The following is a 55,753-nucleotide window of genomic DNA, read 5'->3' as shown; positions in this document are numbered from 1 at the left end:
ATTGCGTCCTAATTGAGCTTGTTTTGACAATAATCAAGTTCTCTAAGTGGACTGTGGCGTCGCGTGATTGCCACACGTGTGTGACAGGCAGATGACGATCCCGGCGCGAATTTTCCCTTTTGAGACAAGGTTTTAAGCGCCGAAAGCCCGATATTTCCATATTTCGCAAATATCTGTTCCACCACGTAAATGATCCGTTTTGATGTCTGTGACACTTAAACTTCGCCGGAGATTGCGGGATGAGTCCAATACCCGGATTCATTTCATTGCGGTCTGCAAGTCAAAGCATTCAATTTAGGAAAGTCATGAAGAACACTCTGATCATCGCGGGCGTCCTGAGCGCGTTCGCAGTTTCGGCTCACGCACAAAGCAGCGTCACGCTGTACGGTTCGCTGGATGCGGGTATCGTCTACGCGAACAACGCAGGCGGCCACGCAGCCTGGAACCAGGGCAGCGGCGCCGTGTCCGACACGTACTTCGGCCTGAAGGGCAGCGAAGACCTGGGCGGCGGTCTGCATGCAATCTTCACGTTGGAAAACGGCTTCAACCTGAACAACGGCAAGCAAGCTGAAAGCAACACGATGTTCAACCGCCAGGCGTTCGTCGGTCTGCAAAGCGACCGTTTCGGCACGCTGACGCTCGGCCGCCAGTACGACTCGATGGTTGACTTCCTGTCGCCGCTGTCGGAAGCAGGCGCAGGCTACGGCAACAACCTGTCGGCTCACCCGTTTGACAACGACAACCTCGACCACTCGTTCTCGATCAAGAACTCGGTCAAGTACACGAGCGTCAACTACGCTGGCTTCAAGTTCGGCGGCCTGTACGGCTTCAGCAACGACGCTGGCCAGTTCTCGAACAACCGCGCATGGAGCGTCGGTGCTTCGTACAACAACGGCCCGTTGAACGCCGCTGCTTCGTACCTGCAGATGAACACCTCGGTTGGCCAGTCGAACGCTGCGAGCGGCGCAGTGAACGCAGGCAACAGCACCAACTTCAACCTGACGGCGCAAACGCAGCGCACCATGGGTGCAGGCGTGAACTACACGTACGGCCCGGCAACGGTCGGCTTCGTGTGGACCCACACGCAATACGAAAACCTGCTGGCTGGCTCGCAAAACGGTTCGGCGACGAACTTCACGATCCCGACCGGCACGAACCTGCATCTCGACAACTTCGAGCTGAACGGCCGCTACGCGCTGACCCCGGCCCTGAGCCTGGACGCATCGTACACGTTCACGGACGGCAAGCTGAAGAGCTCGGCTGGTTCGACGGATCCGAAGTGGCAGACGGCTTCGCTGCAAGCTGACTACTCGCTGTCGAAGCGCACCGACGTGTACGTCGAAGGCATCTACCAGCACGCATCGGGCTCGTTCGGCAATGGCCGTGCGAACGTTGCCATGATCAACACGCTGTCGCCGTCGACCTCGCAAAACCAGGTCGCTGCAACGGTTGGTCTGCGTCACCGCTTCTAATCGAAGCCTGACTGCTTCATACGCAAGCTGACAGGCGCGTGCGGCGGATCGGCCGGTTCGTCCGCGCGTCGGCAAGCAGGCGTCACAGCCGGCCCGTCGTGCGAAATGTGCCCACAAGGCATGTTTCGCCGGCGGGCCGGCTGCGTTTTGAGGCCCTGCTTGAAGGGCTTTTATGACATTGACGTTGCGAATGCCGCACGATAGCGGCGTGCCAGATCGTCTGCCGTCTGATGCAGTAATGCGGTATCCGCACGCAATGCGTTGCTGATGGCTGCCGCCAGATCCTCCACATACGCCTTCGCGGCGATCTCTGCCGGCTCCCACGTTGCCGCAAAAGCGGCCTGCTTGGGCGGCTGCAATACTTCCTCTCTGTGCGCGATGTTCACGCGTGGCCGCGCGAACGCCATCGCCACGATCCTGCCGTGCAAACTGCTGCCTGCATAGACGCGGCTCGATGCGAGCAACGCGCAGATGTCCCAGATGTTCAGCGAGCCGAATAAAATCGTATTGGCGGCCACGCGTTGCTTCAGGCGCGCGTAAATTGCGAGCTTGTCGTGCCACGGCGCGGCGCCGGCGCGAAACAGCACGATACCGATTCCATATTCCTTGCCCACGCATGCGAGTTCGCGCGCGATGATGTCGAGCGTCGCATCGTCGCCGAAGCTCGTATCGAATTGAATCGCTGCATAGCCTTGCGGGAACGCGTTCGCTATCGCCTGTAGAGGGGCTGTTGTCGCGCGAGTGCGTATAAGCGTGCCGAAGAGTTCCGCCACCATGACTGCGGGATCGGGGATCAGTTGCGCATCGATGCCATGTTCGCGCAGATGGGTTTGAGTGAGCGCGTCGCGCACGCTGACTTCGTCCGCTTGCTTGAGTTTGTCGATGACTTCGTGCTGAAAGGCCTGATCACGGCGATCGAGGCCAGCGCCGCCCATCGCGTGAAAGACCGTGCGTGGTGCGGGCATTGTCGCTTTGGCGAGCACATAGGGCGCACGCGCTGCAATGCCCAGGTGTTCTTTCGACCACGCGAGCGGATCCGCTTTCCACCCAGGTTCCTCAGCAATGAGCCTTTGCACGCGTTCCGGCGGCGCGAGCATCACAGCGGCTTCCCACGCATCGCAGGTCAGGAGTTCGCCGCCTGCGTGAATGAGATCGATGCCTGAATCGCCGGATGCGATCTGGCCGACCGGCATGATTCGATGACCGCCGAATCGGCGTAGATCGCGCGCAGCAAGCCCTGCAAACCGCACCTCGCGCGGCGCAAGCATGCGGGCGAGCACATGGGGAAACAGCAGATCGCCGAAATTGTGGCGATCGAACGCGCCGAACAGGACCACGGGTGCGGCGCGGGACATGGACTTGCCTCGAAACATGCGGGACGCCTTCAATACTACGCTTCTGATTGCACGCCGCCGCCAGCCGCCGTAATCTGATAGTCCCCAACCCAAAAGGAGCCGTTCATGCAGGCGCTACCCCTGAGATTGTCGCCCGGTGACGATCTGCGCGATGCGCTTGGCCGCCTGCTTGCGGCGGGGCCTGTGGAAGCGGCCTATGTGGTGCAGGGGATCGGCAGTCTGAGCGCGGTTGAATTGCGCTACGCGGGCGTTGATGATCCCACCTCGTTGCGCGGCGATTACGAAATTCTCACGCTGGCGGGCTCGCTCTCGTCCGATGGTGCGCATTTGCACATGAGCGTGTCCGATGCACAAGGGCGCGTGCTTGGCGGCCACGTTGCGCATGGCTGCATCGTACGCACCACCGCGGAAGTGCTGGTCATGCTGCTGCCAGGTTTTAGTTTCTCGCGCGAACACGACGCGCAAACGGGCTTTGCTGAACTCGTCGTGCGCAAAGACGCGTAAAACAAAGCGGCGATGCGCCGGTCGCCAGGACCGTTCGCACCGCCGTATTTACCGTTTATTTTTGCCTGATTTCAGGCTCGCGCCCGAATCATCAGAACTTCAGGCGCATGCCTGCCGCCACCACAGCCTGCGTGTTGCTCGACGAAGCCGCGAGGTTGTAGATCGAGGCATTGCCGAGCACGGGGATGCCGTTCGCCCCCGAGACGCGCTGATACACGCCTTCGAGGTACAGGTCGGTGCGCTTCGAGAGCGCGTAGTCAGCCTGCAGCATGAACTGGTTCCAGTGCGGCGAAGCATTGCCAGCCGCGCGGCTCAGCGAACCGTCGGTGTACGTGTACGAACCGCCCAGGCTGAATTGCGGCGTGAGCTGGTAGCGTCCGTTCAATTCGTAGTTGTTGAACGTGAGGTAGTCCGCGTCGAAGGTATTGAGCGAGCCGCCCTGGGCGATTTCCGTGGGCGCAGCGATCATCGTGCGCGTGAACACGACGCCGACCTTGGCCGCGCCAATGGTGTAGCTGCCGCCTGCGCCCAGCGTGCGCGTGCGTGCGGCGACGAACATCGGATCGTTGTCGGTGTTGGTGCCGGCGGACAGCGCGCCGCTCGTGGTCGAACCCGGTTGGTTGCCCTGGAAGTAGGCGACGGCCAGGTTGATCGGGCCGCCGTTCCACGACGCGCCGAACGTGTAGGCGCTGTTCTGGGCGAACTCGCCGCCCGCGTTGCTGAACGCGTAGGCCGCTTCGGCCTGGAAGCCCGAGTAGATCGCGCTGCGGAACTTGATCGCATTGTTCATGCGAACGTCGTTGTTCAGGTTGTCGTTGTCGAACGGGTGATCGGCGATATTGCCGCCGAAGCCCGAGCCGGTCGCCGACATCGGCGCGATCATGTCCACCAGCGCGTCGTACTGACGGCCCAGCGTGACGGTGCCGAATCGATCGCTCGACAGGCCCACCCACGCTTGCCGACCGAATATATAGCCGCCGTTCGAGCCCTTGCCGGTCACGGTCGAGAAGCCGTTTTCAAGGTCGAAGATCGCCTTCAGTCCGCCGCCGAGATCCTCGGCGCCGCGCAGTCCCCAACGGCTCGTGCTGACGTTGCCGGATTGCATGCCATAGGTGGCGCCGTGACCCGACGACGACTTCTGGTTGCTGATGTAGTCGAGCCCCGCGTCGACGGTACCGTACAGGGTCACGCTGCTTTGCGCATGCGCCATCGACGACGCAGCCAGGGTGGCGAGCGCGAGAGTATTCAACAACGCTTTTTTCATGTCGATTCCGTAGTAGAAAGATAAGTCAATCTGTGTCTGGACGAGCGTGTGGTTAGTAGTCCAATACACAAGGTTCGCAGCGATGCAGCAGGAACCTGGAATTTAAGGACATGCAATTACAGGCACATGTCGAAAACGGCCTGCTAAATGAAACCTTGTTTAAGTTTCGGACATGAAAAAATTAAGGACGCGTGATTCACGGGCTTGCGAAAGGACGGCTAAAGGCAAATTGCGCGCTGGCGGACGCAGCGCGGCGCAGGTAAAGCGTGGTATTGCAGGATTATCTGGATGGGTACTGCGCAGGCCGGGCCGGCGCCACCATTGTGGCAGCGCCGGCCCGCACCGCTAATCGACGATCTTCTTCGCCACGAACACCCCGAGCAGAAGGAAGGCAATACACAGGACGAGGAAGATAAAGAACAGGATCTTGGCGATGGCGGCGGCACCCGCGGCGACGCCGGTAAAGCCGAACAGGGCCGCGATGATGGCCACGATAGCAAAGAACAGAGCCATTTTCAGCATTTCGATTCTCTCCTCGCGTGTGAGCGGCGCAAGTGCACGCCGGGACTGGGCTGATTGAAAGCCGCAAGGAGATAGCAAGCGGTGTGCCTGAGGGCGGGCGAAAGTCGGTCTGGCTCATCGTACCGCGCGCGCCCCCCAGACTGCGGTGAAACGGCACGAACGCCAGGCTGCAATCGATGGGGGGATTCGCCGCCCCGCTCGCCGGCTGCGCCGTTCGAGGGAGGACGGGATGCTCAGAGATGGCAAACGCCATCCACGTACGCCTTGCGCCAGCGGACGATGCTCACGCGCTCGAACAGGCCAACCTGCGAGAACGGGTCCTGCGCGATAAACGCCTGGGCTTCCTCGCGTGTCTCGACATCGACGATATAGATGCCGCCGCCCAGGCTCGATCCATCGTCGTTGAGCTTGGCGCCGCAGGCAAGCAACAGCGCTTGATGCTGCGCGAGAAAATCCAGATGCACCTCGCGTTCGCGTGCGCGCACGTGAGCATGGTTGGGCTTGTCGAATGTCTCGATCAGAAATGGCATGGCTAGTGAGGCGATATCAATTCAATTTGGCGCAATCGCAGAAGGATGCTGCGCGAGCGGCGTCACGCTGATCTTCATGAACGGAAACAGCGGCAGCGCGGATAGCAACGTGTGCAGTTCATCGTTCGATTCCACGTCGAACACGCTGTAGTTCGCATACTCGCCCGCGACGCGCCACAGATGACGCCATTTTCCTTCGTGCTGGAGGCGCTGCGAAAAGGCTTTTTCCTCGGCCTTGAGTTTGTCGGCATAAGCGGCGTCGGTGCCGTGTGGAATCTGCACCTGCATGTGCACGAGATAGAGCATGATGAATCTCCGGAAATGTCGTTTCGGGAAAAAGGCGCATCAACCCCAGGCGAGAATCGCGACCGAATAAACGATCCCGATCCAGAACATCATGATGACCGTATAGCCCATGATGTCCTTGAGTTTGAGCTTGGAGAGCGCGAGCGCGGGCAAGATCCAGAACGGCTGCACCAGATCGTTCCACGCATTGCCCAGCATCACGGCCGTGGAAGTGTGGCCAACCGACGCGCCAATCGTCTTCGCCGCCTCGATCATGAACGGCCCTTGAATGACCCAGTGGCCGCCGCCTGAAGGCGCAAAGAAGTTGATGACGAACGAGCTGATCAAACCCCAGAAGGGCAGCGTGGCGGGCGTCGCGACCTTGACGAATGCCTCGGAAAGCGTATTAACCAGGCCTGACGACGCCATGATCGCCATGATGCCCGCGTAGAACGGGTATTGCAGAATGATGCCGCTGATCGTGCGAATGCCTTCGTTGAGCTTCTCAACGTAGCGGATCGGCGTGCCGAGCAGCAGGATGCCGAGGAACAGAATGAAGAAGTTGATGAGATTCAGGTCGATCGAGCCGCCCTGCACGAAATGCAGCGCAACATAAGCCATGCCGATTGCGCCGATCACATAGCTCAGTACACGGCTGTTATTCAGACGGTTGGCGAGCGTCCTGCCTTCGTCCATATCGAGTGCGGGCGCGGCCTTGGGGGCTTCTTCGAGGGCACGGTCGATTTCCTTCACGGGCTGGCCGGCCTTCGGATGCAGCCACGCATTGAGCAGCGGCAGCGTGACGATGGTGACCAGGCTCGTGATAAGCATGGTGGGCGAGAAAATCGTTTCGGATAACGGAATAATGCCCATTTGTGCTTCGAGCGGATGGCCCTTGGTCGAGATCAGCACCGGAATGCTGGCCGAGAGCCCAAGCCCATAAAGCGTAAAGCCGCTATAGGCCGACGCGATAATGAGCGGATAGTGCACGCCCTTCACACGCAGCGCCAGCTTGCGAGCGACGATGCCGCCCACCACCAGGCCGAAGCCCCAGTTCAGATAACTGCCGATGCCGCCCACCAGGGTGGCGACGATGATGGCCATGCGCGGCGAGTCGACATGCGAGACGAGGCGGTTCAGAAAGCGGTCGGTGAGCGGCGCGGTGGCCAGTACATAGCCCATCGCGAGAATCACGGCCATCTGGGTGGTGAACGCGAGCAGCGCCCAGAAGCCCTTGCCCCAACTGGTGGTGAGCGCGGTGACGGCCTGGCCTTGCACGATGACGGCAAGCGCCATCGTGAGCAGGGTGAGGCCGATCGCAAAGACGAAGGGATCGGGCAGATACCGGCGCATCAACTCGGTGAAGAAGGCAGTAACTCGCTGCATGGTTGTGTCTCTTTCAGGTATTAATAGTTCTTGGGTCTCTCTCGCGTCGCGAGCGGGGCGGGTGTGATGGGCGATTCAGTCGTCCGTATGCGTGGCGCTCTTGCGATGCCGCGCGAGTTGCATCAATTGCCGGTCGCGCCAGGACACGCGCGCGTCCCAACGCTCGAGCGGCAAGGCCGCACGGCGCGCGGCTTCCACCTGCGCGACCAGTTCGGGGGTCCAGGGATCGTGCTGGCCGCGCTCCGCGCCCATGCGTTCATACGAGGGCCCCATCTTCCGTGCATGCGAGGCGATGCCGCCGCGCGTGTTCAGATCGACGGTCTCGAACGGCCCGATCACCGACCAGCGCGGCGCAAGGCCTTCGCGCATGACGGTGTCGATATCGTCGACGGAGGCCACGCCGTCGCGCACGAGGCAATACGCTTCGCGCAGCACGGCGCCTTGCAGGCGGTTGAAAATAAAGCCCGTCACTTCCTTCTTCACGCGCACCGGCATGAGGCCCGCTTCGCCATAGAGCGCAATGGCGCGCGTGGTCGCGGCTGCGGAAGTGAAGGGCGCTGGCACGATCTCGACCACGGGCACCAGGTACGGCGGATTGCCCGGATGCGCGACGATGCAGCGCGCGTGGCCCGGCAGGCTTTGATCGACGAATTCCGACGCCGCCAGAAACGACGACGCACTGGCGAGAATCGCCTGCGGCGGCGAATATTTATCCAGTTGTGCGAAGAGTTCGCGCTTGAGTTCGACCTGTTCCGGGGCGCATTCCTGCACGAGATCGGCGTCGATCACCGCGGCTTCCAGCGTATCGACGATCTGCACGCGCGCAGCGATCTGCGCAGGGCTCTCGTCGATCAACGCGAAACGCGCGAGATCGTCCAGACGTAGTGCGATTTCGGCGGGGGCGGCCGCGCGCCGTTGCATGTCGGGATCGAAGAGACGCACGCGCCAGCCCGCCCGCGCAAACACAATCGCGAAGGCTACGCCGATGCTGCCCGCCCCAACGATGCCCGCGTGTCGCAATGCAGTGGGCGTCATCGTCATACTCCCGCCACGCCGACCGTCATGCCTCCGCACACATAAAGCACCTGGCCCGTGACGAAGCCGCTGCGCGCGTCGAGCAGATACGAGGCTGCGTGCGAGATATCGTCGGGCGTGCCCACGCGCCTGACCGGCACGGCGTCGATGATGGCCTGGGTGCGCGGCGCGCCCGGCGGGTTGGCGCGGTCGAACAGTTCGGTGCGGATCGGACCGGGGCCGATGGCGTTCGCGGTGATGCCGTGCACGCCCAGTTCCAGCGCCCAGACGCGCGTCATGCCGATCAGCGCCGCCTTGGTGGCCGAATAGGCGGTGCGCAGCTCTTTGCCCAGCGCCGCGCGCGACGACATATTGACGATGCGCCCAAAGCCCGCCGCTTTCATGCCCGGTAGCAGCGCCTGCATGCATTGCTGCGCGCAGCGCACATTGAGCGCCCACGCCAGTTCGAGCTCTTCGAGGGTTTGATGCGCGGCGTCGTTGGGCACCACGATGCCTACGTTGTTGATGAGGCGCGTGATCGGGCCGTCTGCCAGAGCGCGTTCGAGTGCGGCTGCGGTGGCCTGGGTATCGCTGAGATCGGCGAGAATGCCGTCGCCTGCGCGGTCGATGACGACCGGCTCGTAACCGTCCGCCTCGCAACGTGCCGCGCATGCCGCGCCAATGCCGGCCGCGCCGCCGGTGATCAGAACTCGTTCTTTAGCCATGTCGATGATAGAAAGGATTGCTTATCGAATTCGTGCCAGATTGATTGCTGATTCCGCCTGCAAGCGGGCGACGTTTTAAACCGTCGCGACCGGCGTGACGGGCGAGCCCATCGCACCCGGCAACCGCAGCGGCGGAGCGGTGAGCATGAAGCGCGAGCGTCCATGTTCGCGCAGCCACGCGGCCAGATCGCGCAGATACCAGAGTTCGCCCAGCGGCAGGCCCAGCTTGAACAGGCAGTGATGATGCAGCGGCATCAGCGGATGGTCGCCTGGCGTTGCCGGCGCGCGCGCGGGATAGCGCTCGACTGCATAGTTATCGGCGGCGAGCGCGGCAATGCCGGAATCGCTGATCCATTGCAGCAGCCGTTCGTCGCGGCCATCGAGCGCGCCGCAATGGCTCGCGAGCACCGCTTCGTCCGGCTGTTTATTCATCTCCAGCACCATTTCGGCGAAACCGGTGCGCAGCAGCAGCATGTCGCCGCGCTCGACTTCCACCTTGTCCGCTTCCATCACGCGCATCAGATCGTCATAACCGATCGTGCGGCATTCACGCCCGAAATGCGCGGCGAAATCGATTAGCACGCCGCGTCCTTGCATGCCCTTGACGGCGAGATTTTCGATGCCGAGCACGTCCGCATGGCTGTGCTCGCCGCCGCAGGCGTGCGGTGCAAAGCCGTTTTCCGCGCGATATTCCATCGGACCGACGATGTCGTGATTCGCGCGGTAGCCGTTGTAATAGACACTTTCGGCCACGCCGTCGCCATTGGCGTCGAATCGGGCGCCTACATGGGCGAGCGCATCCCATTGCGTCGAATATTGAAGCGAGAGCAGCACCTGGTCGTCGCTGACGATATCAGTGGCCGAAGGCTCGTTGCGCGCGAACGGGAAATTCACATAAGGCAGGCCGTCGCGAAAGGTGGGACGCAGCACGGGCGGATGGCGGCGCACGTTGAGCTTGCTCTCGCCCGGAAAGTCGAGCGGCAGGGAGAGTGTGAAACTCAATCCCGCGCGAATCTCCTGTGCGCCCTTGAGCACCTGCTCAGTGCCGATGAGGTTGGGCCGGCCCAACTGATCGTCGGGTCCGAAGTCGCCCCAGTTCGAGCCTTCCGGCCGGTTCTTCCAACGCATGCTGTCTTCCTCCACATCGCTTTGCGGCGCGTCTTTCGTGCGCGTCCCCGCCGTCTTTTTCATCGCAAACGCATCTCAAACGCGCTTCAATCGAGCCACAAGCGCGCTTCAAATCGCGAGCAGCGACGGCGGTATCTGCGCATAGACGTCGAGCAGCGCTTGCACGGCTTGCGGTTCGTTTTTCAGCAGACGCGCCTTGGGCGCGCCGATGACGAGCGCAAACGCCTCGCCATGAATCAGGAAACCGCGCGAGAGGCCGGCCACGTCTTCGACGCTCTCGCCCGTGGAGCGATGCCAGCCGTCGATCACGCCTTGCTCGATCTCCCCTTCGAACTTCGCGCGATCCAGCGTGGAGCCATCGGCCGCGAGCGGCAGCGGCTGATTGCTGTCGAGAAACTTCCGGCGTCCCTCAGATCCCAACGCGCCCAGCAACGCCTTGCCGGCCGCGCTCGCGATCGACATGAAGCCGCCCGGCTCGTCGCTGTAGCGGATCTTCTGGCGCGACTGGACTACGTCCAGATAGACCACGCGATTGCCCGCGAGCGTCGCCAGCCCGGCGGTTTCGCCGGTCGCGTCGCGCAGTGCATGCAGCAACGGCTGGAACATCAGCGTGAGCGGATCCTCGCTGCAAATGTCGCGCGCGACGTGCAGCAGACGCTGCGTGGGGTAATAGCCCGCCTTCACGCCCGGCGCGTAGAGGTAGCCCTTGGCCACCATCGTTTGCAGAAGGGCATGACAGCTCGAAAGCGGGATCTCGGTTCGACGCGCAATTTCGCTGTAGATCATCGGTTGCCGCACTTCGGCGAAGAGGTTGATCACGTCGAAGACGCGTACTGCAGTTTTCACATCCATGAGAGCATTATCGACATATCGATAACTCTCTGACAATATGCTTGCGGGTAAACACCTAACTCGCGCGCGGCGCTGTCCAGCCTGAGCGCGCCGAGGACGCGGGTTATCCCTTAATTGACGCTGTGAAACGGGCGCTCCATAGTCCGCACCTTCTGGCTGTCGTTCGATAAATGAAAGCATGTTCGATATTTGAACATTTCACACAGCTTTCATCTGATGTTGAAAGCTGTGTGTTTCTTATCGGAAAGACAGGCGGATTCCCCGTGTTTCGGATGGGAAACACGGCGGTCGAAAACAAAAATCTGGAGACTCACCTTGGCAGCTTCCTCTCTCGACACCCGGCATCGCCAGGCCCGCAAGGCCGGCATCGCCTCGTTCGTCGGCACGACGATCGAGTGGTATGACTTCTACGCCTACAGCACGGCGGCGGCACTCGTGCTCGGCAAGCTGTTCTTCCCGTCGACCAATGCGATGGTCGGCACGCTCGCGGCATTCGCGTCGTTCTGGGTGGGCTTTCTCGCGCGCCCGATCGGCGGCATCGTGTTCGGCCACCTGGGCGACAAGGTGGGCCGCAAGAAGACGCTGATCATCACGCTCATGCTGATGGGCTGCTGCACGACGGCGATGGGTTTGTTGCCCACCTACGGCCAGGTGGGCGTGCTCGCGCCCGTGCTGCTGATTCTGCTGCGTCTTTTGCAGGGGATCGCGATGGGCGGCGAGTGGGGCGGCGCGGTGGTGCTGTCATCGGAACACGCGCCCCGGGGCAAGGAAATCCTGTATTCGGCGTTCGCGCAGCAGGGCTCGCCCGCTGGCAATCTGCTGGCGACCGTGGCGTTTCTCGTGATTTCGACGCTGCCCGACCACGAGTTCATGACTTGGGGCTGGCGCGTGCCGTTCCTGATGTCGGCGTTGCTCGTGATCGTGGGGATGTTGATCCGCATGAGCGTTGACGAATCGCCGGCCATGAAGGAGCTGCAGGCGAAGAACAAGGTGGTGAAGCTGCCGATTGGCGAAGTGCTGCGCCATCACAAGGCGCTGGTGGCGATGGGCGTGGGCGCGTGTGTGATCGCGCTCTCGGCCACTTACTTCAAGACCACGTTCGCCTTGTCGTGGGCGGTAACGTCGATCGGCTTCGATCGCACGCAGTTTCTGAGCGTGATCACCTTCGCCATCGTCGTGCAGCTGATCGTGCAGCCGTTTGGCGCGGTGCTGGCCACGAAGCTCGATCTGCGCAAGGCCATCATTTTCATGCTGGTTCCCGAGATCGTCGCGCTGCCGATCATGTTCTCGCTCATCGCCACGGGCTCGACGAAGCTCGCGATGTTCGGCATGGCGCTGGCGTCGATTCCGCATTCGCTCTACTACGCAGCGATGGCGGGGATGCTGGCGAAGGCGTTTCCGGCGCAGGTGCGTTACACGGGCATTTCGCTCGCGTATCAGATCTGCGGGATGGTGTTTGCGGGCACGACGCCGATTCTCGGGCAGTTCCTGTTAAGCGCGACGGGCAGCATCGTTTCGGTGGTGGCGCTGGGCATTGTGCACGTGCTGATCACGCTGGTGTGCGCGCTAATGCTGGTGTCGCGCATGCAGGGCGAGGCGGTGACGAGCGAGCAGCGTGCGGTGGCGGCGCGGGTTTGAGGCGGTCGCCAATTTCCGTAGCGGCCGCGCAGCTGGATCATGCGAGCGGCCGCTGCGGGATACGGCAGATGCAAGATTTCAGGCGCGTTTGCGGATCGTCTTCGGGATAGTCAGATGCAATCCGAGCGCGCGCACGACCTTCATGATGGTCGCGAATTCGGCGTTGCCGCTTTCGGACAGCGCACGGTAAAGGGCTTCGCGCTTCACGCCCGAGTCGCGCGCCAGCGCCGTCATGCCGCGCGCCTTGGCGACATTGCCGAGCGCGGCCTGAATCAGGCGCGGGTCGCCTTCCTCGAACGCGGCGGCCACGTGATGGCGGATGGTCTTTTCGTCCTTGAGATAGTCCGCGCCATCGAATTCTTTCAGTTCGCTCAGTTTCATTTCAATCCTTGAGTTCGGGCGCGCAGGCATAAAACCGCTTAAAACAGGCGCTGAAATCTACGACGCGCGTTAGCGCCGCGCGGCTTCCGCTTCCGGATACAACTCGCGCAGCGCCTGGCCGAACACGCTATCCACTTCGCGCAGCACGCCCGCGCGCGTGAACAGGGCGATGGGCGGCAGGGTCCAGTCGAAGGTGTACGGCACGATCGCCACGCCCGCGATATGCACGAGTTCTTCGGCGATATCGGCGGGCACGATGGAGACGGCGTTCTCGTTCGCCGCGATCATCTCGCCAATCAGCCGCGAGGTGTAGCTCTCCATGATCGGCACCGGCGGCGCCACGCCCGCATGCAGGAAGAGATCGGCAATCTGCTCGCGGATCGGCGTATTGGGCGCGCCCAGAATCCAGTCGAGTTCCGCGAGCTTCTGCCAGTTCGCCTTGCTGCGTCCGAGTCGCGCGGCCAGACGGCGGCTGGCGATGAGCCGTGGCGTCTGCTGATACAGCACTTCGAAGCGCAATTGCGTGACGTCCACCGTGGCCGAAGCGCGCCCGATCACAAGATCGAGCGTGTGGTCGCGCAGTTGCGGCAGCAGTGCGTCGCTGGTGCCTTCGTGGATCGTCATGGTGACGCGCTGCGGCAGACGCGATTGCGCCAGGCGGATCGCCGCAGCCAGCGTGCGCCCCGAGATGAACGGGATCACACCCACGTGCAGGCGCGTCGCGTGTCCCGCCACCACGGCTTCGATATCGCGCGCGAGGTGGTCGAGGTCGTGCAACATGGCCTGGGCGCGCGTGAGCACCACATTGCCCAGTGGCGTAGGCGTCATGCCGCGCGGCGAGCGCTCGAACAGCGGCGCGCCGAACATGCTCTCCATTTCGGCGAGCGCGTTGGTGACGGCGGGCTGGCTGGTGGCCATGTGTTCCGCCACGCGCGTGAGAGAGCCGTGCTGGCGGATCTGCAGCAGCAGCACCAGATGACGCATTTTGAGGCGCGAATTGAGGCGCCGGGTGACTTCTTCGATACTAAACGACACGATCCGCTTATCCGGGAGACCCGCCGGGCGAGGCCAGGCGGGCTGGGGACGCCCGCGCCGCCCGCCGGGGCGGGATTGGGGGAGGCATCATGAAAAAATAATGGCCCCATACTAAATCAAAATGGGCAGCTTATGACGGCTCTCTAGAATCGCCTCATTCGAACATGACCGCCGCGCCGCCCAGGCGCGGGGCCCATCATCAGAGTGAGCACATGAACCAGACCGAACGCCAGGCCGCCCTCGAATATCACGAATTTCCCACCCCGGGCAAGATCTCGGTGACGGCCAGCAAGCCGCTCGTCACCCAGCGCGACCTCGCGCTCGCCTACACGCCTGGCGTGGCGGTGGCCTGCGAAGAGATCGTCACCGATCCGCAGAACTCGTTCCGCTACACCGCGCGCGGCAATCTGGTGGGCGTGATCACGAACGGTACGGCCGTGCTCGGTCTGGGCAATATCGGCGCGCTGGCTTCGAAGCCGGTGATGGAAGGCAAGGCGGTGCTGTTCAAGAAGTTCGCCGGCATCGACGTGTTCGACATCGAAATCACGGAAAGCGATCCCGACAAGCTCGTCGACATCATCGCCAGCCTCGAAGCCACCTTCGGCGGCATCAATCTGGAAGACATCAAGGCGCCGGACTGCTTCACGGTCGAGCGCAAGCTGCGCGAGCGCATGAAAATTCCGGTCTTCCACGACGATCAGCACGGCACGGCGATTACCGTTTCTGCGGCCTTCCTCAACGGTCTGAAGGTTGTCGGCAAGGACATCACCGAGGTCAAGGTCGTGACCTCGGGCGCGGGCGCGGCGGCGCTGGCCTGTCTGGATCTGATGGTCGATCTGGGCCTGCCGCTCAAGAACATCTGGGTCACGGACCTTGACGGCGTGGTCTATCAAGGCCGCAAGACGCTGATGGACCCGGACAAGGAGCGCTTCGCGCAGGATACGTCGGCGCGCTCGCTCTCCGAAGTGATCGAAGGCGCGGACGTGTTCCTCGGACTGTCGGCCGGCGGCGTGCTCAAAGCCGAAATGGTCAAGAAGATGGCCGACAAGCCGCTGATTCTGGCGCTCGCCAACCCGACGCCGGAAATCTTCCCCGAAGTCGCGCTCGAAGCGCGTCCGGACGCGGTGCTGGCCACGGGCCGTTCGGACTTCCCGAACCAGGTCAACAACGTCCTGTGTTTCCCGTACATTTTCCGCGGCGCACTCGATGTGGGCGCAACCACCATCACGCGTCGCATGGAAATTGCAGCGGTGCACGCGATTGCCGGTCTCGCCGAAGAAGAACTCAATGATTCGGTCGCCGCTGCTTATGGCGCGTACGACCTGCGCTTCGGCCCGAAGTATCTGATTCCGAAGCCGTTCGATTCGCGCCTGATCGTGCGTATCGCCCCGGCGGTGGCCAAGGCCGCGATGGAAGACGGCGTGGCGACGCGGCCGATCGACGACTTCGCCGCCTACACGAACGAACTGCAACAGTTCGTGTACCACTCGGGCGCGTTCATGAAGCCGATTTTCGCGGCCGCCCGCCAGTTCGTGCGCGATGGCGCGAAGTCGCGCATCGTGTTCGCGGAAGGCGAGGAAGAGCGCGTGCTGCGCGCGGTGCAGGTGATCGTCGACGAAAAGCTGGCGCGTCCGATCCTGATCGGCCGTCCGGAAGTGCTGCTCGCCCGTATCGAGAAGTTCGGCCTGCGTCTGAAGCTGGGCGAGGACGTGGAAGTCACCAACCCTGAGTACGACGAACGATTCCATCAATACTGGACCACGTACTGGGAACTGCGTTGCCGCGACGGCATTTCGAAGGAAATGGCGCGTGTGGAAATGCGCCGCCGTCTCACGCTGATTGGCGCGATGATGGTGCGTCTGGGCGACGCCGACGGCATGGTGTGCGGCACGGTGGGCGCGTACCACGACCACCTGCGTTTCGTCGACGAAGCGATCGGCATGCAGCGCAACGCCAAGACCTACGCGGCGATGAACATCCTGCTGCTGGACAAGCGCACGGTGGCGATCGTCGATACCCACATCAACGACAACCCGAACGCCGAGCAGATCGCCGAATTCACGCTGGCTGCTGCGCGCCAGATGGAATGGCTCAATCTGCAGCCGAAGGTGGCGCTGCTGTCGCGCTCGAACTTCGGATCGGGCAGCTCGGCTTCGGGCACGAAGATGCGCGAAGTGCTCAAGCTGGTCAACGAGCAGGCGCCGGATCTGGAAATCGACGGCGAAATGCACGGCGACTGCGCGCTCGACGAAGCGCTGCGCCAGCGCGTCCTGCCGCATTCGCGTCTGCAAGGCTCGGCCAACCTGCTGGTTTGCCCGAACGTGGACTCGGGCAACATCGCCTATAACCTGCTCAAGACGGGCGCGGGCAGCAATGTGGCGGTGGGTCCGTTCCTGCTGGGCGTGAATGCGCCGGTGAACATCCTCACGTCGAGCTCGACGGTGCGACGCATCATCAATATGGCTGCGCTGACGGTGCTGCAGGCCAATCGCGACTAAGCGCGACCTGGCGCAACCACGCGCGACGAAGTTTCTCCGGATAAACCCGGAGTAGAAAGGCGGCGACCCGAAAGGGCGCCGCCTTTTTTGCGTGCGCGAATAGTCGTGCCGCATCGCGATCCGCTTTTGTTATCGCCCCATGCCGCAATCGGATTGTCCGGCTATCGCGGCCTCCTTATATTGGTGACCAATGCTCAAGTCCAATATCAGGAGACACCGCATGAAGCTGGTTCGCTGGGGCAATAAGGGGAGTGAAAAGCCGGGTGTGGTCGATCGCGAAGGCCGTGTGCGCGATCTGTCGGGCGTGCTGCCCGATGTGGCTGGCGAGGCTTTGGGCGCTGCGTCGCTCGACCGTCTCGGCGCAATCGATCTGGCGCAACTGCCGCTCGCGCCCGCCGACGCGCGGCTTGGCCCCTGTGTTGGCCAAGTGGGCAAGATCGTCTGCGTAGGCCTCAACTACTCGGACCACGCCGCCGAATCCAATATGCCGGTGCCCGCCGAACCTGTGCTGTTCTTCAAGGCCACCAGTTCCCTCAGCGGGCCTCATGACGATGTCGTGATTCCGCCCGGCGCGCAGAAGGTCGACTGGGAAGTGGAACTGGGCGTGGTGATCGGCAAGGAAGCGCGTTATGTCTCGCGCGAGCGCGCGCTCGATCATGTGGCCGGTTATTGCATCGTCAACGATGTTTCGGAGCGCGCCTGGCAGATCGAGCGCGGCGGCCAGTGGGACAAAGGCAAGAGCGCCGATACCTTCGCGCCGCTCGGGCCATGGCTGGTCACGCGCGACGAGATCGCCGATCCGCAGGCGCTGGACATGTGGCTCGAAGTCGACGGCAAGCGCTATCAGCAGGGCAATACGCGCACGATGATTTTCGATGTGGCCACGGTCGTCTCCTACATCAGCCATTTCATGAGCCTGCAACCGGGCGATGTTATCTCGACGGGCACGCCGCCTGGCGTCGGCATGGGGCAAAAGCCGCAACCGGTGTATCTGCGTGCGGGGCAGACCATGCGGCTGGGGGTTGCAGGACTGGGCGAACAACAGCAGCGCGCCGTCGCTTCGACGGTCGATACGACGCATGCGTGAGGAGACGGCGACATGAACCAGCTTGATCTCAAGAATCGGGTGATGGTGGTGACGGGCGGCGCGCGCGGCCTGGGTTATGCAATCGCGCAGCGCGCGCTGCGCTCGGGCGCGGCGGTGGCCTTGTGGGACATCGACGCCGAACGGCTCGAACGCTCGCGCGCCGAACTGTCCGAACTTGGCAGCGTCTCGGCCGTGCAGGTCGAGCTGACTGACGAAGCTTCGGTGGAAGCTGCGGCACAACACACGGTGGACACGCACGGCGCGATTCACGCGCTGGTGAATAGCGCGGGTATCACGGGCGGCAACGGTCTCACATGGGAATTGCCGGTGGAGATCTGGCGTCGCGTGATCGAAGTGAATCTGATCGGCAGCTATCTGACCTGCCGGGCCGTGGTGCCGCGCATGATCGAGCAGGGCTATGGGCGCATCGTCAATATCGCGTCGGTGGCGGGCAAGGAAGGCAATCCCAATGCTTCGCACTACAGCGCATCGAAGGCGGGCTTGATCGGGCTGACGAAGTCGCTCGGCAAGGAACTGGCCACGAAGAACGTGCTCGTTAATGCGGTCACGCCAGCCGCCGCCAAAACCGAGATCTTCGATTCGATGTCGCAGCAGCATATCGATTACATGCTTTCGAAGATTCCGATGAACCGCTTCCTGATGCCGGACGAAGCGGCGGCGATGATCACCTGGCTCTGTTCGGAAGATTGCTCGTTCAGCACGGGCGCGGTGTTCGATCTTTCTGGCGGCCGCGCGACCTACTGATGCGCGGATAAATAAACGAGCGGCCGGCACGCCGACCGCTCTGCAAAGGGATCGACAGGAGACATCGATGCCGGACGAAGCGTCATCATCGTATGGGTCACAACCGCAGGGCTTGCAGCGCGCGGGCAGTCGCCCCGCTGCGTTCGAGCAGCCTGCCAGCGGCGCACGTTGAATGCGCATTGCACGCCTTACCTCATACATCGACCGGACGTCGGGCACCCTCACTCTCAGGAGCTAGCATTCATGGCCATGCCTACTATCAAACACGTACGCGCTTTCACGGTGCGCGGAGGCGGCGCGGACTATCACGATCAGGCCGACGGGCATTGGATCGACGATCATATTTCCACGCCGATGGCGCGCTATCCCGAGTATCGCCAGAGCCGCCGCTCGTTCGGCATCGACGTGCTGGGCACGCTGGTGGTCGAGGTGGAAGCGAGTGACGGCACCGTGGGCTTCGCGGTCACCACGGGCGGCGAGATCGGTGCGTTTATCGTCGAAAAGCATCTCGCGCGCTTCCTTGAAGGCCAGCGCGTGACCGATCTGGAAAAGATCTGGGATCAGATGTACTACTCGACGCTTTACTACGGCCGCAAAGGCGTGGTGCTCAATACGATTTCGGGCGTCGATCTCGCCCTTTGGGATCTGTTGGGCAAGCTGCGCGAAGAACCGGTTTATCAACTGCTGGGCGGCCCGGTGCGCGAAGAACTGGTGTTTTACGCCACCGGCGCGCGGCCCGATCTGGCGAAAGAGATGGGGTTTATCGGCGGGAAACTGCCCTTGCTGCACGGTCCTGCCGAAGGTGAGGAGGGCCTCAGAAAGAATATCGAAAAGCTCGCCACGATGCGCGAGCGCGTGGGCGACGACTTCTGGCTGATGTACGACTGCTGGATGAGCCTGGACGTGCGTTACGCCACGCGTCTGGCCGAAGCCGCCAACGAATACGGCCTCAAATGGATCGAGGAGTGCCTGCCGCCCGACGATTACTGGGGCTACGCCGAACTGCGTCGCAACGTGCCGCGCGGCATGATGGTCTCGACCGGCGAACACGAAGCCACGCGCTGGGGGTTTCGCATGCTGCTGGAAATGGGTTGCTGCGATCTGATCCAGCCCGATGTGAACTGGTGCGGCGGCATGACCGAACTCATCAAGATTTCGGCGCTCGCGGATGCGCACAACACGCTGGTCGTGCCGCATGGCTCATCCGTGTACAGCTATCACTTTGTGGTGACGCGCCACAACTCGCCGTTCGCCGAATTTCTCATGATGGCGCCCAAGGCCGATGAAGTTGTGCCGATGTTCACGCCCTTGCTGCTGGACGAACCGGTGCCCGTGAAAGGCCGCATGAAAGTGCCGGACACGCCGGGCTTTGGCGTGCGCCTGAATCCGGACTGCAAGCTTGCGCGTCCCTACCAACACTAAGCAACATTCAGCAGGAGAACGCATCGTGCTGCTCAAGGACAAGGTGGTGATCGTCACTGGAGGGTCGCGCGGCATCGGGCGCGCCATTGCGATTGCGAGCGCGCGCGAAGGCGCGGATGTCGCGATCAACTACTGGGGCGATAACGACGCCTCGTATGGCCGTCGCCCGGCTATTGGCGAAGTGCTCGACGAGATCGAGCGGCTCGGGCGTCGCGCGATCGCGGTGGAAGGCAATGTGGCCGCGCCGCAAACCGGTGTCGATCTGGTGCGCCAGACCGTCGAGCACTTCGGGCGCGTCGACGTGCTGGCGAGCAACGCGGGCATCTGTCCGTTCCATTCGTTCCTGGACATGCCGCCGGCCGTGCTCGAACGCACCATCGGCGTGAATCTGAACGGCGCGTTTTACGTTACCCAGGCCGTCGCGCGGCAGATGAAAGAGCAGGGCACGGGCGGCGCGATTGTTGCCACCAGTTCGATCAGCGCGCTCGTCGGCGGCGGCATGCAGACGCACTACACGCCCACCAAGGCGGGCGTGCATTCGCTGATGCAGTCATGCGCGATTGCGCTCGGGCCTTACGGCATTCGCTGCAATTCGGTGATGCCGGGCACCATCGCCACCGACCTGAACGCCGAAGATCTCGCCGACGAAGAAAAGCGCGCGTACTTCGAAAAGCGCATTCCGCTGGGACGTCTGGGCGTGCCCGAAGACGTGGCGCAATGCGTGGTGTTTCTTGCCTCGGATCGCGCGCGTTATGTGACGGGCGCGGCGCTGCTGGTGGACGGCGGCCTGTTCGTCAACCTGCAGTGAATCGATCAGGACTCAGGAATGAGTGGCCACGCGCATGTCGCGAACGACTTCGTCGGGCTTGAAGGGCTGCGAAAAGCGGCGCAACAGGCCGACGAAATGCTCGGCGGGTTCCGCGAGCGTTTCGCCCTTGCGCGTGAGCACCCCGAAGCCCGGCAGGCTCTTGCCGATTTCGAGCGGCAGCACGTTGAGCAGCTTGCCGCGCACATGATCGCGCACCACCGATTCGGGCAGCATCGCCACGGCGTCGAAGCTTTCAAGCAGTTGCAGCGTGGCGAAGATAGAAGCCGATTCCGTGAGGTTCATCGGCGTGGCAAGACCCGCGCGCGCGAGTTCGCCTTCGAAGAGTTCGCGCGCGGGACTGGTGATGGGCTGCGCGACCCACGGCCAGTCCATCAGTTCGGCGAGCGTGACGTGTTCGCGGCGGGCCAGCGGATGACGCGCGCGCACCACCAGCACCAGCGTTTCGCGCGCCAGTGGTTCGAAGCTGAAATCGTTGTGTTGCAGCGGCGTGGTGAGACGCCCGAGTGCGAGATCGACGTCGCGTCGATGCAGCAGTTGCACGACCTGATCGCTGGTTTCGCCAAGGATGCGCACATGCAACAGCGGCCGTTCGGTCTTGAGCGTGGCGACGGCCTGCGCGAGCAGGTCGGGCGCGGCGCCCATGATCGCGCCCACAGTGAGCTGGCCGTGGCCGCCACGGCGTTTCACGTCGAGATCGTCGGCGAAACGCGTGAGGTCGGACAGCGCGCGGCGCGCGTAGGCCAGCGTGACGACGCCCAGCGCCGTGGGCTGCATGCCGCGCGCGTTGCGCTCGAACAGACGAAAGCCAAAGGCTTCTTCGATGTCGCTGAGCATGCGGCTGGCGCTGGGCTGCGCGACGTTGATGGCATCGGCGGCCTGATGGACGTTGCGGGCGTCGTCGAGCGCGACGAGCAGGGCGAGGTGCTTGAACTTGAGACGATTGACGAGCGAAACGACGGCGGTCTGATGGTTCATGAGTCCTGCGATCCGGTTTGTGTATCGCCCGATCCCAACTACGGATTGGTTGGCTATCGATGCCGGAATTATAGTCGTTCGAATCGCTGCAAAACCATGTGAAGACACGCGTGGAGCTTAGGGCAAACGCTTATAAAAACGCCCCCGCTTCTGCGTCAGAAAAACGCAGCAACCAGGCTGGACGGAGACACGATCATGGAAACAGTTGCGTTTCGCATGCAGCTCGATCCCGGCAAACGGGACGAATACGAGCGGCGTCACCGTGAAATATGGCCCGAACTGGCCAGCGCGCTGCGCGACGCGGGCGTCGTTGATTACTGGATCTTCCTCGACGAAAGCACGCATGCGCTCTTTGCGGTGCTCAAGCGGCGCGACACTCACACCATGGACCGCCTGCCTGAAACCGCGATCATGCGCAAATGGTGGGACTACATGGCCGACATCATGGCGACCGGCGAGGGCAATGTGCCGGTGACGCAGCCGCTGGTGCAGGTGTTCCATCTTCCCTGATCTGTCCTGATCCGCTACGAGGAGCACGCCATGCAGGTGGTTGATCCGCACGTTCACTTCTGGGATCTCGACACGCATCACTATCCCTGGCTCGCGAACCCGAGAACGTCGTTCGTGGGCGATGCACGCGATCTCAAGCATAACTATCTACCCGACGATCTGCTGCGCGAAGCGGCTGATATCGAAGTGCTCAAGGTTGTACACGTGGAAGCGAATCACGATCCGGCCGACCCGGTGGAAGAGACGCGCTGGCTCGAATCGATTGCCGATGCAGGCAAGGGATTGCCCAATGCGATCGTTGCCGCCACCGATTTAAGCGCACCCAATGCGCCGGAGGTGCTTGCCGCGCACGCAGCGTTTGGGCGCACGCGCGGCATCCGCCAGATTCTCAACGTGCATGCGAAGCCGCTTTACGACTACGTGGGCCGCCACTATATGCGCGAGCCGGCGTGGCGCAAGCACTTCACGTTGCTCGAACAGCATGGCCTGTCCTTCGATCTGCAGCTTTATCCGGCGCAGATGGAAGAAGCCGCCGCGCTGGCGCGCACCCATCCCGGCGTGCCGCTCGTCGTCAATCATGCGGGGATGTTCGTGGACCGCAACGGCGTGCCGGGCTGGCGCGCGTGGCGTGACGGTCTGCGCGTGCTTGCCGCGTGTCCGAACGTGTCGGTGAAGATCAGCGGTCTCGCGATGTTCGATCACGAATGGACCGTGGAAAGTCTGCGTCCCTACGTGCTCGAAACCATCGACGCCTTTGGCGCGTCGCGCGCGATGTTCGCATCGAATTTTCCCGTGGACCGCCAGTTCGGCTCCTACGCCGATTTGTGGCATGCGTATGCGTCAATCGTAAGCGACGCCAGCGAAAGCGAGCGCACTGCGCTCTTTCGCGGCAACGCCGAACGTATTTACCGTATCTAGCGATCCCGCGTCTGCGAGTCGCTTGCGGGCGCAACGAATCAGGAGACATGCGTGGAAGCGAAACCGTTGCAACCCCCGGCCGGGACCGTGCCGCGCCTCGAACTGAGACGCGCCAGCAAGTCGTTCGGGCGCGTGCGCGCGCTGGTGGACGGGTCGCTCGTGCTCAGGCCCGGCGAAGTGCATGCGCTGCTGGGCGAAAACGGCGCGGGCAAATCGACGCTCGTGAAGATCCTCGCGGGCGTGCATCGTCCCGACGGCGGCGAGTTGTTGATCGACGGCAAGGAAAAACAGTTCGCCACGCCCGCGCAGGCGCGCGATGCGGGCATCGCCGTGATCTATCAGGAGCCCACGCTGTTCTTCGATCTTTCGATCGCCGAGAACATCTTCATGGGCCGTCAACCGCTCGACAGAATGGGCCGTATCGATTACGACGCGATGCATCGCGACGTGGCGGCGCTGCTTGCCTCGCTGGGCGTCGATCTTCGCGCGCAGCGTCTGGTGCGCGGCCTGTCGATTGCCGATCAGCAGGTGATCGAAATTGCCAAGGCGCTGTCGCTCAACGCCAACGTACTCGTCATGGACGAGCCCACCGCGGCGCTTTCGCTGCCCGAAGTCGAGCGGCTCTTCGCGATTGCGCGCAAGCTGCGCGATCGCGGCGTGGCGATCCTCTTCATCACGCACCGGCTCGAAGAAGTGTTCGCGCTCACGCAGCACGTGACCATCATGCGCGACGGTGCGAAGGTGTTCGACGCGCCCACGGCTACGCTCACGACGCAGGACATTGTCGCGCGCATGGTGGGACGCGACCTCGCCACCTTCTATCCGAAAGCCGATGTGACACCCGGCGAGGTGATGTTGCGCGTGCGCGGCCTCACGCGGCGCGGCGTGTTCAAGGACATCGCCTTCGACGTGCGCGCGGGCGAGATCGTCGCGCTCGCGGGTCTGGTGGGCGCGGGCCGCAGCGAAGTGGCGCGCGCGATCTTCGGCATCGATCAGTGCGACGCGGGCCAGGTGCAGGTGGCGGGCAAGGCGCTCGCGATGGGCCGCCCCGCGCGTGCCGTGAAAGCCGGGCTGGCGCTCGTGCCCGAGGATCGTCGGCAACAGGGGCTCGCGCTCGAACTGAGCATCGCGCGCAATGCGTCGCTCACGGTGCTGGGCCGACTCGTGCGTTTCGGCATGATTTCAGCGGCCAGCGAGGTGCGGCTTGCCGGGCAGTGGGGCACGCGGCTGCGTCTGAAAGCGGGCGATCTGAACGCGGCGGTAGGCACGCTTTCGGGCGGCAACCAGCAGAAGGTGGTGCTGGGCAAGTGGCTGGCGACGGGGCCGAAGGTGCTCATCATCGACGAACCCACGCGCGGTATCGACGTGGGCGCGAAAGCGGAGGTTTACGGCGCGCTCGCCGAACTCGTGAGCGAGGGCATGGCCGTGCTGATGATTTCGAGCGAGCTGCCCGAGGTGCTGGGCATGGCCGACCGCGTGCTGGTGATGCACGAAGGCCGCATCACCGCCGATATCGCGCGCGCCGACGCCGACGAGGAACGGATCATGAGCGCCGCGCTCGGTCAGGCCAACATTCATCTGGGGCATGCAGCATGATGGGTCAATCCACTTCACCTCATTCGCTGCACGGCGGCGAGCCGCGCGCGCCAAGTCGCGGGGCGGCATTTGCGCAGACGCTGGCAAAGAGCCGCGAAACCACACTATTTGTGGTGCTGCTGCTGATCATCGGCGGTACGGCGCTGGCAAAGCCGCAATTTCTCAATCTGCAGAATCTGCGCGACGTGCTGCTCAATGTGTCGATCGTGAGTCTGCTCACGGCGGGCATGACGATCGTGATCCTGATGCGTCATATCGATCTGTCGATTGGCTCGACCGTGGGGATCAGCGCGTATGCTGTCGGCAGTCTGTATGTGGCGTTTCCGCATATGCCGGTGGTCGTGGCGCTGATTGCCGGCCTCGCGATCGGCATGGTGGCGGGATCGATCAACGCGCTGCTGGTGGCGGTGGGGCGCGTGCCGTCTCTGGTTGCCACGCTCTCGACACTCTATATATTTCGTGGTGCAGATTATGCGTGGGTGCATGGCGGGCAGATCAACGCCACGAGTTTGCCCGATGCGTTTTCGGGTCTCGCGACCGGCGCGCTGCTGGGCGTGCCCGTGCTTGCACTGATCGCCATCGTGCTGCTCGCCGCGCTCTCCGTCTACCTCAAGCAGTTCAGACCTGGCCGCGAGTACTACGCAATCGGCTCGAACCCGGAAGCCGCGCGGCTGGCCGGTATCAACGTCGAGCGCCGCGTGGCAGTGGGTTTCGTCATCAGCGGCGCGATTGCGGGCCTTGCGGGCGCCTTGTGGCTCGCGCGCTTCGGCACCGTCGATGCAAGCACCGCCAAGGGTATCGAGCTTCAGGTGGTGGCGGCCGCCGTGGTGGGCAGCGTGGCTATCACGGGCGGCGTGGGCACGATACTCGGCGCGACGCTGGGCGCGCTGGTGCTTGGCGTCATCAGCATCGCGCTGGTGGTGCTGCACGTGTCACCGTTCTGGGAGCAGGCCATTCAAGGCGCGCTGATCGTCGCGGCCATTACCGCCGACACGCTGCTGGCCCGCTCCGTCGCCAAACGCATGATGAGGAAACGCGATCATGGCTAAACCCGATTCCGCTTTGCTGACACGACGCGCCGGTTTGCCGCTTGGGTGGGAGTCGCTGCTGGCGGTGATACTCGTACTCTCGCTGGTGGTGGGGCGCGTGCTGTCCGACGTCTTTCTCACGGGCGCGAACCTGAGCAACATCCTTGCCGATCTCACCGAAGTCGCGCTGATGGCCTTGCCGATGACGCTTATCATCGTCGCCGCCGAGATCGATCTATCCGTCGCTTCCGTGCTGGGCGCATCGAGCGCGCTGCTGGGCGTGCTCTGGCACATGGGCGTGCCGATGCCGCTGGCGATGGTGCTGGTGGTGATCGCAGGCGGTCTCGCGGGGCTCTTCAACGGCCTCGTGATCGTCAAGCTCAATCTGCCGTCGCTGGCCGTCACCATTGGCACGCTTGCGCTATTTCGCGGCGTCGCTTATGTGCTGCTGGGCGACCAGGCCATCGCCGATTTTCCGCCGGCTTACACGCTGTTCGGCATGAGCAATCTGGGTAGCACCTTTATTCCGCTGCCGTTTCTGATCGTGGCCGCATGCGCCGTGGTTTTTACGCTGCTTTTGCAGGCCACGGCGTTTGGCCGCAGCCTCTATGCGATCGGCGCGAACAGCACGGCGGCGTCGTTCTCGGGCATCGATGTCGCGCGCGTCAAGCTGCGTTTGTTCGTGCTCTCGGGCGTGATGAGCGCGCTCGCCGGCATCGTTTATACGCTGCGCTTCACCAGCGCACGTGGCGATAACGGCGAGGGCTTCGAGCTATCGGTGATCGCGGCGGTGCTGTTTGGCGGCGTGAGCATTTTCGGCGGACGTGGCTCGATGTATGGCGTGCTGCTCTCGTTGCTGATCGTGGGCGTGCTCAAGAATGCGCTCACGCTCGCGGACGTGTCGAGCGAAACGCTCACCATCGTCACGGGCGCGTTGCTGCTCGCTTCGGTTCTGATCCCCAATCTCGCGGCGCGCTGGCGCATGCTGCGCGACCGGCGTGCGCTGGCGCGCGCGGCGGGCTGAAGCGTAGGCGTACAAGAAAACGCTGTAAAACAAGCAGTAAAAATGGCAGTAAGCCGTTAATCTGCCCGGCGCACACGCCGGGCCCTCATCGAGGAGACACGTTCATGATGAAGCCAGTCCGTCACGCCTGCACGGCGCTGCTATGCGCCATGCTGCTGGGCGCGGGCCTGTCCGCGCACGCCGCCGGCATCAAGGAGGGCCTGAAAATCGCCTTCGTACCGAAGCAGATCAACAACCCCTACGAAGTGATCGCCGATAACGGCGGCATGGACGCCATCAAGGAATTCAAGGGCGACGGCAAGGTGGTCGGGCCGTCGGACGCCGGTGCGTCTTCGCAGGTCTCGTACATCAACACGCTCACCACGCAGCGCCAGGACGCCATCGTGATCGCGGCCAACGACGCGAATGCGCTCGTGCCGTATCTGAAGCGCGCGATGGCGCAGGGCATCAAGGTCGTCACCTTCGACTCGGACACGGCGCCGGAAGGCCGCCAGATCTTCGTGAATCAGGCCAACGCCGAAAGCATCGGCCGCGGCCAGATTCAACTGGTGGCGAAGCTGATGAATAACGAAGGTGAGTTCGCGATTCTTTCGGCCACGCCCAACGCGACCAATCAGAACACCTGGATCAAGTGGATGCAGGAGGAACTGAAGAAGCCCGAGTATTCGAAGATGAAGCTCGTGAAGATCGCCTATGGCAATGACGACGACCAGAAGTCCTTCGTCGAAACGCAAGGTCTGTTGCAGGCGTATCCGAACCTGAAAGCCATCGTTGCGCCGACATCGGTGGGCATCGCGGCGGCCGCGCGCTATATCTCGTCGTCGTCGAGCAAGGGCAAGGTGGCGGTCACCGGACTCGGCACGCCGAACCAGATGCGCGCCTTCGTGAAGAACGGCACGGTCAAGGCGTTCCAGTTATGGGATCCGGGTGCATTGGGCTATCTGGCCGCCTACGCAGCCGCGAATCTTGCTTCGGGCACCATCAGCGGCAAGGAAGGCGATACCTTTGACGCCGGCAAGCTCGGCAAACGCACCGTCGGCAAGAGCGGCGAAGTCATTCTTGGACCGCCCACCACCTTCGACGCGTCGAATATCGACAACTTCAACTTCTAGTCCGTTTGAAGCAGGACGAAAACGTTTTCATTCGGTATGCAGAATAAAAGGCCCGGTGGATCCGGGCCTTTTTCATTGCGCGCTCCAGCACGCTAACTTACACAATCTTTCATCTGCTTATTCGTTCGCTATTTCGTCTGATTAAATCGGTTTCTTCAAGAGTCATTTCTTGCCCTTCAGTTTCACGCGCATATGCCGATAGCATGGCGGGGTAGTGGCCTCAAGAGGGCTGCCGAATCGCTTCAGATCGCTCCCGCCGCCGTATTACCGCGCTTTTTCCGCGTATAACCCCAACGCTTCAAGCGCCGCCGTAGCGCAAGCCAACCGCAAGGAAATCACGATGAAGTTGACCATGAAGATTCCGCTCGCCTTCGCGGCGGCGCTCCTGTTGATGTTCGCAGGCGCGTTCTACGGAATCTATTCGCTGAACCAGTCGCTGAACGTCTATGGCACGACGGTTCAGAACAGCGTGGCCAACGAGCGCGCGGTGATGGCGACCTTGCTCGCCTTCAAGGTCCAGGTGCAGGAGTGGAAGGACACGCTGCTGCGCGGCAAGGACCCGGCCATGCTCGACAAGCACTGGGCCGCATTCGAGACGCGCGAGCGCGAAGTGGACACGCTCGCCCAGCAACTCAAATCGAGCCTGCCCGAAGGCGAAAGCCGCGATCTGATCGATCGCTTCGCCAGCGCGCACGCGACGATGGGCCAGGGTTATCGCACCGGTCTCGCGGCCTTCAAGGCGGCGGGCTTCGATCCGTCGGCGGGCGATCATGCGGTGGCGGGCATCGACCGCGCACCGGCGGCCTTGCTCGACGAAGCAGCGCACAAGATTGCCGCGCAAAGCGCCGAAGCGTCGGCCGAAGCCGCCGGGCAGGCGCATCGCGCGACGCTGCTGAGCGCCCTGTTGATGGTGGCTGCGCTGGCCGTCTCCATGACGGGAGCGTGGGTGTTCAGCCGCACCGTGACGAAGCCGCTGGCGCGCGCGCTCGAATGCACGCGGGCGGTGGCGCAGGGCGATCTTGCTTTCGAGGTGCGTGCGCAAGACGGCGCACGCGACGAAACGGCGATGCTGCTGGACGCGCTCAAAAGCATGCAGTCGAGTCTTTCGGGCGTCGTGAGCCAGGTGCGCAGTCATGCGCAGGCCGTGGCATCGGCGAGCGACGAAATCGCGGCGGGCAATCTTGGCTTGTCGGCGCGCACGGAAGATCAGGCGGCTTCGCTCGAAGAAACCGCGGCCAGCATGGAAGAACTCACCGCCACGGTGCGCCAGAACGCGCAGAACGCCAAACAGGCCGCGCAACTGGCCGGCGACGCGGCGGGCACGGCCGCGCGCGGCAAGGACCTGATGATCGAAGTCGTCGAAACGATGCGCGGGATTGCGTCCAGCTCGGGCGAGATCGTCGACATCATCGCCGTGATCGACAGCATCGCGTTCCAGACCAACATTCTTGCGCTGAACGCGGCGGTCGAGGCGGCGCGCGCGGGCGAAGAGGGACGCGGCTTCGCCGTGGTGGCCTCGGAAGTGCGCACGCTCGCGCAGCGCAGCGGGGCGGCGGCGAAGGAAATCAAGGCGCTGATCGAAGCGTCGGCGCAGCGCATCGATGCGGGCTCGGCGCTCGTCAACGATGCGGGCAATGTGATCGGCGAGATGGTGGACGCGGTGCAGCGCGTGACCGTGATCGTCGATGAAATCTCCACCGCGTCGCAGGAACAGAGCACCGGCATCGAGCAGGTGAACGTGGCTGTGACGCAGATGGACGAGGTCACGCAGCATAATGCGGCGCTCGTCGAAGAAGCGTCGGCAGCGGCGCACGCGCTTGCGGAACAGGCCGCCGAACTGCGCGAAGCCGTGGGGGTGTTCAGGCTCGCCTGACGTTCACGCAGCTTTGGAAAAGCAAAACGGCACGGTATGAACCGTGCCGTTTTGCTTTGCGGATCGCTTAAGTGGACTTTACGTGGACTTTAAAGCGCAGCCTTTAAAGTCGGTTTAAAGCTGCTGCCGCTCAATCCCAGTGATGGCGCTTGCCGTGGTGATGTTTGCCGCGATAGCCGCGCGAATAGTCGTCGGCGTAGGAGTTCGAGCGCGAGATGTTGCCGCCGAGCGCCGAACCCGCGCCGCCGCCCAGTGCCGCGCCAACCAGACCGCCGGTGCGGCCGCCCATCGCGTTGCCTGCCGCGGCGCCCGCGCCGCCGCCCAGCGCCCCGCCGACGATTGCGCCCGTGCGCTCGCGGCGGTTCGACGTGACCGCGCCGCCTGCGCCGCCGCCCACCGCACCCCCGATCACCGCACCCGTGCTGCCGCCGACCGCGCCGCCCAGCGCTGCGCCAGCGACGCCGCCGAGCGCGCCGCCCAGCGCATTGTTCATGTCGCCGGCCATGGCAGGCAACGAAACCGCTGCGGCCAGCGCCGCAATCGCAACCATCGGGATGAATTTCTTCGACATGGAGGAGCCCATACATTTTTTAAGATGGAGCGGAGTATAGCGGGCAATCTGAAAGCCCTCTGTAACACCGGCAGAGGCCGGGGGTAAGAGGTGTAACAAAATGATCCCAAACGTTCCGATTTGGGAGAGAGCGCGTTGCGGGGAGTGAGAAAGTCTTGCCGATTTAGCCGGCTGAGCCGCTTGGCTGGCCTTTAACGGTTCCTGAACGCTTCATGATCCCCCATTTCCTACACCTTCCAGGAAAATTCCCACGTGTGCTAACCTGTATATATATACAGTACTCGGCGAGCCGAATGAACCGCAAAGCAGGACGCAATCATGGGACGGAATCATCGTCATTTCCCGCCGCTCACTGCGGCGGAGCTAGCCGATATCTACGACCGGCACCCATTGCCCGTCGTTTTACGGCTGCTTTGGGAGATTCACCGGCTGCGTTCCACCGTCCGGCGGGCGAACCAGATTCGCCTGATGATCGGCACCCGGGTGGGATCGGCCAATACGCCGGCGGGCATCTGGGAGCGGTTCGAGCAGGATCTGGACGCCGAGCCCTGTCTGACCGATCCGCTGACGCCGCGCCAGAAGGGGCTGCTGCACGAGGGCGAGCCGGAAGGGCGATTGCGGCGGCGCAGACGTAATGGAGACTAATCAGTCGGGAAAAGAAGCGGAGACCACCAGGTAGTCTGAAGGCAAATGTGAAGGAAGCCGTAGGGTTCGTAGAAATTTGGCTGTAAGTGCCCCTTGTTAGAGTCATTGCAGGCGTCGTGCCTTCCGTGGCAGTTAAAACAAGAGCGATCAACTCATGCTGACAGCCCGCGCGTTCCGGCCCTTCAAACTACTTGTGTTGTTCCTGACGCCGCTTTTCGCGCTGCTCCTTGCCGCGCCCGCTGGAGCTTTCCAGACGCGTATCGTCTCGATTCCGAGTGAGGCCATGCATCGCGCCTTCGATGCAACCGTCGTGTTGCCGGACGATTACGCGCGCAGCAGCAGCGCGGCGCGCTTTCCGGTCATTTATGTGCTGCACGGTTCGGGCGGCAATTACGCCGACTGGACTTCGAATACGCAGATCGGCAAGCTGGCGGACCGCTATCACGTCATGCTCGTGATGCCCGACGGCGGCCACGAGAGCTGGTATATCGACAGTCCCTTCGACACCGCGAGCCGCTACGAGACCTATGTGGGTACGGAAGTCGTCTCGTACATCGACGCGCATTTCCGCACGCTCGCCACGCGCCAGACGCGCGCGATTACGGGTTTGAGCATGGGCGGCTTCGGCGCGCTGCGTATCGCGCTCGATCATCCCGAGGCTTTTGGCGCCGCGGGCAGCATCAGCGGCGCGGTCGATCCGCGTAATTGCGAGGACGAACCCGGCATCGACCGCATCTTCGGCAATCCCGCACGTCATGCCGATTTCTGGACGCGCAACGCCATCGTCGAAGGCGCGGACAGTTTCGAGCGCGCGCGTATCGCGCTGACGATCGATTGCGGAGTGAACGATTCATTCGTGCAGTCCAACCGCACCTTGCACGAAAAGCTCATTGCGCTAGGCGTGCCGCACGATTATGCGGAGCGGCCCGGCGGCCATACGTGGTCGTACTGGTCGAACGCTATCCGCTATCAGGTGCTGTTTTTTGCTACCTCGTTCCAGCGCAATGGCTGGCATCCTACGCATCAGGCCTGACGCGCTCTTGCGCGGTGACGATTCGCATGACTGATTAATATCGCTGGTTTCCGATTGTCCTGATTGCTGTTCCCAGGCCCGCGCAATGCGGGCCGTATTTCTTCTTCGCTCCCTTCTCCTTACTGCTGCGCACTGCCCCTGTGGCACGTCGATTGCGCTTTCAATAGCGTTCGCGCGGCGTGCCATGAGGCGCTGCCGCACGTCGACAAACGGATCGTTTTCAAGGAGCGCAATCATGAATCCGACGATGAAAGCAGTGACGTTCACTCTCGCAATGGCGCTGTCCGGCGCGGCGTTCGCGGCGGGTGGTTCCGCCGGCAGCGGCGGCAGCATGGGCGGCAGCAACGGCGTAGGCGCGGGCGGTGGCAACACGCAAGGCGCGGCCGGCGTGGCGCCGGACAGCAATCGCAACAGCAAGAACATGAACGGCGACGGCACCAGCGGCTATGGCTCGCCGGGCACGACCGGCATGGGCGGCGGCCAGGGTGCGGGAACGGGTGCCACGCCCGCTCGCGCACCGTCAACGATGCCGGGTTCGCAGCAGTCGTCGCCTGATTCAAGCCAGTAAGCCATCGCGGCAGAGCGCGGGCATCGCACTTGCTCACCGAGTTAAGCAGGTAGTCAGGCAAGTTTGACGAAGCTTCAAGAGGCGCTGGCGGCTGCATAGTCGCCGCGCGTTTGCAAATGTCGTGGTCAGGTGGCCATGACCAGGGATGCCGATATGAATATCCACTACAGCAACGATGCGCCGCGTTTCGACGGCGCGAATCTGCAGTTGCACTTCGTCGCCGAGGTGGATGGCGAGGCGCTCGATTGCGCCATTACGGCGGAGGCGCTGGAAGATCACTTTGGCGCGCAGTCGGCTCTCGAAGGGCCGTTGCGCGAAGCGTTCGCGCGCGGCCAGTCGCGCATTCATGCAGTCTGCACGCGCGCCATCGAGCAGGGCGGCGGCGCGGTGGTGCTGCACAGCGGCCGTTTCCGCGCGCCGAATGTGCCCGATGTGCCCGATCTACCTGACGCGCTGCATTGAGCATCGAGGAGATCACATCATGTCTCTGATCGTAGCGAGCCGTTTCACGATGTTCAACGACGCCGAAGCGGCGATGGACAAGTTACATAACAACGGATTCGTCGATGAGGACGTGTCGCTGTTCTACGTCAATCCGGGTGGCCAGCATGCGGGTGGCCAGCATGCTCGCTTCCCGGTCGGCGGCGACCGCTTCACCGATCCGCAATCGCGTTGGGCTTCGCTTGGCGCAGGAGCGGGAGCGGCGGCGGGCGCGCTGGTTGGCGTGATCGTCGCCATCGTGCTTTCGCTCCTCTTTTTACGTTCGCTGCTCGTGCTGGCGGTCGCCGCCGGCGTGGGCGCCTACGTGGGCACGCTTGCGGGCGCGCTGTGGCAGACGCGCGGCGGCGGTCGCGGGCGTCGTCCCGATATCGGCCATGACCCCGGCGGCACGCCTGCCGCGCGCGAATCGGGGGTGCTGGTGGCCGTGCACGTCAGTCCCGGGACGCAGCAGCAGGCCGCACAGGTGCTGGGCGCGGCGGGCGGTCAGCAGATCGAACGTGCCAACGGGCGCTGGCAGCACGGTCACTGGTCCGATTTCGACCCGACTCATACCGTCGAGCCGCTGCAACGTTGAATAATTTTCTACTGAGCTGTGTTGTTTTTAACTGCCGCGTGCGTGCGCGCGGCGCCCAACTTTAACCCGGACTGAACCGGAGACTGGAGGACGTCATGCTTCAATACGCAGTCATTTTCTTCATCATCGCAATCATCGCCGCCGTATTCGGTTTCGGCGGCATCGCGGCGGGTGCGGCATCGATTGCCAAGATCCTGTTCTTCATTTTCCTCGTGGTGTTTCTCGTCACTTTGCTGCTGGGCGTCGTGCGGCGAGGCTAACGCGCTAGAATCGCGTAACCAGTCTCACGATAAAAAAAGCGGCCCGCGCTGCGATGCGCGGGCCGTTTTTTCGATCCATCCTGTTAAGGACGCCGTAGCGTATTCAGGCGATCGTATCCACCACGCCGCCGTCCACACGCAGCGCCGCGCCCGTCGTCGCCGAAGCCTCCTTCGAACAGGTGTACACCACCATGTTTGCAACTTCCTCCACACTCGCCGCGCGCTGGATGATCGACGACGAGCGATGCTCGCGCACGAAAGCGGTGGCCACTTCCTCGGCGCTTTTGCCTGTTTTCGCGACCTCGTCCTTGAGCATCGCTTCCACGCCATCGGAAAGCGTCGGGCCCGGCAGCACCGAATTGACCGTCACGCCGGTGCCGGCAAGCCGTTTGGCGAGGCCGCGCGCCACAGCGAGTTGCGCGGTCTTGGTCATGCCGTAGTGAATCATGTCGGCGGGAATATTGAGCCCCGATTCCGACGAGATAAACACAATGCGGCCCCAACCTTGCTTCGCCATCGCATCGGCGTAGGCGCGCGAGAGCCGCACGCCCGACATCACGTTGGTTTCAAAAAAACGCAGCCATTCGCTGTCGGGAATCTCGAAGAAGTCCTGCTGCTTGAACACGCCCAGGTTGTTCACGAGGATATCCACCTTCGGCCAGGCTTTCACCAGCGCGGCGCAGCCCGCTTCATTCGACAGATCGCCGACAAAACCCTGCACCTGCGCCCCGGGCACGGCCGCGCGCACCGCTGCTTCGGCGTCGCGGACATTGGCCTCGTGACGGCTGCTCACGATCACCTTCGCGCCCGTGCCCGCAAGCCCCCTGGCGATAGCCAGACCGATGCCTGCTGCAGAACCGGTAACGAGCGCAAGTTTTCCTGACAAGTCGATTTTCATGCTGGCTCCAGTCTTGTGAAGAACGGGCAGTGTACTGCGCGCGCTGCATCGTTGCGCTCAAGGCTTGCGTTTTGTTTCATTCGATATAGAATGCGTTCGTATTGTATCAATTGATATATAAAGTGAGGAAAGCAAACATGTCGGCGACTCCTTCCACCCTTGGCGTGGACGGGCCTGATCGGCTCGATACGCAGGCGCTGTTCGCGACGCTCGCGGGCCTGTGCGGCAGTTTCGTCGCCATTGGGCTCGCGCGCTTCGCGTACACGCCGCTGATTCCATCCTTGATTCAGGCCCACTGGTTCACGGCCTCGCAGGCGGTGACGCTCGGCGCGGCTAACTTCGCGGGCTATCTGCTGGGCGCCTTGCTCGGGCGTCCCATCGCACACCTGCTGGGCAATCGTCTGGCGTTGCGCGGCCTCATGGCGGCCGCCACGCTGGCGTTTTTCGCCTGCGCCTTTGCGCTGTCGATCGCCTGGTTTTTTGCGTGGCGGCTCGTTTCGGGCGTGGCGGGCGGCGCGATCATGGTGCTGGTGGCCACGTCGATCCTGCCGCATGTGCCGCCCGCCCGGCGCGGTTTCGTGAGTGGGATGATCTTTCTGGGTCTGGGGCTGGGCATTGCGGCGTCGGGCACCGCGATTCCGTGGTTGCTCCACTACGGCCTGCGTGTGACGTGGATGGGGCTGGGCGCGATTGCGCTCCTGCTCACCGCGATCAGCTGGTTCGGCTGGCCGCGCGCCGATGCGCCGGTGGCCGCGTCTGCTCCTGGCAGCGCGCATCACGGCGCTGCGAAACCCACCGGCGCGTTGCGGGTGCATTACGCGCAATACGCGGCCAATGCACTCGGACTCGTGCCGGCGATGGTGCTGCTCGTCGATTACGTGGCGCGCGGTCTGGGGCAGGGTGCGGCCAGCGGCGCGCATATCTGGGTGCTGTACGGCGTTGCGGCGATTGCCGGGCCGATCGTGTGCGGTCAGGTGGCGGATCGCATCGGCTTTCGTCTGACCTGGCGATTTGCGCTGCTGGCTCAGGCTGTCGCCGTGGCTTTGCTGGCGCTGTCGAGTCATACGGCCGCGATTCTCACCGCCACCGTTGTACTGGGCGCATTCACACCCGGCGTCGTGCCGGTGGCGCTCGGCCGAATCCATGAACTGATCCCGCACGATCATCTGGAACAGCGCGCTGCGTGGAGCCGCGCGACGACGGCCTTCGCGTTGTTTCAGGCTCTGGGCGGCTATGGCTATTCGTACCTGTTTTCACATACACACGAGAACTACGCGCTGATCTTCACCTGCGCAGCCGTTGCGCTGACGTTGGCATTCGTTGTGGATCTGTTCATGAGTCAACCTTCGAGCATCACGGGCAGTTAATTCGAACAACTGAATAAAGTTCTGCGAACGCCCGCGTGCCATCTGCACGCGGGCGTTTTTGCATTTCCAGACGTCACATAGACGAGCGGACGCCTCGCCGGTCGATCCGACGAGTCGGGAAATGCGTCGTCAGCGATCATCGCGATTTGAGTCAATAGTGTGTTTCATCAAGTCGCATTGTAACGCATAACTACGACTCATAGAATCGCCGTTATGCGATGCGACAACGCAGCGCGTTTTTCCGGATGCAGTAGTTCGATATCGATCGGGCTCAGGCTACGATCTACAGGAGTGGAACATGTCGAAGCGAATTCTGATTGTCGGGGCCGGTTTTGCCGGTATGTGGAGCGCACTGAGCGCGGCGCGTGTGATCGACGAGGCCAAACGCGCCGATGTCGAAATCGCCTTGATCGCGCCGGAGCCGCAACTGCATGTGCGCCCGCGTCTGTACGAGGAAGGCCCGGCGAACATGAAGGCGCCGCTCACGGAAATCTTCGATGCGGTGGGCGTGAAGTTCGTGCAAGGCACCGTCGACCAGATCCATACCGATCGCCATGAAGTGACGGGGCAGGATGCGCAGGGGCGTGCCTTCACGATGGGCTACGACCGTCTCGTGCTGGCGACGGGCAGCAGGCTGTACCGCCCCGAAATCGCCGGCCTTGCCGAACATGCATTCAGCGTCGACCAGGTCGACGAAGCGGCGGCGCTCGAAACGCATATCCGCAATCTGGCGCATCAGCCGGATACCCCGGCGCGCAATACCATCGTGGTGGCGGGCGGCGGCTTCACGGGCATCGAAACGGCCGCGGAAATGCCCGCGCGTCTGCGCGCCGCGCTCGGCCAGCGGGCGCAGGTGCGTGTGGTGGTGGTGGAGCGCAACGATGCGATCGGTCCCGATCTCGGCCCGGGCCCGCGGCCGGTGATCGAAACGGCACTGCGCGAACTGGGCGTGACCTTGCTGCTGGGCCAGGACGTTGCGCGCGTCGACGCCAATGGCGTGACGACCGCCGATGGCACGCGCATCGAATCGAACACCGTGATCTGGACGGCAGGCGTGCGCGCCAGCGCGCTGACCGCGCAGATTCCCGCGCCCCGCGATGCGGCGGGCCGTCTCTATGTGGACCGCAATCTGGCGGTCGAGGGCGTGCCCGGTGTGTATGCGAGCGGCGACGTCGCCAGCGCGGCCACCGACGACGTGGGCAACCGTACGCTGATGTCGTGCCAGCACGCGATGAACCTGGGCCGCTCGGCAGGCCACAATGCAGCCGCCGATCTGCTCGGTCTTGAAACCATCGCCTACAGCCAGCCGAAATACGTGACCTGTCTCGATCTCGGTGCGTGGGGCGCGGTCTATACGGAAGGCTGGGAGCGCGAAGTCAAGATGAGCGGCCAGCAGGCGAAGCAACTCAAGCATCGCATCAACAGCGAATGGATCTATCCGCCGCGCGCGGATCGCGAAGAGGTGCTGGCGGCGGCCGACCCGCGCCGGATCGTGGTTGCTTGAGCTAACGCGGATTATTGAAGTTGCAATGTGAAAGCAGGCTCTCAAAAGAGTCTGCTTTTTTGCGCCCGCGTTTTACCGCGGGCATGCCGTCAGCGTCAGGCTGAGATCAAGCCCGATCGCTGCGCCGGTTCGCGGCCCGCTCGCCAAACCATTGAACCACCTGCTTGCCATGACTTGCCGGCGCTTTGGAGTGCGCGCGCGTGGCGAGATCGGCGAGCGTGTGCTTTTTCAGTTCCTCGCGCATGCTGCGCTCGGCGCCTTGCATGACCGCGTGGATCGAACAGGTGCCGCGCGTGGCCCATGCGGGCGCGCCGTCGTCGAACAGTGCGCATTGAGCGCGGATTTCGCGGCAATCGAATAGCGTCTTTTCCCCGTCGATGGCTTCCACTACGTCATGCACCGTGATCGCCCGCGGCGCGCGTGCAAGCGTGAAGCCGCCGCGAATGCCTTCGGTGGCAGTAACGAGCCCCGCCTTGGCCAGGCGCGTAAAAAGCTTGGCGGCGTAATCGACTGAAACGCCCTGCATTTCGGCCAGATCGCGCACGCTGGCTTCGCGAACGCCGTCGGGATCGGCCAGATAGAGCAGGCAATGCAAGCCGTACTCGACGCCGGTGCTGATGTAAGACATGGCTATACCACGACTGAATGAATCGGAGTTACAAGCGTATCACGCTTGAGCGTCGCGCGCGGGTTCTGGCGCAGTTCGAAATAAAAAGGCTCAATGCGCGGTATGGCCCGGCAGCAGTCCCAGCAGCGTGAGGGCGGGCGCAACCGCGCCCGTGAGCCAGTCGGGCTGCGGGTGGATGCGGGCGATCACGCGCAGGCCCAGCAGCACCGCGAGCAGATGTTGAGCCGCTTCCGGCGCGCTGACCGTTTTCGCGATTTCACCGCTGCGCTGGCCGGCTTCCACGCAGCGCAGGAAAAAGTCGCGGATCTGCGTGACTTCGGCGCTAATGGCGTCGCGCAGTTCGTGGTCATCCGGAGCCGCTTCCAGACCGGAATTCACCATCAGGCAGCCGCGTTTGTCTGGGTCGTCGAGCGAGCGTTGCACGGTTTCGGCGAAAAAACCGGTGATCGCGGTGCCCGGCGTGGCGGCGGCTTCGTGCCGCACGATGCGCTCGCGCAGCGAATGTTCCAGATAGTGATCGAGCACCCTGAGGAACAACGCGCGCTTGTCGCCGAAGGCGTTGTAGAGGCTGGGTTGCGTGAGGCCGGTGGCTTTCACGAGATCGCGCGTCGAGGTGGCTTCGTAGCCGCGCGCCCAGAACGCGCCGCAGGCGGCATCCAGTACGCTGGTTTCGTCGAATTCGCGGGGGCGGCCCATGGCGGCTCCATCGGGTGAGAACGATTTATTTTAAATCAAACGATATAAAATGTCCCGCTCGTCGACGCAAGGATGCTTCACACGCTCCCCATTTCCGGATCGCTGATGCTGTCGCGCCCGGTTTCCAGGCGACCCGCGAAGCGACGTGTCACGCCGTTTTCCGCGCTCAACGTGAAGTCATACCAGCCTCCCGAATCGCCCAGGGACCAGCTATGTTCGGCGCGGCCTTGCGCGGGCACGGTGGTGGTCCAGGGCGCATCGGTGCGGTAGGCGTTCGACTGCACGCTGCAGGTGCTGGGTTCGCGCCCGCTGTTGTCGAGCGCGAGTGTCAGGATGGCGTTCGCTGCGTCGTAGCGCAGGCGCGCTTCGGGATTCGGGCCGCGTAGTACGGCGTCCACGTCGCCGGTAAAGCTGCGATGCAAGCCGTTGGGGCCGAGTATCCAGAGATCGTAGCGATCACCGTCGGCGGCTTCGGGGGTCCAGTCGTCGGCGAGTTGTTTGCCGGCTTCGACCGTGTAGCGACGTGGCACGCGCTCCAGATGCAAGCGGTCGTAGACGTGAAAGACCGCGCCCGCGCCGCCTTCGTTGACAAAGGCGAGGCGCACCTTGCGCCGTCGTTCGACGCTCGCATGAACATGCAACTGATACGGCAACGCACGTGAAGGGCGCGCGAACCGCGTCTGGCGCGGCAAACTCTGCTCGGCCACGGCGGGCGGCGGCACCGCCTTGAGCTTGCTTTGCTGGGCGTTGAGCGCATCGGCGGCGGCCTTGTCGGTCGCCGGGAAAGCAGCGCCGGATTTTTCGTTAGGCGTGCTGAAGTTGAACGCAGAGGTCATATCCCCGAATACCGCACGACGCCATGCGCTGATATTGGGTTCTTCCACGCCGAAGCGCCGTTCGAGAAAACGCAGCACGGAAGTGTGATCGAACGCCTGCGAGTTGACGAAACCGCCCGTGCTCCACGGCGAAATCACGAACATCGGCACGCGCGGGCCGGGGCCATAGGGCAGGCCATCGGGCGTGAGCGGCTTTTCGTCGCCCGGCGGGCTGGGTACGGTGAAGTATTCGTGCTTCGTGCTGACCGTGGATTTGCCCGCGTAGCTGCCGTCGGCGTTGGGCGAGGGGACGTTGGGCGGAGGCACATGGTCGAAGAAACAGTCGTTTTCATCGTAGTTCACGAACAGCACGGTCTTGCTCCAGACCTGCGGATTGGCCGTGAGGGCGTCCAGCACCTGCTGGATGTACCACGCGCCCTGGTTGGGCGTGGAAACGGCCGGATGCTCGCAATAGGCCTGCGGCGCCACGATCCAGCTCACCTGCGGCATGCGGTCCGCCGCGATATCGTCTGTGAGCGCCTGCAGGAAGCCGCCGTCGGGCATGGTGTTGCCGATGCCCTTGTAGAGCGGCGCTACTGCTTCGATCCCGGGTGTCCACGGGACATTGGGTGCGCCGCTGATCGATTCGTGCACCTTGCGGAAGGTCGCGAAACCGCAGAGCGGATTGTCATTGTAGTTATCGGGCTGGTTCTGATAGACCTTCCAGCTCACGCCGGCCTGTTGCAGGCGCTCTGCATACGTGGTCCATTTGAGCCCCTTTTCCGAGGGCCCCAGCCAGTCCCAGCCGCTGTTGTTCACCACTGCATGAGCATCAAAGGCGCCGCCGCCGGGGCCGTTGGTGCCGGTCCACAGGAAGATGCGGTTCGAGTTGGTGCCGCCATGCAGCGAGCAGTGATAGGCATCGCAGATCGTGAAGGCGTTAGCGAGCGCGAAGTGAAACGGCAGATCGGCGGCTTCCAGATAGCCCATCGAGGTACCGCCTTTCGACTTTGGCCATTGCGTCATGCGGCCATGGTCCCAGGCGCTGTGCGCGTCGAGCCATTCGTGCGCGCCGCCCGCGAGCAGCGCATTGCCCTTGCTTTTATCGAGGTGAAAGGGCAGCACGCTGCGCGAACCGTCGCTTTGTTGCCAGACGCTCGCGCCTTGCGGCTGCGGAATGGTGATGCGGTCGGCGAAGCCGCGCACACCCGGCAGCGTGCCGAAATAATGATCGAACGAACGGTTCTCCTGCATGAAGATCACTACATGCTGGACATCCTGAATCGTGCCGGTGAGGTTGTTCGCGGGAATCGCGAGCGCGCGGCGGATGGCCGGCGGAAACAGGCCGAGCGCGGCGCCCGCGGCGGCGGCGCGCAGAAAGTGACGGCGGTCCTTCGAGATCATGGTGCCAGTTCGCTCGGGTTCGTTCGGGGTTGTTGTCGAGCTATCGTACCCGGAACGCGCGCCGCCGGCTTGGGCATGGTGCGCAGCCACGCTGCATCAACTACGTCGTTCTACGAAGCGTCGGCGTAGGCTGCTGCGGTGTCGACAGGCTGGGCATCGAGCACGCTCATGAACGCCTCGATCAAACGCGCGTTCGCGCGGCTCTTGAGGTGATAGAGATATTCGTGCATCACCGGGCCATCCGGCTCGATCGGCACGCTCACCAGCGCCGCGCCACGCGGCACTTCGCCCGAGGGCATCAGCGAGCAGCCCAGGCCATGACGGATCGCCTCGCAGATGGCTTCGCGGCTGCCGATTTCGATCAGCGCGGCGGGCGTCACGCCGCGCCGCTTGAGCGCGGCTTCGGTGGCGTCGCGGGTGCGCGAGCCTGGCTCGCGCAGCAGCAGCGTCTGCTGGGCGAGCACATTCAGATCGGTGCTGCGCCGGTGCGCGAGCGGATGCGCCGGATCGACCACCAGCACGAGCGAATCGGTCGCAATGCGATGACGCGTGAGCGAGGGATCGTCCACGCGATTCGACGACACAGCGACATCGACGCGATATTGCACCAGCGCATCGAGCACCTCCTGCGAATTGCCGACTTCGATGCCGATCTGCACGTTCGGATAACGACGGCGAAACGCCGCGACGGCGGGAAGAATGTAGTAGGGGCCGGTTGTGCCCAGGCGGAAACTGCCCGCATCGAGCGTGCGGCCGTCGCGCAGCGCGCAATCGATGGCGAGCTCGCTTTCCATCATCCGGTCGATCAGCGGCATCAGCGAAGCGCCCGTCTGGGTGAGTTCGACGCGGCTGCCGCGCCGATGGAACAGCTCGACGCCATAGTGCTTTTCGAGCTGCTGGATGCGCGCGGTGACCGTGGGCTGGCTGATCGAGAGATGCCGGGCGGCGGCGGTGATGCTGCCATGCCGGACGGTTTCGTAGAAGGCGGCGACGAGCGGCGCGAGTTGCGGGGCGAGCATAGGAGGGATCAGCGGCGGAGGAATCGACGATCGAATCTACGGCAAATAGTCTCGACTCTACCGCGCGTGCGCGACAGTTTTGTTAAGCCTGCGGTTAACTCCCCCGTCAGGCCCGCAGTTGAGGAGCATGTAGCGGGCATCGGGTTTGCGCCATCGAGTCGTACGTTACACGGGAGCTTTGACATGAAAACCCAGCATCAGTCGACTGAAGCCCATCCTGCGCGAGCGTCGCACGCCGAACCCGGGAAGCCCGAGGACGACGCCCCCGTCAAGCATCCACGCCACGAGGGCGGGGAGCCGGTGGCGGCCAAACACCCTCACGAGCCGCGCTCGGTAGGCGTGCAAGGGCACGAAGATCTGCAACGCGGTCTGGAGGATACCGACCGTCGTGGCGGCGATGCGTATCAGGAGCGCACCCAGAACAATGCACAGGTCAACCGGAATACGCGTGATAAAGATCATCAATGAAGGCGTACTCGGCGCGGGGTGCATCAAAACCCGCGCTGCTCGCGATTTTTCGCTGCCTTAAGCACCCATTTACCACGCGCATCGGGCGTATCTTGCGAGCGATTTTCAAAGCGCCGCGATTCGATGCAACATATCGAGCAGTTGCGAAACGGCGAACGGCTTGCGCAGAAAGCCCGCCACATCGGCGTCGGGCGGCGGCGTCACCAGCGCGGACACCAGCACCAGCGGCACATCCACGAGCACGCGGTTGCGGCGCATTTCACGCATCAGGGAAAGCCCGTCCATGCGCGGCATCATGCAATCGGAAATCACGACATCGGGCGGCTCCTCCAGCGCGCTTCTGAGAGCATTCAGCCCGTCTTCTGCGGTCCTGACCCGATAACCTTCCTGCGCCACCAGTTCCCTGAGTGCGTTGAGCGTGTTGATGTCGTCATCGACGAGTAAAACGGTTGCCATACGATTACCTGAGCGCAGTGCGCCGGTGTTTTGCGCCTTTTCCTGCGCGGTGTTCCGACCTGGTTTGCGCCGGCGCGAGTCGGCGACAGGCATAGGCCTGACTAGCGGAGCGGTGCGTGCAAGTTCCATTCCCGTGGCTTTGACTAGCTTCATGGGATCTCCCTGGGCGGGTGGTGTTCAGCCCGGCGTTTCACGGCGCGGCAAGGCGCGCGCGTCGATCCCGGCGACAATCGAGGCCGAAACTTCCGCGAATCCGCCGAAGGCCTCGTCGGGCAGGCCGCGCAGGGCGTCGAGCACTTCGAAGTCCGCCTGCGCCTGCCGGGCGGCATCGAGCAGCGTGCGCGGGTGCGCAGGGTAGGACACGTCATTGACGGCGCGCTGCACCCGGTCGATCAGCGCGTCGCGCGGATTGACTGCCGAGTCGGTTGGCATGAGCGTCTCCTGTAAATGGATAAACGGTAGTCAGCTTTTTCGAGCAGATGCCGTTCCCGTTTATCGAGGATTATTTATCGCGCATTGTTTTGCGATTGCGCTGGCAGGTTCGGACGCATTACACCTGGTATCAATGCCAAAAGATGCTATTTCATCGAATCCGTTTAAAAGCCGCCGCTGGGAATGAAATCGGAATAATTTACTTATTAAGCGCAGGAGCGCCTTCAATTCATCGCCGAAAAGCATAAATTCATATGCCGGGGCGATATTTTTAAAGTTTCTGACCTAAACTATTGCGGGCCCCGTTTTTATCGGCCCGTGGCGCGCGATAACAGGCGCCGTCCCCAGACGTTGCGTCGTGTGCCGCTCATGCTAGATCCGGTCAATATCCTTCTCGTCACGGTGCTTTCGAGCATCATGAGTCTCGCCATTCTCGGTTCGCTGCGGCCTGCGCGCATTCCGGGCGTGAGCCGCTGGATTGGCGCTTACGTGTGGGCAAGCGTGGCACTTGTGCTGACCGGCTTGCAGCGCATGGGAATGCCGGTTCTCACGATTCTCTTGTCGAATACCCTACTGGCTATCGCGGTCACGCGTGTGCTGGAAGGCTGCCGTGAATTTTTCGGATTGCCCGAGCGCGCACCGCTCGCGCGCATCGGTTGTGGCGTGGTCGCTCTCGGCATCGCATGGTGGTATTGGATCGAACCGAGCCTGGCCGCGCGCATCGCGCTCGTCTCCGCTTTCCATGCCGCGATTTACGCGGCGATCGGCTGGATGGCGATGCGCTGCCGGCCGTCAGGCCGCCCGGTTTACAGCTATCGCTTTGTCACCGTTTCCGCGTGGCTTGGGGCATTCGCTCATGGTCTGCGCGGCCTCACGTATGGCACGGGGTTGATCGAGCAGAGCACGCTGATGGTCGCCACGCCGCTCAACGTTATCTGGCTCGCACTGGGGATTCTGGTGCTGCCTTCGCTGTCCATCGGCATGGTGCTGCTTGCGCACGACCGCATGGCGGAAAGGCTGGAACACCTTGCCAACCGCGACGAACTCACGGGCGCGCTCACGCGCCGCGCCTTCGTTGCGCAGGCGCTCGCGCTGATCGAAACCGCACGCCTGAAGGCCACGCCCGTGGTGCTGGCGATTGTCGATATCGATCATTTCAAGGCCATCAACGATCACTTCGGCCATGCCGCGGGCGATCGCGCGCTGGCGCATTTCGGCCGTGTGGTGGCCGCGGGCGTGCGCGACACCGATCTGTTCGGCCGTCTGGGCGGCGAGGAATTCGCGCTGCTGTTCCCGGCAATCACCCGCGAAGCCGCGGTGATGCGTCTGGATGCGCTGCGTGTGGCCGCGCTCGCGGTCAGGCGCGGCGGCGACGCTGCGCTGCCCGGGCAGGAGCAGGCTACGCCGCATGGCGGGCTCACGTTCAGCGCGGGCATGGCTATGCTGCAACCGGGCGATACGCTGGCCAGCCTGATGGCGCGCTCGGATGCCGCGCTTTATGAAGCCAAAACGCGCGGACGCGATCGCGTCGTGGCGGCCTGGCCAGACGCATGTACTCTGCCGCTGTCATAAAGAATTCAAATAGACGCAGGCAATTTCCCGTTCGAAATCGTTCCCCTCGCAACTAGTTCGACATCCTGTATTTCGACTGACGGCCATGCGCAATGAATCAGCGTCGAGCTGATACATATAGTCAGAATCGCTCTAATTGCAGCCAGTTATGCACTATAGAAGGGCGCAATCGTTTCGTTATGCATAATGGATTCGTCTGCCGATGAAATCTGTCACGTTGATGTTTTTAAAGGATAATTATCAAAAGGCGTGAGTGACGTTCCATGCAACGGTCGTTCCAGCCGGCGGCGCGCCCCCATGCTCGCGCCGTCTTTGCAGCACCACAGTCTTCGGGCAGGCGTCTCTTTCTTGGTACCCAGTGGCGATCACGCAAAGCGGGAGTCGTGCGGATGTCGAGGCGCCCGCCCACGGCGTCGAGCGCATGCATGCGCCTGCGAAACCGCTGCCCCTCGTGCGCGGTCGGGCGTGTGAGCGCGTGCCGGAGCCAGACCTCCGCTGCGCGAATGCCGGGCCCACTGAAGGGAGACGGCGCAGGGCGGACCGCGTTGGAAGGTCTGCCGCGCCGGGCGGTTCCGCGCGCCGTAGCGCGCCACGCACGTTGGCGTGCGCCTGTGCCCGCACGTGTGTGCCTGGCACACCTGCGTATCGGCACGTCGGCGCACGCGCGAGCGCCATCGTCCGCGCGGCTTGCGTGGGCCTGATCCCCGTTCGCGCGCTTCCCGCCCTTTACGCGCCATATACGCGTTTCACCAGTCTTTGTGATTTCCGCATTCAACCGCCCTTGGCGGGCTTGAACGCGCGACGTTCGTTCGCGCGTGTCAGGCTTGCCTGGGCCCATCACCGGCCAGCCATCCCAATGGTTCTTTGACGGGAAGTCGCCTGCGGGGAGGCGGCCATCAACCACCTGGAGCCTGAGATGCAAGTAACCAATAACAACTGGCGGGATGCGCATAACAACGACGCCGCGCTGCCGGCTTTCCTCGCCGCGCGCGTGGACCGCTACTACGGGGAGCGTGTGCAGCAAAGCTGGGGGGGCGGCCACATCATGCGCGGCCGCGTACCCGATGCAAACGCGTTGCATCTGTCGAGCAACGACTATCTTTCGATTGCGCGCCACCCTGAGATTCTCGACGCGATGTGCTCGACGATCCGTGCGGATGGCAACGGTTTGCTGATGTCGGGAATTTTTCTGCATGACGACGAATGTCCGCAACTGCAGCTTGAAGAGCGTTTCGCACGCTTTATGGGTGCAGAGGCGAGCGTGCTGTGCCAGTCGGGATTCGCAGCGAATACCGGGTTGATCCAGGCGATCGCCAACGAGCAGACGCCAGTCTACATCGACATGATGGCGCATATGTCGTTGTGGGAAGGCATACGCAGTGCCGGTGCGAAGCCGATCAGCTATATGCACAACGATGCCGAACATCTGGAGCAGCGCATTCAGCGCTACGGGCCGGGCATTGTGATCGTCGATTCGGTGTACAGCACCAATGGCAGCGTGTGCCCGCTGCAAGCCTTTGCGCAAGTATGCGAGAAGCACGACTGCGTATTCGTGGTGGACGAATCGCATTCGCTCGGCACGCATGGGCCGCACGGTGCTGGGCTGGTCGCGGAACTGGGACTGGGGGACCGCGTACATTTCCGGACGGCGAGTCTCGCCAAGGCGTTTGCGGGACGAGCGGGCATCATCAGCTGTTCGCGGCGTTTTCAGGAGTATTTCAAGTTCGAGGCGCTGCCGGCGATTTTCAGCTCGACGTTGCTGCCGCACGAGACAGCTGGTCTCGCGGCCACGCTCGATGTAATCGAACGTGACGACTGGCGTCGTGCGCGGCTTGCTTCGAACGCGCTTTACGTGCGCTCGCGTCTGACCGCGTTGGGTTACAACCTCAACGGCAGCGAGACGCAGATCGTCGCGCTCGAAGCCGGGCCAGAGGCGCAGACCATTGTGCTGCGCGATGCCTTGGAGGCGCACGGGATTTTCGCGTCGGTGTTTTGCGCGCCGGCTACGGCACAGAATCGCTCGCTTATGCGGATGTCGATCAACGCGATGTTGAGCGAAGCGCAGCTCGAACGCATCGTCAACGTTTGCGAAGCCATACGCGATGAGGTGCAGTTGTCCAACTGGCCTTCCACTCGTCGTCTGCTGGAGCGTGGCGCGGGTCGCGTGCGTACGCGTCAGGCTCCCGCCTTGCTCGATTTGCCGGTGGCGGCTTGATTCAACGGCTGTGACGATACGGGCGCATCGAGTGACGAAGCACCCGCATGAAAGAGAGCCATCTGAAATGACTCAAGTAAAGATTGGCTTGCTGCTTTGTGGCGGCGTGGATCGCAGCATTCAGTGTGAATTCCACGCCGCCTGAATATCGCGGTCGAGGCGTTGCAGATAGTTGTCGAATGGCACGACGTTGTTGAGCGATATACCCGCCGGTTGCTTGACGAGCGCACACACGTAACGGCAATCGCCTTCGAACACGGATGCAGGATGCATGTACGGGCGCCAGTCGGGGCACTGAGTCGGATAGTAGCCTTCGGTGAGCCAAAAGTAGGGCACGCTGTTGCGGCTATCGAGTTCCGCGAGAAACTTCGCGGGCGAACCTTGTTCGACGGCAATTTCGCGCACGCCGCGCAGCGATTCATCGGTATGGATGATGAGCAGCCAGGAATTGCCTTCGGCATCGAACATCAGCAGGCCGTGCGGCTGATACGAAAGATAATGTTCGACGATATTCAGCGATGCAAATATGCCCCGTACATGTTCTGCGAGCGCAGAGTCCTTGAGAAACGCATATTCGGACACGGCCAGCGCATCGAGAACCGCACCGCCGGCTTTGTCGAAATACGCGGCCTGCATATCCTGAATCGCCTGATTCAAGGTTTCCACCGCATCCACTTCATGTTTGCGGATGAAGCGGTCGATTAGCCCTTCATTGAAACTCTTCACCGCGACGCGTTCGTCGGCCTTGCCCGTGAGCATGATCTTCTTGAGAGCGGGATTGGTGAGGCGCCGGCAGAACTCGACGCCATTAAGCTCGGGCATATCGTAATCGACCACCACAACCGAAATCGATTCAAAACGTGCAGGGCGCTGCACCAGACTGCGAATCGCATCCACGCGCATGGCGATGACCTGATGCGCATCGTTTTCTTCGGTGCGGTCGAGATAAGGGCTGAAGATAGGCGAGGCGGGCTGATCTTGCGCGGCGCGCGCATTGAGGAATCTGAGTGCGCCGGTGGGCGAACTGAACATCCTGAATGCCAGTTCCGGATCCAGTTGCAGGCTCAAATTGGAAAGGAATGCCGCACTGTCGTCAACAAAGGCCGCAGTGGTTGGCCAGGAAAACGGCTGAATGGCTTTCGTCATGGCGCAGGGAATGTCAAAACGAACTCGGTGTGTTTGCCTTTCACTGAGGAGCAGGCAATGGCTCCCCCCATCGCCTGCATGACATCGCGACAGAATGCCAGTCCGATTCCCGCACCAAGCGAGACGTCATCGGTGATAGTGGAAGAAGTATAAAAGCGGGTAAAGACGTGCGGCAAGGCTTCAGGAGAAATACCCGCACCTGTATCGCTGAAAATCAGCTGATTAGAGCGTTTACCCGACTCAAGCCTGATTGAAATCTGCGCGCCCTCGATACTCCCCATATACCGGAATGCATTTTTGAGTAAGTTAAACAACACATGCACGGTGAGCATTTCCGAGCCGATAAATTCGAAATCGGGTCGCAGATTGCAATGCACGAGCGCCCGATCCCCTTCGCGGAACGGATAGCGGGCGAGCGCAGTCTCCACGCAATGCGCGATCGAGCATATCGTTGCGTTTTGCATGCTCGTGTCGTTGAAGCGCGCGGTCGCGAGCAGCATGTCGATGATTGCATTCGAATGGAGCGCTTCCTGTTCGATGCGCCCCACGACGCCCTGCAGCGAATGAAGATGCGCCACGCGTATTCTGGGAACCGGCAGGCGATGCCGCTGCGCGAGTACATAAGTATCGAGCAGCGCGGGCAGATAGCGCATGAGCCCCGCCGCGCCCACGCGAATCGCGACAAGCGGCGTGCGCAATTCATGCGCGACGCTGCCCGCGGTGGCGAGCATGGCCCGATCCTGTTCGATCTGGATGCGGTCCTGATCGTAGTTGGCCACCGCGCCGATCGCCACGGCGAACGAAAAGATCGCCAGATGCGTCAGGTAGTTGCCGTTGAGCTGCATTGGATCGGTAGTCAGCGCGTAGGCGGCCAATGCGAGACCGATGCCCACGATGAACTGCAATACCAGCATCAGCCAGTCGAGCAGCAACACCATTACGAAGGCAGCGATTAGCGCGCTTTCCACCCAGACTTCATTGCCGTTGTTTTTGAACAGCATGAAGGTGAAAAAAAACGGTAATGAATACAGCGTGGCCAGATACCACCACCACGGCAGAAATTTTTTTGCGGCCTCGGGCCAGCGCTCAGGGAACAGGATCGGCAGAAACAGTACCGAGCCGATCAGGCGAAGAGTGAGGTTTTCGTAGGGCTGAGGAAAGAGGTCTTTCCAGATGTAGTAATAAAGCGGGAAGCCAATCGTCGCGACCAGCGCAAATGGCCGCATGCGCCGCTTGATGTACTGAAGATTGCGCAGTGCGGGCATGAATGCCCGCGCCACGCGCGGTTTCAGCGATGCCCAGCCGCGCCGCGCGCGCAACGTGAATCTCGATGCCTTCATCAGGGTGGAATCGCTCATGGTTCGATGCCGGAATTCGATGCCGCGTGGATCGCCGCAAGCGCGAGCCAGCAATCGCGCACAGCCTGCTGCTGCGTGCGGCCGGTGATTCCCGTGGCGGACTCGGCCTCGCGCCGCATGCGCCGCCGGGCGTCGCTCAAACTGCGGCTCGCGCGGCCAGTTGCAGACAATACATCATTGTGACGTGCGGATGTGGCGTGGCCAGGGCGGCGATGTCACATTTCGGCAGACCGCGCGCGCGAATGGCAAAACAGCAATGCGGCGTGCATCGAATGGTCTGCGCAAGAGCGAAGTCGGGTGCCACAGTTGGGCCTGCGCGGCTCAGGCGGCGCGCGGATCGTGGCGAGTTCGCCAACCATCGACCACGCGCGAAAGGCCGGATCGAGCCAGATGTCGTTCCAGCCATAGAACTTCGAGTCCACATCGGCGTGATAGCGCGCAAGTCTTGCGCGCAGATCGCCGCGTTCGTAAGCGGCTTTCGCTTGCTTGATGCTCTCGATGGAAAGATCTGCATCGATAAAGCGCGCCGCATAAAGCGGCGCTATCGACGCGCCATCGCTATGGCCGATCAGCCACATGCGCGAGCGCAGGGCCGCGGGGAGGCACAGCGCTGCTGTACAGAGGGATTCGAAGTGATACGGAATGCCTGGTAAATGCCGGTTTGCCCGGGTGCGAAGCGAGCACGGCGGGTTGTGTCGGGCAAAGGGGTTTGTCGTTCAGGCGACTTATAGCGGAGAATCAGGGGCAAGCAAAGTGCGAGTCAAGCACTATAGTACATAAAACCGGGTTGAGAGGCCTCTGAAGATGAAGCAAACGTATATCGCCGAAGCGCCGGCGAAAGACGTGACGGACAACGCGCAGGCCCGCGAGGGGGCCGACGCGGCAAGTGGCGCGCGCATCGAGCGCGATCCTTTCCTGACGGCGATGGGCGAGCGCGTGCGGATGCTGCGCGCGCGCCGCGGCATGACGCGCAAGGCGCTGGCCGCCGAGACGGGGCTCTCCGAGCGCCATCTCGCCAATCTGGAATCGGGCGTGGGCAATGCCTCGGTGCTGGTGCTGCGGCAGATCGCGACCACGCTGAACTGCGCGCTCGCCGAGGTGATTGGCGACGTCACGACTTCATCGGCGGAATGGCTGCTGATCCGCGAACTGCTGCTGGGCCGCGATCCGGCCGCGCTGCAGCGCGCACGCATGGCGCTGGCGGAGATGTTCGCGCAAACGCCCGCCGACGAACATCGCAACGAACGCATCGCGCTGATCGGCCTGCGCGGCGCGGGCAAATCGACGCTTGGGCGCATGCTTGCCCAGGAGCGCAAGGTGCCGTTCGTCGAGCTGACGCGCGTGATCGAGCAACTGGCGGGCTGCCCGCCTGCGGAGATTCACTCGCTCTACGGCGCGAGCGCGTACCGCCGCTACGAGCAGCGCGCGCTGGACGCCGTGATCGCGGAACATCCGCGCGCCGTCATCGCGTCTCCGGGTGGCCTCGTGGCCGAGCCGGGCACCTTCAACACCTTGCTCGCGCACTGCTTCACGGTCTGGCTCCAGGCCGCGCCCGAGGACCACATGCGCCGCGTGATCGCACAGGGCGACCTGCGGCCCATGTCGGGCAACCACGAGGCGATGGACGATCTCAAGCGCATCCTCGCGGGCCGCAGCGAACTCTACGCGCGCGCCGACATGCGCTTCGACACCAGCGAAAGGACCCTGGCCGATGCGTATCTGCAACTGCGCGACCGGCTGGCGGCGCGACTCGGCGCAGAGCCTGTGCGCCCCGATTGAACAGCGCGCGAGGCACGCTGGGCGCGGCGGCGCATGCATTACTTTTCATGCCTTTCTCGATGAATTGATATCTATGCATTAACGTGCTTGCATGGGTGGGGTGCTGCACTATCGTTCAAGACAACGAGAGTCCCATTCCCGCAAGGTTCCCGATACCGGAGACGCCCATGGCCGCCGCAGACTCCGTTACTGCACCGCCGCCTGCGCTGGGCATCAATCGACAGCCCGTCGATTTCGAGTCCGTGCGCTTTGATTGAGGCGTTATTTGTCATGGATACGCGAACCTGGCAAGCTCATGCTGTTCTTTGGCGCGGCACGCGCGAGGAATTGTCTTACTTCGGATAGCTGATGAATCTGCCGAACGATTTCATCGACGCGAATCGGGTCTTCTCGCATGCGCCGGGCCAGCCGAAACGTTACATGCAGGACGGAAACCTACTGATATCAGCATGAAAACATCAGAGGAAATACGCTAGAAGCATTTAAGCACGATCGTTCGCAACAGGGTAGGATGTCGCCATGCGCTGCGCCGGGCAGACCAGACGCGGCACGCTCAACCGACGGAGACCTTGACCCATGAACCTCGTTGCCGAACTTCCCGCCGGCCTGACCGGCCTTGAACAATTGCAGCAGATGCTCGCGAACGGCCGCGTCGCGCCGATTGGCGAAACGCTGGGCTTCAAGCTCGCGCAGGTGGAGGAGGGCCGCGTGGTGTTCGAAGGCGTGCCTGGCGTGCACGCCTACAACCCCATCGGCACCGTGCACGGCGGCTATGCGGCGACGCTGCTCGATTCCGCCTGCGGTTGCGCGGCGCATTCGCGCCTCGCGGCGAATCAGGGCTACACCACGCTGGAATTGAAGGTGGCCTATCACCGCGCGATGACGGCCAGTACCGGCACGGTGTACGCCGAGGGACGCGTGCTGACCATCGGCCGCCGCGCCGCCTTCGCCGAAGCAACGATCAAGGACGCGGCGGGCAAGCTCTACGCGTCGGCGACATCGACCTTGCTGGTATTCGAGCGCGAAACGACCTGAGGCTGGAGCGCGCCTGGAAAAGGCGCGCGAGCGTGGTCAGATCGTACCGTGCGCCTTGTCTTCGATCAGCTTCACGATCGTATGCAGCAGGCGATTGGCAGGCGTGGCGACGCCCAGCGCCGCGCCGCGTTGTACGACGAAACCGTTTAGATGATCGATCTCACTGCGCTTGCCGCGCGCGAGATCCTGAGCCGTCGACGAGTACTGCTCCTGCATGGTCTCGGCAATACGGCTAACGTTCGCATCCACATCGGGCGGTAGCATCACGCCGTCGGCTTGCGCGACGGCCTTGCATTCGGCTACGACGTCGCGCATCGAATCGCGCACGCCCACGCCTTGCACGAGCCGCCCATAAGGCAACTGCGAGATTGCCGAAAGCGCGTTATACGCACAGTTCAGGATCAGCTTGGACCATAGCGCGCCGCGCACGTTGTCGCTGATCGTCGTGGGCACGCCCGCATCGATCAGTGCGTGCGCAACGGTTTCACCATGGCGTGACGGCTCGATCACCAGTTCGCCGCGACCGTTGTGGCGCACGTGACCGGGACCGGCCATCTCGCTCGCCACGTAGACCACCGCGGCGGCGACATCCTGTTTGATTGCCGTGCGCAGTCGATCGGCGTTATCGACGCCGTTCTGCAGCGTGAGCACGAGCGCTTCGTCTGCCAGATACGGCGCGATAGATGCGCCTGCGCTCAAGGTGTCGGTCGATTTCACGCAGAACAGCACGAGTTGTGCACCCGCTGCGGAGCTGGCATCGGCGCTCGCATGCAGGTGCGGCGCGCCGATGCGTTCGTCGAAGCTCTGCGTTTCAAGGCGCAGGCCGTCGCGTTCGATCGCTTCGACATGCTGCGCGCGCCCGATCAGCACGACATCGTGTCCCGCGCGCGCGAGCATGCCGCCGTAATAGCAGCCCACCGCGCCAGCGCCCATGATGGCGACTTTCATCTGCATCGCTCCTTTCAATATCGTTGCGTATTCAACGGATCGGACTGATCATGCGCCGATCATGTGCTTTAGCGCAGCTCGAAGCCGAGCGCGTTGAGCGCCTCGCGCAGACGGTCGCGGCCATGCAGCGATTCGCGGCTGCGCCAACGCGCCAGCGAGCGCGACGTCCAGCCCGCCGCGCTTTGACCTTGCGCGGTCTGGAATTCGCCGATCACTTCGTCGTAACGCGCGATGCCGTCCTGCTGAGAAGGCGCGTCGTATTGCTCGCGATGGAGCACGACCTGCTGCGGCAGACGCGGCTTGATCTGCGCGGGGCGCGAGGCATCCTCGTAACCGATGCACAGGCCGAAAACGGGCAGCACGCGCGGCGGCAGGCCCAGTTCGGCGGCCACCTGCTCGGGTTGATTGCGGATCGCGCCGATATAAACCCCGCTCATGCCGAGCGATTCCATCGCCACCACGGCATTCTGTGCCGCCAGCGCCGCGTCGATCACGCCCACGAACAGCGTTTCCATGTGTTGCAGACCTTCGGCGCTGGCGCCGGCGCGGCTCGCGGCGGCTTCGAGACGGTTGAGGTCGGCGAGCCAGACGAGGAAAAGCGGCGCTTCGCGAATCTGCGACTGATTACCGGCGAGCGCGGCCAGACGCGCCTTGCGTTGCGGGTCTTCGATCGCCACCACGCTCCACGTTTGCAGATTCGACGAAGTAGAAGCCGATTGCGCGGCGGCAATCAGCGTTTCGAGCGTACCTTGGGGCAGCGGCGTGTCGGCGTAATTGCGCACCGAGCGATGTGCGAGCAGCGAATCGAGCGTCTCGTTCCAGGCGGGCAGCGGCGCGCTCCAGGGCGTGCCGTAGCGCGTTTCCAGGGCACGTTGAGCGGCGGCGGACGTCTCGGGCGAGGTGACGGTGGACATCGGGTCTAATTCTCCGGCAGATACGATTGAAAGCAGGGCGTCACGGCGTGAACCAGGGTGCGAACCAGGGGGCGACAGACGCGAGCGCCGTATGGTACATGGGCCGCGTGATTGGTGCTTGCGGTGGTCTGCACGTTGCGCGCGTCGCCGCTATCATCGGCACTCGCGGTTTGCCGTTTCTGAGGCCTCCGTTCAGGTGTCGGCCTGAGTCGCGTTTGCGCCTTCCACTTCGTGACCGACGCCAGGCAGATCGAGGCCGCCGTCGCGCAGGCGCTCAAGCCGTTCGGCGCAATCGACGTGCTCGCCAACAACGCGGGCTGCGGCTATCAAAGCTCGATCCAAGAGGGCGACGAGCGCGAAATCCGCGCGCAATGCGATGCAAACACTTTCGGCCTCTTCGCGATGACGCGTGCGGTGCTGCCCGGCATGCGCGCGAAAGGCAGCGGTCACGTCGTCAATATCACGTCGGTGGCGGGGCTCGCGGGATTCCAGTGGGCGGGATATTACGCGGCGTCAAACCGGGGCATCGAGGGCGCGAGGAAGGGGGACTGCCAGTCGACCAGGCTGTTGGCCGCCTCCGGACCCATTGCAACCGCCCGCTTCGCTCGACAACGGCCATTCGGAAACAACTACAGAGTTGCTCCCATTCGACGTGCGCGTTCCTCACATTGCCCGGCCATCCATAGCATGAACCACCCGAGACCACCGATAAATATCCCCAGGAACACCATCCCACCGATAAGCATGAAGAGGGTGTCCCGATGGCGAAACTGCGATATTGCAACCCCCACAATCGGGAGCACGATGCAACTCCACCCAAAGAACCGAAACCATTGTGCCTGCAATAACAGCCTCTTTCCGGGCGTGGACTCTTCGTCAGCGAACTGTGATGTGGATATCCCCGAAGCCTTGGCATTTCGCCACCGCGACCATTTCAATACCGCAGTTACCAGCAGCACGAAGATGAGAGCGTATATTCGGTTATAAGCATGCGCATTTGCGCTCATACGTGAACCTCAGTCGTGGAACGAGCGATTCCGGTTAGTGGGCCTGAGCCTGCCCGACAATTCAGGGACCGAGCGGATTGTCGGCGATTGCTGGTCGTATGTCGACCGTCCGGTTGTGGCCGAGATGGAATGGACACCGCCCTCCCTTCGGGGACGTAGGCTCTGGATAGCACGCAGAGGTCCTCAGAACTGATCGGCAGTAATGTGCCAGA

Annotated in this window: 56 protein-coding genes and 1 pseudogene; 30 read left to right on the top strand and 27 right to left on the bottom strand. The window is 62.9% G+C overall.

Features of this window, described 5'->3' with window-relative positions:
* Positions 1-305 precede the first annotated feature (305 nt).
* Positions 306-1,472: a porin gene (locus F4827_RS08240; protein ID WP_183723469.1), complete on the top strand. Its 1,167-nt coding sequence runs from the start codon at positions 306-308 to the stop codon at positions 1,470-1,472.
* A 170-nt stretch (positions 1,473-1,642) separates the two neighbouring features.
* Here the strand turns inward: F4827_RS08240 and F4827_RS08235 are convergent, their stop codons facing one another.
* The gene (locus F4827_RS08235; RefSeq protein ID WP_183723468.1) at positions 1,643-2,827 is read right to left on the bottom strand and encodes a polysaccharide pyruvyl transferase family protein; all 1,185 of its coding nucleotides are present in this window, start codon (positions 2,825-2,827) and stop codon (positions 1,643-1,645) included.
* A gap of 105 nt (positions 2,828-2,932) precedes the next feature.
* On the opposite strand from F4827_RS08235, the gene F4827_RS08230 reads away from it, so the two are divergent.
* Complete coding sequence (locus F4827_RS08230) at positions 2,933-3,331, top strand: PPC domain-containing DNA-binding protein (protein WP_183723467.1); 399 nt, start codon at positions 2,933-2,935, stop codon at positions 3,329-3,331.
* Positions 3,332-3,422: 91 nt separating this feature from the next.
* Here the strand turns inward: F4827_RS08230 and F4827_RS08225 are convergent, their stop codons facing one another.
* From F4827_RS08225 to F4827_RS08185, 9 genes are all read right to left on the bottom strand, one after another.
* Complete coding sequence (locus F4827_RS08225) at positions 3,423-4,595, bottom strand: porin (RefSeq protein ID WP_183723466.1); 1,173 nt, start codon at positions 4,593-4,595, stop codon at positions 3,423-3,425.
* A 345-nt stretch (positions 4,596-4,940) separates the two neighbouring features.
* Entirely contained in the window at positions 4,941-5,117 is a 177-nt protein-coding gene (locus F4827_RS08220) for a DUF1328 domain-containing protein (RefSeq protein WP_183723465.1), read from the bottom strand.
* A 233-nt stretch (positions 5,118-5,350) separates the two neighbouring features.
* The gene (locus F4827_RS08215) at positions 5,351-5,647 is read right to left on the bottom strand and encodes a YciI family protein (RefSeq protein ID WP_183723464.1); all 297 of its coding nucleotides are present in this window, start codon (positions 5,645-5,647) and stop codon (positions 5,351-5,353) included.
* A 21-nt stretch (positions 5,648-5,668) separates the two neighbouring features.
* Positions 5,669-5,953: a muconolactone Delta-isomerase gene (catC, locus tag F4827_RS08210; protein WP_027819040.1), complete on the bottom strand. Its 285-nt coding sequence runs from the start codon at positions 5,951-5,953 to the stop codon at positions 5,669-5,671.
* 39 nt (positions 5,954-5,992) lie between these two features.
* Complete coding sequence (locus tag F4827_RS08205; protein ID WP_183723463.1) at positions 5,993-7,318, bottom strand: short-chain fatty acid transporter; 1,326 nt, start codon at positions 7,316-7,318, stop codon at positions 5,993-5,995.
* 75 nt (positions 7,319-7,393) lie between these two features.
* Positions 7,394-8,353, bottom strand: a complete 960-nt coding sequence (locus F4827_RS08200) for a 3-hydroxyacyl-CoA dehydrogenase (RefSeq protein ID WP_260175049.1) — start codon at positions 8,351-8,353, stop codon at positions 7,394-7,396.
* Positions 8,354-8,355: 2 nt separating this feature from the next.
* Positions 8,356-9,057, bottom strand: a complete 702-nt coding sequence (locus F4827_RS08195) for an SDR family oxidoreductase (RefSeq protein ID WP_183723461.1) — start codon at positions 9,055-9,057, stop codon at positions 8,356-8,358.
* Positions 9,058-9,132: 75 nt separating this feature from the next.
* The gene (locus F4827_RS08190; RefSeq protein WP_183723730.1) at positions 9,133-10,185 is read right to left on the bottom strand and encodes a cyclase family protein; all 1,053 of its coding nucleotides are present in this window, start codon (positions 10,183-10,185) and stop codon (positions 9,133-9,135) included.
* A 108-nt stretch (positions 10,186-10,293) separates the two neighbouring features.
* Positions 10,294-11,037, bottom strand: a complete 744-nt coding sequence (locus F4827_RS08185) for an IclR family transcriptional regulator (protein WP_183723460.1) — start codon at positions 11,035-11,037, stop codon at positions 10,294-10,296.
* A 315-nt stretch (positions 11,038-11,352) separates the two neighbouring features.
* Here F4827_RS08185 and F4827_RS08180 point away from each other — a divergent pair, with 315 nt between their 5' ends.
* A complete protein-coding gene (locus F4827_RS08180) occupies positions 11,353-12,675 on the top strand; it encodes an MFS transporter (RefSeq protein WP_221303631.1) in 1,323 nt (440 codons plus the stop codon).
* Between the two features lie 78 nt (positions 12,676-12,753).
* Here F4827_RS08180 and F4827_RS08175 read toward each other — a convergent pair whose 3' ends face one another.
* Positions 12,754-13,056, bottom strand: coding sequence for an addiction module antidote protein (locus F4827_RS08175; protein WP_183723458.1), 303 nt, complete (start codon positions 13,054-13,056; stop codon positions 12,754-12,756).
* A gap of 69 nt (positions 13,057-13,125) precedes the next feature.
* Positions 13,126-14,040, bottom strand: a complete 915-nt coding sequence (locus F4827_RS08170) for a LysR substrate-binding domain-containing protein (protein WP_221303642.1) — start codon at positions 14,038-14,040, stop codon at positions 13,126-13,128.
* A 263-nt stretch (positions 14,041-14,303) separates the two neighbouring features.
* On the opposite strand from F4827_RS08170, the gene F4827_RS08165 reads away from it, so the two are divergent.
* From F4827_RS08165 to F4827_RS08145, 5 genes are all read left to right on the top strand, one after another.
* On the top strand, positions 14,304-16,589 hold the full coding sequence (locus F4827_RS08165) for an NADP-dependent malic enzyme (RefSeq protein WP_183723456.1): 2,286 nt from the start codon (positions 14,304-14,306) through the stop codon (positions 16,587-16,589).
* A 220-nt stretch (positions 16,590-16,809) separates the two neighbouring features.
* The gene (locus tag F4827_RS08160) at positions 16,810-17,676 is read left to right on the top strand and encodes a fumarylacetoacetate hydrolase family protein (protein WP_183723455.1); all 867 of its coding nucleotides are present in this window, start codon (positions 16,810-16,812) and stop codon (positions 17,674-17,676) included.
* Positions 17,677-17,688: 12 nt separating this feature from the next.
* Entirely contained in the window at positions 17,689-18,441 is a 753-nt protein-coding gene (locus F4827_RS08155; protein ID WP_183723454.1) for an SDR family NAD(P)-dependent oxidoreductase, read from the top strand.
* Between the two features lie 243 nt (positions 18,442-18,684).
* Positions 18,685-19,863 carry an L-rhamnonate dehydratase gene (gene rhmD, locus F4827_RS08150; protein ID WP_183723453.1) on the top strand — a complete coding sequence of 393 codons (1,179 nt, stop codon included), beginning with the start codon at positions 18,685-18,687 and terminating at the stop codon, positions 19,861-19,863.
* A gap of 25 nt (positions 19,864-19,888) precedes the next feature.
* A complete protein-coding gene (locus F4827_RS08145) occupies positions 19,889-20,671 on the top strand; it encodes an SDR family NAD(P)-dependent oxidoreductase (RefSeq protein WP_183723452.1) in 783 nt (260 codons plus the stop codon).
* Between the two features lie 12 nt (positions 20,672-20,683).
* On the opposite strand, the gene F4827_RS08140 is transcribed toward F4827_RS08145, so the two are convergent.
* Positions 20,684-21,667 carry a LysR family transcriptional regulator gene (locus tag F4827_RS08140; protein WP_183723451.1) on the bottom strand — a complete coding sequence of 328 codons (984 nt, stop codon included), beginning with the start codon at positions 21,665-21,667 and terminating at the stop codon, positions 20,684-20,686.
* Between the two features lie 195 nt (positions 21,668-21,862).
* On the opposite strand from F4827_RS08140, the gene rhaM reads away from it, so the two are divergent.
* The 7 genes from rhaM (at position 21,863) to F4827_RS08105 (ending at position 29,728) form a co-directional block, all read left to right on the top strand.
* Positions 21,863-22,177 carry an L-rhamnose mutarotase gene (rhaM, locus tag F4827_RS08135; RefSeq protein ID WP_183723450.1) on the top strand — a complete coding sequence of 105 codons (315 nt, stop codon included), beginning with the start codon at positions 21,863-21,865 and terminating at the stop codon, positions 22,175-22,177.
* A 30-nt stretch (positions 22,178-22,207) separates the two neighbouring features.
* Positions 22,208-23,095: an amidohydrolase gene (locus F4827_RS08130; RefSeq protein ID WP_183723449.1), complete on the top strand. Its 888-nt coding sequence runs from the start codon at positions 22,208-22,210 to the stop codon at positions 23,093-23,095.
* Positions 23,096-23,161: 66 nt separating this feature from the next.
* Positions 23,162-24,691 carry a sugar ABC transporter ATP-binding protein gene (locus tag F4827_RS08125; RefSeq protein WP_221303641.1) on the top strand — a complete coding sequence of 510 codons (1,530 nt, stop codon included), beginning with the start codon at positions 23,162-23,164 and terminating at the stop codon, positions 24,689-24,691.
* Positions 24,688-25,740, top strand: a complete 1,053-nt coding sequence (locus tag F4827_RS08120; RefSeq protein WP_183723448.1) for an ABC transporter permease — start codon at positions 24,688-24,690, stop codon at positions 25,738-25,740. The genes F4827_RS08125 and F4827_RS08120 overlap by 4 nt, the downstream gene beginning before the upstream one ends.
* Positions 25,733-26,743 carry an ABC transporter permease gene (locus F4827_RS08115; RefSeq protein WP_183723447.1) on the top strand — a complete coding sequence of 337 codons (1,011 nt, stop codon included), beginning with the start codon at positions 25,733-25,735 and terminating at the stop codon, positions 26,741-26,743. The genes F4827_RS08120 and F4827_RS08115 overlap by 8 nt, the downstream gene beginning before the upstream one ends.
* 104 nt (positions 26,744-26,847) lie before the next feature.
* Positions 26,848-27,855 carry a rhamnose ABC transporter substrate-binding protein gene (gene rhaS / locus F4827_RS08110; RefSeq protein WP_183723446.1) on the top strand — a complete coding sequence of 336 codons (1,008 nt, stop codon included), beginning with the start codon at positions 26,848-26,850 and terminating at the stop codon, positions 27,853-27,855.
* A gap of 340 nt (positions 27,856-28,195) precedes the next feature.
* Complete coding sequence (locus tag F4827_RS08105; protein WP_183723445.1) at positions 28,196-29,728, top strand: methyl-accepting chemotaxis protein; 1,533 nt, start codon at positions 28,196-28,198, stop codon at positions 29,726-29,728.
* A 130-nt stretch (positions 29,729-29,858) separates the two neighbouring features.
* On the opposite strand, the gene F4827_RS08100 is transcribed toward F4827_RS08105, so the two are convergent.
* A complete protein-coding gene (locus tag F4827_RS08100) occupies positions 29,859-30,299 on the bottom strand; it encodes a hypothetical protein (RefSeq protein ID WP_183723444.1) in 441 nt (146 codons plus the stop codon).
* A 318-nt stretch (positions 30,300-30,617) separates the two neighbouring features.
* Here F4827_RS08100 and F4827_RS08095 point away from each other — a divergent pair, with 318 nt between their 5' ends.
* From F4827_RS08095 to F4827_RS08070, 6 genes are all read left to right on the top strand, one after another.
* On the top strand, positions 30,618-30,944 hold the full coding sequence (locus F4827_RS08095; protein WP_167066861.1) for a hypothetical protein: 327 nt from the start codon (positions 30,618-30,620) through the stop codon (positions 30,942-30,944).
* Positions 30,945-31,098: 154 nt separating this feature from the next.
* Entirely contained in the window at positions 31,099-31,977 is an 879-nt protein-coding gene (locus F4827_RS08090; protein WP_183723443.1) for an alpha/beta hydrolase family protein, read from the top strand.
* A gap of 235 nt (positions 31,978-32,212) precedes the next feature.
* Positions 32,213-32,545: a hypothetical protein gene (locus F4827_RS08085; protein WP_183723442.1), complete on the top strand. Its 333-nt coding sequence runs from the start codon at positions 32,213-32,215 to the stop codon at positions 32,543-32,545.
* A gap of 153 nt (positions 32,546-32,698) precedes the next feature.
* A complete protein-coding gene (locus F4827_RS08080; RefSeq protein WP_260175047.1) occupies positions 32,699-33,007 on the top strand; it encodes a DUF1488 domain-containing protein in 309 nt (102 codons plus the stop codon).
* A gap of 19 nt (positions 33,008-33,026) precedes the next feature.
* Positions 33,027-33,620 (top strand): hypothetical protein, encoded by a 594-nt coding sequence (locus F4827_RS08075; RefSeq protein WP_183723440.1) that lies wholly within the window; start codon positions 33,027-33,029, stop codon positions 33,618-33,620.
* A 95-nt stretch (positions 33,621-33,715) separates the two neighbouring features.
* A complete protein-coding gene (locus tag F4827_RS08070; protein WP_027820439.1) occupies positions 33,716-33,880 on the top strand; it encodes a DUF1328 family protein in 165 nt (54 codons plus the stop codon).
* Between the two features lie 103 nt (positions 33,881-33,983).
* On the opposite strand, the gene F4827_RS08065 is transcribed toward F4827_RS08070, so the two are convergent.
* Complete coding sequence (locus F4827_RS08065) at positions 33,984-34,778, bottom strand: SDR family NAD(P)-dependent oxidoreductase (protein WP_183723439.1); 795 nt, start codon at positions 34,776-34,778, stop codon at positions 33,984-33,986.
* Between the two features lie 137 nt (positions 34,779-34,915).
* Between F4827_RS08065 and F4827_RS08060 the strand changes: the two genes are divergently transcribed.
* Together F4827_RS08060 and F4827_RS08055 are read left to right on the top strand one after the other, a co-directional pair.
* Positions 34,916-36,145 (top strand): YbfB/YjiJ family MFS transporter, encoded by a 1,230-nt coding sequence (locus F4827_RS08060; protein ID WP_183723438.1) that lies wholly within the window; start codon positions 34,916-34,918, stop codon positions 36,143-36,145.
* 298 nt (positions 36,146-36,443) lie between these two features.
* Complete coding sequence (locus tag F4827_RS08055) at positions 36,444-37,649, top strand: NAD(P)/FAD-dependent oxidoreductase (protein ID WP_183723437.1); 1,206 nt, start codon at positions 36,444-36,446, stop codon at positions 37,647-37,649.
* 106 nt (positions 37,650-37,755) lie between these two features.
* Here F4827_RS08055 and F4827_RS08050 read toward each other — a convergent pair whose 3' ends face one another.
* The 4 genes from F4827_RS08050 to F4827_RS08035 all read right to left on the bottom strand — a co-directional run bounded on the left by F4827_RS08050 (position 37,756) and on the right by F4827_RS08035 (position 42,211).
* The gene (locus F4827_RS08050) at positions 37,756-38,277 is read right to left on the bottom strand and encodes an Rrf2 family transcriptional regulator (RefSeq protein WP_183723436.1); all 522 of its coding nucleotides are present in this window, start codon (positions 38,275-38,277) and stop codon (positions 37,756-37,758) included.
* 90 nt (positions 38,278-38,367) lie between these two features.
* The gene (locus tag F4827_RS08045; RefSeq protein ID WP_183723435.1) at positions 38,368-38,973 is read right to left on the bottom strand and encodes a TetR/AcrR family transcriptional regulator; all 606 of its coding nucleotides are present in this window, start codon (positions 38,971-38,973) and stop codon (positions 38,368-38,370) included.
* A 77-nt stretch (positions 38,974-39,050) separates the two neighbouring features.
* Positions 39,051-41,192 carry a phosphocholine-specific phospholipase C gene (locus tag F4827_RS08040; RefSeq protein ID WP_183723434.1) on the bottom strand — a complete coding sequence of 714 codons (2,142 nt, stop codon included), beginning with the start codon at positions 41,190-41,192 and terminating at the stop codon, positions 39,051-39,053.
* 110 nt (positions 41,193-41,302) lie between these two features.
* Entirely contained in the window at positions 41,303-42,211 is a 909-nt protein-coding gene (locus F4827_RS08035) for a LysR substrate-binding domain-containing protein (protein ID WP_183723433.1), read from the bottom strand.
* Between the two features lie 183 nt (positions 42,212-42,394).
* Here F4827_RS08035 and F4827_RS08030 point away from each other — a divergent pair, with 183 nt between their 5' ends.
* A complete protein-coding gene (locus F4827_RS08030) occupies positions 42,395-42,679 on the top strand; it encodes a hypothetical protein (protein ID WP_183723432.1) in 285 nt (94 codons plus the stop codon).
* A 105-nt stretch (positions 42,680-42,784) separates the two neighbouring features.
* Here F4827_RS08030 and F4827_RS08025 read toward each other — a convergent pair whose 3' ends face one another.
* Together F4827_RS08025 and F4827_RS08020 are read right to left on the bottom strand one after the other, a co-directional pair.
* Complete coding sequence (locus tag F4827_RS08025) at positions 42,785-43,264, bottom strand: response regulator (RefSeq protein ID WP_184123788.1); 480 nt, start codon at positions 43,262-43,264, stop codon at positions 42,785-42,787.
* Positions 43,265-43,312: 48 nt separating this feature from the next.
* A complete protein-coding gene (locus F4827_RS08020) occupies positions 43,313-43,567 on the bottom strand; it encodes a DUF2795 domain-containing protein (RefSeq protein WP_183723430.1) in 255 nt (84 codons plus the stop codon).
* A gap of 369 nt (positions 43,568-43,936) precedes the next feature.
* Between F4827_RS08020 and F4827_RS08010 the strand changes: the two genes are divergently transcribed.
* Positions 43,937-45,139, top strand: a complete 1,203-nt coding sequence (locus tag F4827_RS08010; RefSeq protein WP_183723428.1) for a GGDEF domain-containing protein — start codon at positions 43,937-43,939, stop codon at positions 45,137-45,139.
* A gap of 916 nt (positions 45,140-46,055) precedes the next feature.
* The gene (cqsA, locus tag F4827_RS08005) at positions 46,056-47,354 is read left to right on the top strand and encodes an alpha-hydroxyketone-type quorum-sensing autoinducer synthase (RefSeq protein ID WP_183723427.1); all 1,299 of its coding nucleotides are present in this window, start codon (positions 46,056-46,058) and stop codon (positions 47,352-47,354) included.
* Between the two features lie 120 nt (positions 47,355-47,474).
* On the opposite strand, the gene F4827_RS08000 is transcribed toward cqsA, so the two are convergent.
* The 4 genes from F4827_RS08000 to F4827_RS07985 form a co-directional block, all read right to left on the bottom strand.
* Positions 47,475-48,386, bottom strand: coding sequence for a response regulator (locus tag F4827_RS08000; protein ID WP_260184444.1), 912 nt, complete (start codon positions 48,384-48,386; stop codon positions 47,475-47,477).
* 110 nt (positions 48,387-48,496) lie between these two features.
* Positions 48,497-49,858 carry a sensor histidine kinase KdpD gene (locus tag F4827_RS07995; RefSeq protein WP_260175045.1) on the bottom strand — a complete coding sequence of 454 codons (1,362 nt, stop codon included), beginning with the start codon at positions 49,856-49,858 and terminating at the stop codon, positions 48,497-48,499.
* The gene (locus F4827_RS07990) at positions 49,855-49,998 is read right to left on the bottom strand and encodes a hypothetical protein (protein ID WP_183723425.1); all 144 of its coding nucleotides are present in this window, start codon (positions 49,996-49,998) and stop codon (positions 49,855-49,857) included. The genes F4827_RS07995 and F4827_RS07990 overlap by 4 nt, the downstream gene beginning before the upstream one ends.
* 75 nt (positions 49,999-50,073) lie before the next feature.
* Positions 50,074-50,436 carry a hypothetical protein gene (locus tag F4827_RS07985; RefSeq protein ID WP_409258775.1) on the bottom strand — a complete coding sequence of 121 codons (363 nt, stop codon included), beginning with the start codon at positions 50,434-50,436 and terminating at the stop codon, positions 50,074-50,076.
* A 226-nt stretch (positions 50,437-50,662) separates the two neighbouring features.
* Between F4827_RS07985 and F4827_RS07980 the strand changes: the two genes are divergently transcribed.
* The 3 genes and pseudogenes from F4827_RS07980 (at position 50,663) to F4827_RS07975 (ending at position 52,672) form a co-directional block, all read left to right on the top strand.
* Positions 50,663-51,637, top strand: coding sequence for a helix-turn-helix transcriptional regulator (locus F4827_RS07980; protein ID WP_183723424.1), 975 nt, complete (start codon positions 50,663-50,665; stop codon positions 51,635-51,637).
* A 286-nt stretch (positions 51,638-51,923) separates the two neighbouring features.
* Positions 51,924-52,066, top strand: a pseudogene (locus tag F4827_RS35140) (benzoyl-CoA oxygenase); the annotation flags it as partial.
* A 147-nt stretch (positions 52,067-52,213) separates the two neighbouring features.
* Positions 52,214-52,672: a PaaI family thioesterase gene (locus F4827_RS07975; protein WP_183723423.1), complete on the top strand. Its 459-nt coding sequence runs from the start codon at positions 52,214-52,216 to the stop codon at positions 52,670-52,672.
* 36 nt (positions 52,673-52,708) lie between these two features.
* On the opposite strand, the gene F4827_RS07970 is transcribed toward F4827_RS07975, so the two are convergent.
* Together F4827_RS07970 and F4827_RS07965 are read right to left on the bottom strand one after the other, a co-directional pair.
* Entirely contained in the window at positions 52,709-53,620 is a 912-nt protein-coding gene (locus F4827_RS07970; RefSeq protein WP_183723422.1) for a ketopantoate reductase family protein, read from the bottom strand.
* 68 nt (positions 53,621-53,688) lie between these two features.
* On the bottom strand, positions 53,689-54,534 hold the full coding sequence (locus tag F4827_RS07965; protein WP_183723421.1) for an NADPH-dependent oxidoreductase: 846 nt from the start codon (positions 54,532-54,534) through the stop codon (positions 53,689-53,691).
* Positions 54,535-54,765: 231 nt separating this feature from the next.
* On the opposite strand from F4827_RS07965, the gene F4827_RS07960 reads away from it, so the two are divergent.
* Positions 54,766-55,521, top strand: a complete 756-nt coding sequence (locus tag F4827_RS07960; RefSeq protein ID WP_311672863.1) for an SDR family NAD(P)-dependent oxidoreductase — start codon at positions 54,766-54,768, stop codon at positions 55,519-55,521.
* Positions 55,522-55,753: the final 232 nt, after the last annotated feature.

This window comes from Paraburkholderia bannensis (genome assembly GCF_014200455.1).
GTDB lineage: Bacteria > Pseudomonadota > Gammaproteobacteria > Burkholderiales > Burkholderiaceae > Paraburkholderia > Paraburkholderia bannensis_A.
The sequence above is the reverse complement of the archived record's forward strand: the minus strand, read 5'-3'. Positions and strand labels throughout refer to the sequence as shown.

Bases quoted from the DNA above. Each gene is read 5' to 3' on its own strand.
- F4827_RS08240 (WP_183723469.1), top strand. From the start codon at position 306: ATGAAGAACACTCTGATCATCGCGGGCGTCCTGAGCGCGTTCGCAGTT.
- F4827_RS08235 (WP_183723468.1), bottom strand. From the start codon at position 2,827: ATGTCCCGCGCCGCACCCGTGGTCCTGTTCGGCGCGTTCGATCGCCAC.
- F4827_RS08230 (WP_183723467.1), top strand. From the start codon at position 2,933: ATGCAGGCGCTACCCCTGAGATTGTCGCCCGGTGACGATCTGCGCGAT.
- F4827_RS08225 (WP_183723466.1), bottom strand. From the start codon at position 4,595: ATGAAAAAAGCGTTGTTGAATACTCTCGCGCTCGCCACCCTGGCTGCG.
- F4827_RS08220 (WP_183723465.1), bottom strand. From the start codon at position 5,117: ATGCTGAAAATGGCTCTGTTCTTTGCTATCGTGGCCATCATCGCGGCC.
- F4827_RS08215 (WP_183723464.1), bottom strand. From the start codon at position 5,647: ATGCCATTTCTGATCGAGACATTCGACAAGCCCAACCATGCTCACGTG.
- catC (WP_027819040.1), bottom strand. From the start codon at position 5,953: ATGCTCTATCTCGTGCACATGCAGGTGCAGATTCCACACGGCACCGAC.
- F4827_RS08205 (WP_183723463.1), bottom strand. From the start codon at position 7,318: ATGCAGCGAGTTACTGCCTTCTTCACCGAGTTGATGCGCCGGTATCTG.
- F4827_RS08200 (WP_260175049.1), bottom strand. From the start codon at position 8,353: ATGACGCCCACTGCATTGCGACACGCGGGCATCGTTGGGGCGGGCAGC.
- F4827_RS08195 (WP_183723461.1), bottom strand. From the start codon at position 9,057: ATGGCTAAAGAACGAGTTCTGATCACCGGCGGCGCGGCCGGCATTGGC.
- F4827_RS08190 (WP_183723730.1), bottom strand. From the start codon at position 10,185: ATGCGTTGGAAGAACCGGCCGGAAGGCTCGAACTGGGGCGACTTCGGA.
- F4827_RS08185 (WP_183723460.1), bottom strand. From the start codon at position 11,037: ATGGATGTGAAAACTGCAGTACGCGTCTTCGACGTGATCAACCTCTTC.
- F4827_RS08175 (WP_183723458.1), bottom strand. From the start codon at position 13,056: ATGAAACTGAGCGAACTGAAAGAATTCGATGGCGCGGACTATCTCAAG.
- F4827_RS08170 (WP_221303642.1), bottom strand. From the start codon at position 14,040: ATGCGTCATCTGGTGCTGCTGCTGCAGATCCGCCAGCACGGCTCTCTC.
- F4827_RS08165 (WP_183723456.1), top strand. From the start codon at position 14,304: ATGAACCAGACCGAACGCCAGGCCGCCCTCGAATATCACGAATTTCCC.
- F4827_RS08160 (WP_183723455.1), top strand. From the start codon at position 16,810: ATGAAGCTGGTTCGCTGGGGCAATAAGGGGAGTGAAAAGCCGGGTGTG.
- F4827_RS08155 (WP_183723454.1), top strand. From the start codon at position 17,689: ATGAACCAGCTTGATCTCAAGAATCGGGTGATGGTGGTGACGGGCGGC.
- rhmD (WP_183723453.1), top strand. From the start codon at position 18,685: ATGGCCATGCCTACTATCAAACACGTACGCGCTTTCACGGTGCGCGGA.
- F4827_RS08140 (WP_183723451.1), bottom strand. From the start codon at position 21,667: ATGAACCATCAGACCGCCGTCGTTTCGCTCGTCAATCGTCTCAAGTTC.
- rhaM (WP_183723450.1), top strand. From the start codon at position 21,863: ATGGAAACAGTTGCGTTTCGCATGCAGCTCGATCCCGGCAAACGGGAC.
- F4827_RS08130 (WP_183723449.1), top strand. From the start codon at position 22,208: ATGCAGGTGGTTGATCCGCACGTTCACTTCTGGGATCTCGACACGCAT.
- F4827_RS08120 (WP_183723448.1), top strand. From the start codon at position 24,688: ATGATGGGTCAATCCACTTCACCTCATTCGCTGCACGGCGGCGAGCCG.
- F4827_RS08115 (WP_183723447.1), top strand. From the start codon at position 25,733: ATGGCTAAACCCGATTCCGCTTTGCTGACACGACGCGCCGGTTTGCCG.
- rhaS (WP_183723446.1), top strand. From the start codon at position 26,848: ATGATGAAGCCAGTCCGTCACGCCTGCACGGCGCTGCTATGCGCCATG.
- F4827_RS08105 (WP_183723445.1), top strand. From the start codon at position 28,196: ATGAAGTTGACCATGAAGATTCCGCTCGCCTTCGCGGCGGCGCTCCTG.
- F4827_RS08100 (WP_183723444.1), bottom strand. From the start codon at position 30,299: ATGTCGAAGAAATTCATCCCGATGGTTGCGATTGCGGCGCTGGCCGCA.
- F4827_RS08095 (WP_167066861.1), top strand. From the start codon at position 30,618: ATGGGACGGAATCATCGTCATTTCCCGCCGCTCACTGCGGCGGAGCTA.
- F4827_RS08090 (WP_183723443.1), top strand. From the start codon at position 31,099: ATGCTGACAGCCCGCGCGTTCCGGCCCTTCAAACTACTTGTGTTGTTC.
- F4827_RS08085 (WP_183723442.1), top strand. From the start codon at position 32,213: ATGAATCCGACGATGAAAGCAGTGACGTTCACTCTCGCAATGGCGCTG.
- F4827_RS08080 (WP_260175047.1), top strand. From the start codon at position 32,699: ATGAATATCCACTACAGCAACGATGCGCCGCGTTTCGACGGCGCGAAT.
- F4827_RS08075 (WP_183723440.1), top strand. From the start codon at position 33,027: ATGTCTCTGATCGTAGCGAGCCGTTTCACGATGTTCAACGACGCCGAA.
- F4827_RS08070 (WP_027820439.1), top strand. From the start codon at position 33,716: ATGCTTCAATACGCAGTCATTTTCTTCATCATCGCAATCATCGCCGCC.
- F4827_RS08065 (WP_183723439.1), bottom strand. From the start codon at position 34,778: ATGAAAATCGACTTGTCAGGAAAACTTGCGCTCGTTACCGGTTCTGCA.
- F4827_RS08060 (WP_183723438.1), top strand. From the start codon at position 34,916: ATGTCGGCGACTCCTTCCACCCTTGGCGTGGACGGGCCTGATCGGCTC.
- F4827_RS08055 (WP_183723437.1), top strand. From the start codon at position 36,444: ATGTCGAAGCGAATTCTGATTGTCGGGGCCGGTTTTGCCGGTATGTGG.
- F4827_RS08050 (WP_183723436.1), bottom strand. From the start codon at position 38,277: ATGTCTTACATCAGCACCGGCGTCGAGTACGGCTTGCATTGCCTGCTC.
- F4827_RS08045 (WP_183723435.1), bottom strand. From the start codon at position 38,973: ATGGGCCGCCCCCGCGAATTCGACGAAACCAGCGTACTGGATGCCGCC.
- F4827_RS08040 (WP_183723434.1), bottom strand. From the start codon at position 41,192: ATGATCTCGAAGGACCGCCGTCACTTTCTGCGCGCCGCCGCCGCGGGC.
- F4827_RS08035 (WP_183723433.1), bottom strand. From the start codon at position 42,211: ATGCTCGCCCCGCAACTCGCGCCGCTCGTCGCCGCCTTCTACGAAACC.
- F4827_RS08030 (WP_183723432.1), top strand. From the start codon at position 42,395: ATGAAAACCCAGCATCAGTCGACTGAAGCCCATCCTGCGCGAGCGTCG.
- F4827_RS08025 (WP_184123788.1), bottom strand. From the start codon at position 43,264: ATGGAACTTGCACGCACCGCTCCGCTAGTCAGGCCTATGCCTGTCGCC.
- F4827_RS08020 (WP_183723430.1), bottom strand. From the start codon at position 43,567: ATGCCAACCGACTCGGCAGTCAATCCGCGCGACGCGCTGATCGACCGG.
- F4827_RS08010 (WP_183723428.1), top strand. From the start codon at position 43,937: ATGCTAGATCCGGTCAATATCCTTCTCGTCACGGTGCTTTCGAGCATC.
- cqsA (WP_183723427.1), top strand. From the start codon at position 46,056: ATGCAAGTAACCAATAACAACTGGCGGGATGCGCATAACAACGACGCC.
- F4827_RS08000 (WP_260184444.1), bottom strand. From the start codon at position 48,386: ATGTTCAGTTCGCCCACCGGCGCACTCAGATTCCTCAATGCGCGCGCC.
- F4827_RS07995 (WP_260175045.1), bottom strand. From the start codon at position 49,858: ATGAGCGATTCCACCCTGATGAAGGCATCGAGATTCACGTTGCGCGCG.
- F4827_RS07985 (WP_409258775.1), bottom strand. From the start codon at position 50,436: ATGTGGCTGATCGGCCATAGCGATGGCGCGTCGATAGCGCCGCTTTAT.
- F4827_RS07980 (WP_183723424.1), top strand. From the start codon at position 50,663: ATGAAGCAAACGTATATCGCCGAAGCGCCGGCGAAAGACGTGACGGAC.
- F4827_RS07975 (WP_183723423.1), top strand. From the start codon at position 52,214: ATGAACCTCGTTGCCGAACTTCCCGCCGGCCTGACCGGCCTTGAACAA.
- F4827_RS07970 (WP_183723422.1), bottom strand. From the start codon at position 53,620: ATGAAAGTCGCCATCATGGGCGCTGGCGCGGTGGGCTGCTATTACGGC.
- F4827_RS07965 (WP_183723421.1), bottom strand. From the start codon at position 54,534: ATGTCCACCGTCACCTCGCCCGAGACGTCCGCCGCCGCTCAACGTGCC.